At 57.2% G+C, this 57,143-nt stretch carries 55 protein-coding genes and 2 tRNA genes (2 of these 57 running past the window's edge); 24 read left to right on the plus strand and 33 right to left on the minus strand.

Annotated elements, in window-relative coordinates; genetic code table 11:
* Both fumC and DSM25558_RS01435 read left to right on the plus strand, forming a co-directional pair.
* A protein-coding gene (gene fumC, locus DSM25558_RS01430) for a class II fumarate hydratase (protein ID WP_077101470.1) crosses the window boundary here: on the plus strand, positions 1–527 show its final stretch. Its footprint begins 865 nt before the window's first position; only the last 527 of its 1,392 coding nucleotides appear in the window; the start codon falls outside the window, past its left edge; it ends in the stop codon at positions 525–527.
* A 313-nt stretch (positions 528–840) separates the two neighbouring features.
* A complete protein-coding gene (locus tag DSM25558_RS01435; RefSeq protein WP_077101061.1) occupies positions 841–1,905 on the plus strand; it encodes a GGDEF domain-containing protein in 1,065 nt (354 codons plus the stop codon).
* 25 nt (positions 1,906–1,930) lie between these two features.
* On the opposite strand, the gene DSM25558_RS01440 is transcribed toward DSM25558_RS01435, so the two are convergent.
* The 3 genes from DSM25558_RS01440 to DSM25558_RS01450 all read right to left on the minus strand — a co-directional run bounded on the left by DSM25558_RS01440 (position 1,931) and on the right by DSM25558_RS01450 (position 4,825).
* A complete protein-coding gene (locus DSM25558_RS01440) occupies positions 1,931–2,539 on the minus strand; it encodes a pyridoxamine 5'-phosphate oxidase family protein (protein ID WP_077101063.1) in 609 nt (202 codons plus the stop codon).
* A 62-nt stretch (positions 2,540–2,601) separates the two neighbouring features.
* On the minus strand, positions 2,602–4,419 hold the full coding sequence (locus DSM25558_RS01445) for a monovalent cation:proton antiporter-2 (CPA2) family protein (protein WP_077101065.1): 1,818 nt from the start codon (positions 4,417–4,419) through the stop codon (positions 2,602–2,604).
* 37 nt (positions 4,420–4,456) lie between these two features.
* On the minus strand, positions 4,457–4,825 hold the full coding sequence (locus DSM25558_RS01450) for a gamma-butyrobetaine hydroxylase family protein (RefSeq protein WP_077101073.1): 369 nt from the start codon (positions 4,823–4,825) through the stop codon (positions 4,457–4,459).
* A 119-nt stretch (positions 4,826–4,944) separates the two neighbouring features.
* Here DSM25558_RS01450 and moaA point away from each other — a divergent pair, with 119 nt between their 5' ends.
* The 5 genes from moaA to mobB all read left to right on the plus strand — a co-directional run bounded on the left by moaA (position 4,945) and on the right by mobB (position 9,397).
* Positions 4,945–5,994: a GTP 3',8-cyclase MoaA gene (gene moaA, locus DSM25558_RS01455; RefSeq protein ID WP_077101074.1), complete on the plus strand. Its 1,050-nt coding sequence runs from the start codon at positions 4,945–4,947 to the stop codon at positions 5,992–5,994.
* Positions 5,995–6,136: 142 nt separating this feature from the next.
* Complete coding sequence (locus DSM25558_RS01460; protein WP_077101472.1) at positions 6,137–7,039, plus strand: DMT family transporter; 903 nt, start codon at positions 6,137–6,139, stop codon at positions 7,037–7,039.
* Complete coding sequence (locus DSM25558_RS01465) at positions 7,036–8,256, plus strand: multidrug effflux MFS transporter (RefSeq protein ID WP_077101075.1); 1,221 nt, start codon at positions 7,036–7,038, stop codon at positions 8,254–8,256. The genes DSM25558_RS01460 and DSM25558_RS01465 overlap by 4 nt, the downstream gene beginning before the upstream one ends.
* The gene (gene mobA / locus DSM25558_RS01470; RefSeq protein WP_077101076.1) at positions 8,256–8,882 is read left to right on the plus strand and encodes a molybdenum cofactor guanylyltransferase MobA; all 627 of its coding nucleotides are present in this window, start codon (positions 8,256–8,258) and stop codon (positions 8,880–8,882) included. The genes DSM25558_RS01465 and mobA overlap by 1 nt, the downstream gene beginning before the upstream one ends.
* Entirely contained in the window at positions 8,879–9,397 is a 519-nt protein-coding gene (gene mobB / locus DSM25558_RS01475) for a molybdopterin-guanine dinucleotide biosynthesis protein B (RefSeq protein WP_077101077.1), read from the plus strand. The genes mobA and mobB overlap by 4 nt, the downstream gene beginning before the upstream one ends.
* Positions 9,398–9,447: 50 nt before the next feature.
* Here the strand turns inward: mobB and DSM25558_RS01480 are convergent, their stop codons facing one another.
* The 13 genes from DSM25558_RS01480 to DSM25558_RS01540 all read right to left on the minus strand — a co-directional run bounded on the left by DSM25558_RS01480 (position 9,448) and on the right by DSM25558_RS01540 (position 25,297).
* Entirely contained in the window at positions 9,448–11,001 is a 1,554-nt protein-coding gene (locus tag DSM25558_RS01480) for a peptidoglycan DD-metalloendopeptidase family protein (RefSeq protein WP_077101078.1), read from the minus strand.
* 342 nt (positions 11,002–11,343) lie between these two features.
* Positions 11,344–11,997: a protein-L-isoaspartate(D-aspartate) O-methyltransferase gene (locus tag DSM25558_RS01485; protein WP_077101080.1), complete on the minus strand. Its 654-nt coding sequence runs from the start codon at positions 11,995–11,997 to the stop codon at positions 11,344–11,346.
* Positions 11,994–12,770 (minus strand): 5'/3'-nucleotidase SurE, encoded by a 777-nt coding sequence (surE, locus tag DSM25558_RS01490; RefSeq protein ID WP_077101081.1) that lies wholly within the window; start codon positions 12,768–12,770, stop codon positions 11,994–11,996. The genes DSM25558_RS01485 and surE overlap by 4 nt, the downstream gene beginning before the upstream one ends.
* 167 nt (positions 12,771–12,937) lie before the next feature.
* On the minus strand, positions 12,938–14,221 hold the full coding sequence (gene serS / locus DSM25558_RS01495) for a serine--tRNA ligase (protein ID WP_077101083.1): 1,284 nt from the start codon (positions 14,219–14,221) through the stop codon (positions 12,938–12,940).
* A gap of 92 nt (positions 14,222–14,313) precedes the next feature.
* Complete coding sequence (gene tatC, locus DSM25558_RS01500; protein ID WP_077101085.1) at positions 14,314–15,126, minus strand: twin-arginine translocase subunit TatC; 813 nt, start codon at positions 15,124–15,126, stop codon at positions 14,314–14,316.
* Positions 15,123–15,920 (minus strand): Sec-independent protein translocase protein TatB, encoded by a 798-nt coding sequence (gene tatB, locus DSM25558_RS01505; RefSeq protein ID WP_077101086.1) that lies wholly within the window; start codon positions 15,918–15,920, stop codon positions 15,123–15,125. Before tatB ends, tatC begins: the two co-directional genes overlap by 4 nt.
* 58 nt (positions 15,921–15,978) lie before the next feature.
* On the minus strand, positions 15,979–16,212 hold the full coding sequence (locus tag DSM25558_RS01510) for a twin-arginine translocase TatA/TatE family subunit (protein ID WP_077101088.1): 234 nt from the start codon (positions 16,210–16,212) through the stop codon (positions 15,979–15,981).
* 158 nt (positions 16,213–16,370) lie between these two features.
* Positions 16,371–17,105 carry an SMC-Scp complex subunit ScpB gene (gene scpB, locus DSM25558_RS01515; protein WP_083716263.1) on the minus strand — a complete coding sequence of 245 codons (735 nt, stop codon included), beginning with the start codon at positions 17,103–17,105 and terminating at the stop codon, positions 16,371–16,373.
* A complete protein-coding gene (locus tag DSM25558_RS01520; protein ID WP_077101090.1) occupies positions 17,092–17,937 on the minus strand; it encodes a segregation and condensation protein A in 846 nt (281 codons plus the stop codon). Before DSM25558_RS01520 ends, scpB begins: the two co-directional genes overlap by 14 nt.
* Positions 17,938–17,987: 50 nt before the next feature.
* On the minus strand, positions 17,988–19,004 hold the full coding sequence (gene nagZ / locus DSM25558_RS01525) for a beta-N-acetylhexosaminidase (RefSeq protein ID WP_077101476.1): 1,017 nt from the start codon (positions 19,002–19,004) through the stop codon (positions 17,988–17,990).
* A gap of 258 nt (positions 19,005–19,262) precedes the next feature.
* The gene (locus DSM25558_RS01530; protein ID WP_077101092.1) at positions 19,263–22,181 is read right to left on the minus strand and encodes an SPOR domain-containing protein; all 2,919 of its coding nucleotides are present in this window, start codon (positions 22,179–22,181) and stop codon (positions 19,263–19,265) included.
* Between the two features lie 66 nt (positions 22,182–22,247).
* Entirely contained in the window at positions 22,248–24,005 is a 1,758-nt protein-coding gene (argS, locus tag DSM25558_RS01535; protein WP_077101478.1) for an arginine--tRNA ligase, read from the minus strand.
* A 74-nt stretch (positions 24,006–24,079) separates the two neighbouring features.
* Positions 24,080–25,297, minus strand: a complete 1,218-nt coding sequence (locus DSM25558_RS01540; protein WP_077101094.1) for a deoxyguanosinetriphosphate triphosphohydrolase — start codon at positions 25,295–25,297, stop codon at positions 24,080–24,082.
* Positions 25,298–25,474: 177 nt separating this feature from the next.
* Here DSM25558_RS01540 and erpA point away from each other — a divergent pair, with 177 nt between their 5' ends.
* Both erpA and xth read left to right on the plus strand, forming a co-directional pair.
* A complete protein-coding gene (gene erpA / locus DSM25558_RS01545) occupies positions 25,475–25,804 on the plus strand; it encodes an iron-sulfur cluster insertion protein ErpA (RefSeq protein ID WP_067643356.1) in 330 nt (109 codons plus the stop codon).
* Positions 25,805–25,899: 95 nt separating this feature from the next.
* Positions 25,900–26,697 (plus strand): exodeoxyribonuclease III, encoded by a 798-nt coding sequence (gene xth, locus DSM25558_RS01550; RefSeq protein WP_077101096.1) that lies wholly within the window; start codon positions 25,900–25,902, stop codon positions 26,695–26,697.
* 173 nt (positions 26,698–26,870) lie between these two features.
* Here xth and exoR read toward each other — a convergent pair whose 3' ends face one another.
* The 6 genes from exoR to DSM25558_RS01580 form a co-directional block, all read right to left on the minus strand.
* Positions 26,871–27,665 carry an exopolysaccharide production regulator ExoR gene (gene exoR, locus DSM25558_RS01555; RefSeq protein ID WP_077101098.1) on the minus strand — a complete coding sequence of 265 codons (795 nt, stop codon included), beginning with the start codon at positions 27,663–27,665 and terminating at the stop codon, positions 26,871–26,873.
* Entirely contained in the window at positions 27,659–27,958 is a 300-nt protein-coding gene (locus DSM25558_RS01560) for a hypothetical protein (protein WP_143239977.1), read from the minus strand. The genes exoR and DSM25558_RS01560 overlap by 7 nt, the downstream gene beginning before the upstream one ends.
* Before the next feature lie 227 nt (positions 27,959–28,185).
* Positions 28,186–29,448: an OmpP1/FadL family transporter gene (locus DSM25558_RS01565; protein ID WP_077101100.1), complete on the minus strand. Its 1,263-nt coding sequence runs from the start codon at positions 29,446–29,448 to the stop codon at positions 28,186–28,188.
* 439 nt (positions 29,449–29,887) lie between these two features.
* Positions 29,888–32,731 carry a valine--tRNA ligase gene (locus tag DSM25558_RS01570; protein WP_077101102.1) on the minus strand — a complete coding sequence of 948 codons (2,844 nt, stop codon included), beginning with the start codon at positions 32,729–32,731 and terminating at the stop codon, positions 29,888–29,890.
* Positions 32,732–32,883: 152 nt separating this feature from the next.
* Entirely contained in the window at positions 32,884–33,798 is a 915-nt protein-coding gene (locus DSM25558_RS01575; RefSeq protein ID WP_077101104.1) for a PopZ family protein, read from the minus strand.
* 214 nt (positions 33,799–34,012) lie between these two features.
* Positions 34,013–34,684: a protein-L-isoaspartate O-methyltransferase family protein gene (locus tag DSM25558_RS01580; RefSeq protein WP_077101106.1), complete on the minus strand. Its 672-nt coding sequence runs from the start codon at positions 34,682–34,684 to the stop codon at positions 34,013–34,015.
* 247 nt (positions 34,685–34,931) lie between these two features.
* On the opposite strand from DSM25558_RS01580, the gene DSM25558_RS01585 reads away from it, so the two are divergent.
* The 6 genes from DSM25558_RS01585 (at position 34,932) to DSM25558_RS01615 (ending at position 38,685) form a co-directional block, all read left to right on the plus strand.
* On the plus strand, positions 34,932–35,084 hold the full coding sequence (locus DSM25558_RS01585) for a DUF3309 family protein (RefSeq protein ID WP_077101108.1): 153 nt from the start codon (positions 34,932–34,934) through the stop codon (positions 35,082–35,084).
* A 143-nt stretch (positions 35,085–35,227) separates the two neighbouring features.
* Positions 35,228–35,301 (plus strand) — tRNA-Cys (locus DSM25558_RS01590).
* A gap of 178 nt (positions 35,302–35,479) precedes the next feature.
* On the plus strand, positions 35,480–35,767 hold the full coding sequence (locus tag DSM25558_RS01595) for a hypothetical protein (protein WP_077101109.1): 288 nt from the start codon (positions 35,480–35,482) through the stop codon (positions 35,765–35,767).
* Between the two features lie 73 nt (positions 35,768–35,840).
* Entirely contained in the window at positions 35,841–36,086 is a 246-nt protein-coding gene (locus tag DSM25558_RS01600; protein ID WP_077101111.1) for a DUF982 domain-containing protein, read from the plus strand.
* Between the two features lie 834 nt (positions 36,087–36,920).
* Positions 36,921–37,694 (plus strand): competence/damage-inducible protein A, encoded by a 774-nt coding sequence (locus DSM25558_RS01610; protein WP_077101114.1) that lies wholly within the window; start codon positions 36,921–36,923, stop codon positions 37,692–37,694.
* Positions 37,695–37,839: 145 nt separating this feature from the next.
* On the plus strand, positions 37,840–38,685 hold the full coding sequence (locus tag DSM25558_RS01615; protein WP_077101116.1) for a universal stress protein: 846 nt from the start codon (positions 37,840–37,842) through the stop codon (positions 38,683–38,685).
* A 202-nt stretch (positions 38,686–38,887) separates the two neighbouring features.
* On the opposite strand, the gene DSM25558_RS01620 is transcribed toward DSM25558_RS01615, so the two are convergent.
* The 4 genes from DSM25558_RS01620 to DSM25558_RS01635 all read right to left on the minus strand — a co-directional run bounded on the left by DSM25558_RS01620 (position 38,888) and on the right by DSM25558_RS01635 (position 43,153).
* Positions 38,888–39,661 carry an amino acid ABC transporter ATP-binding protein gene (locus DSM25558_RS01620; protein WP_077101118.1) on the minus strand — a complete coding sequence of 258 codons (774 nt, stop codon included), beginning with the start codon at positions 39,659–39,661 and terminating at the stop codon, positions 38,888–38,890.
* A 10-nt stretch (positions 39,662–39,671) separates the two neighbouring features.
* Positions 39,672–40,829 carry an amino acid ABC transporter permease gene (locus tag DSM25558_RS01625; RefSeq protein WP_077101129.1) on the minus strand — a complete coding sequence of 386 codons (1,158 nt, stop codon included), beginning with the start codon at positions 40,827–40,829 and terminating at the stop codon, positions 39,672–39,674.
* A 3-nt stretch (positions 40,830–40,832) separates the two neighbouring features.
* Positions 40,833–42,029: an amino acid ABC transporter permease gene (locus tag DSM25558_RS01630; protein ID WP_077101131.1), complete on the minus strand. Its 1,197-nt coding sequence runs from the start codon at positions 42,027–42,029 to the stop codon at positions 40,833–40,835.
* Positions 42,030–42,130: 101 nt separating this feature from the next.
* Positions 42,131–43,153 (minus strand): amino acid ABC transporter substrate-binding protein, encoded by a 1,023-nt coding sequence (locus DSM25558_RS01635; RefSeq protein ID WP_077101133.1) that lies wholly within the window; start codon positions 43,151–43,153, stop codon positions 42,131–42,133.
* A 444-nt stretch (positions 43,154–43,597) separates the two neighbouring features.
* Here DSM25558_RS01635 and DSM25558_RS01640 point away from each other — a divergent pair, with 444 nt between their 5' ends.
* On the plus strand, positions 43,598–44,788 hold the full coding sequence (locus tag DSM25558_RS01640; RefSeq protein WP_077101135.1) for a cystathionine beta-lyase: 1,191 nt from the start codon (positions 43,598–43,600) through the stop codon (positions 44,786–44,788).
* Positions 44,789–45,154: 366 nt separating this feature from the next.
* Here the strand turns inward: DSM25558_RS01640 and DSM25558_RS01645 are convergent, their stop codons facing one another.
* Both DSM25558_RS01645 and DSM25558_RS01650 read right to left on the minus strand, forming a co-directional pair.
* Positions 45,155–46,324 carry an FAD-dependent monooxygenase gene (locus DSM25558_RS01645; RefSeq protein ID WP_077101137.1) on the minus strand — a complete coding sequence of 390 codons (1,170 nt, stop codon included), beginning with the start codon at positions 46,322–46,324 and terminating at the stop codon, positions 45,155–45,157.
* Positions 46,325–46,349: 25 nt separating this feature from the next.
* Positions 46,350–46,595: a zinc-finger domain-containing protein gene (locus DSM25558_RS01650; RefSeq protein ID WP_067642630.1), complete on the minus strand. Its 246-nt coding sequence runs from the start codon at positions 46,593–46,595 to the stop codon at positions 46,350–46,352.
* Positions 46,596–46,747: 152 nt separating this feature from the next.
* On the opposite strand from DSM25558_RS01650, the gene DSM25558_RS01655 reads away from it, so the two are divergent.
* The 6 genes from DSM25558_RS01655 to DSM25558_RS01680 all read left to right on the plus strand — a co-directional run bounded on the left by DSM25558_RS01655 (position 46,748) and on the right by DSM25558_RS01680 (position 50,079).
* Complete coding sequence (locus DSM25558_RS01655; RefSeq protein WP_077101480.1) at positions 46,748–47,536, plus strand: alpha/beta fold hydrolase; 789 nt, start codon at positions 46,748–46,750, stop codon at positions 47,534–47,536.
* 134 nt (positions 47,537–47,670) lie between these two features.
* Positions 47,671–48,495 (plus strand): serine O-acetyltransferase, encoded by an 825-nt coding sequence (gene cysE / locus DSM25558_RS01660; RefSeq protein ID WP_077101139.1) that lies wholly within the window; start codon positions 47,671–47,673, stop codon positions 48,493–48,495.
* A gap of 118 nt (positions 48,496–48,613) precedes the next feature.
* Complete coding sequence (locus DSM25558_RS01665; RefSeq protein WP_077101140.1) at positions 48,614–48,817, plus strand: DUF3126 family protein; 204 nt, start codon at positions 48,614–48,616, stop codon at positions 48,815–48,817.
* An 18-nt stretch (positions 48,818–48,835) separates the two neighbouring features.
* Complete coding sequence (locus tag DSM25558_RS01670; RefSeq protein ID WP_143239978.1) at positions 48,836–49,126, plus strand: hypothetical protein; 291 nt, start codon at positions 48,836–48,838, stop codon at positions 49,124–49,126.
* Entirely contained in the window at positions 49,123–49,710 is a 588-nt protein-coding gene (locus tag DSM25558_RS01675) for an NUDIX hydrolase (RefSeq protein ID WP_077101144.1), read from the plus strand. Before DSM25558_RS01670 ends, DSM25558_RS01675 begins: the two co-directional genes overlap by 4 nt.
* Before the next feature lie 294 nt (positions 49,711–50,004).
* Positions 50,005–50,079 (plus strand) — tRNA-Glu (locus tag DSM25558_RS01680).
* Positions 50,080–50,168: 89 nt separating this feature from the next.
* Here DSM25558_RS01680 and recJ read toward each other — a convergent pair.
* A complete protein-coding gene (gene recJ / locus DSM25558_RS01685; protein WP_077101482.1) occupies positions 50,169–51,971 on the minus strand; it encodes a single-stranded-DNA-specific exonuclease RecJ in 1,803 nt (600 codons plus the stop codon).
* Positions 51,972–52,067: 96 nt separating this feature from the next.
* Entirely contained in the window at positions 52,068–52,268 is a 201-nt protein-coding gene (locus DSM25558_RS28085) for a hypothetical protein (protein ID WP_143239980.1), read from the minus strand.
* 788 nt (positions 52,269–53,056) lie between these two features.
* Between DSM25558_RS28085 and DSM25558_RS01695 the strand changes: the two genes are divergently transcribed.
* Positions 53,057–53,449: an endonuclease domain-containing protein gene (locus tag DSM25558_RS01695; protein ID WP_077101148.1), complete on the plus strand. Its 393-nt coding sequence runs from the start codon at positions 53,057–53,059 to the stop codon at positions 53,447–53,449.
* A gap of 80 nt (positions 53,450–53,529) precedes the next feature.
* Here the strand turns inward: DSM25558_RS01695 and gatA are convergent, their stop codons facing one another.
* The gene (gene gatA, locus DSM25558_RS01700) at positions 53,530–55,011 is read right to left on the minus strand and encodes an Asp-tRNA(Asn)/Glu-tRNA(Gln) amidotransferase subunit GatA (protein WP_077101150.1); all 1,482 of its coding nucleotides are present in this window, start codon (positions 55,009–55,011) and stop codon (positions 53,530–53,532) included.
* A gap of 76 nt (positions 55,012–55,087) precedes the next feature.
* Positions 55,088–55,375 (minus strand): Asp-tRNA(Asn)/Glu-tRNA(Gln) amidotransferase subunit GatC, encoded by a 288-nt coding sequence (gatC, locus tag DSM25558_RS01705; protein WP_077101152.1) that lies wholly within the window; start codon positions 55,373–55,375, stop codon positions 55,088–55,090.
* Positions 55,376–55,629: 254 nt separating this feature from the next.
* Here gatC and DSM25558_RS01710 point away from each other — a divergent pair, with 254 nt between their 5' ends.
* Positions 55,630–56,487, plus strand: coding sequence for a M48 family metallopeptidase (locus DSM25558_RS01710; protein ID WP_083716265.1), 858 nt, complete (start codon positions 55,630–55,632; stop codon positions 56,485–56,487).
* A 51-nt stretch (positions 56,488–56,538) separates the two neighbouring features.
* Here DSM25558_RS01710 and DSM25558_RS01715 read toward each other — a convergent pair whose 3' ends face one another.
* Positions 56,539–57,143 carry the 3' portion of a metal-dependent hydrolase gene (locus DSM25558_RS01715; RefSeq protein ID WP_077101154.1) on the minus strand. The gene runs 100 nt beyond the window's last position, so 605 of the gene's 705 nt are visible here — the last part of the coding sequence; its start codon lies beyond the right edge, outside the window; the stop codon is at positions 56,539–56,541.

Genomic DNA, 57,143 nt, shown 5'->3' on the forward strand with positions numbered 1-57,143 from the left:
TCAAGATCGCCAACGACATCCGTTTCCTCGGCTCCGGCCCACGCGCCGGCCTCGGTGAACTCGCTTTGCCAGAAAACGAACCCGGCTCATCCATCATGCCGGGCAAAGTCAATCCGACACAGTCGGAAGCCTTGACGCAGGTTTGCGCGCATATCTTCGGTAATCAGGCAGCAATCACCTTTGCGGGCTCGCAGGGCCACTTCGAACTCAACGTCTACAACCCGATGATGGCGTATAACTTCCTGCAATCCGTTCAGTTGCTGGGCGATGCCGCCGTGTCCTTTACCGACAATTGCGTGGTCGGTATCGAAGCCCGTGAAGACAACATCAAAAAGGGTGTCGAGAACTCGCTGATGTTGGTGACGGCGCTGAACAGCAAGCTCGGCTACGACGCCTGCGCAAAAATCGCCAAGACCGCTCACAAGAACGGCACGACACTTCGAGAAGAAGCCGTCGGCGGTGGATATCTATCCAACGAAGAATTCGACCAGTATGTTCGCCCCGAGAACATGATCGGGCCCAAGTAACGTCGAAATCTGGAAACGGCTCTTACCGGCCGTTTCCAACCATCTTAGAATACTGGGCGCGTTTAAAAATATTCAAGAATTTTACATAGCTATAAGAAATTACCTCTATAAATTTGCCCGTAAAATGGTATGGGAAATGGCCCCTTCTGCTTTAGGCGATTCTAATTATAAAAATAAGCGTCCGCGAATGGATTGAGGTATTTGATAATACGTCTTTCTCACAAACAATATTGATTTTCGTCACCCAAGCTTTCCAAGACGAATTCTGAAAGACGAGTGAGAAAGATACTAACTTACTTCCGGGAGTGACTTGATGAGTACGACATCAACGCCGAAGGCACCTGATATCGCAGCGCAGATTCTCTTTGCCATGCGTAATATGGGTGTCGTACCCATTCCAAGGAACTATAACCTCTTCTATGAGGCCTATATCGGATCAAACCCTGCTTTGACCCGAGACCTCGCTGCATTGGGCACACTTGCGACGCAGGAAGAACTGGACGAACTCGGCGCGCGTTATTTCGACCATACCCATAGTCAGCTGCTCGAATCTGCGCGCGAAAAACTTCATTCCGAACTGAATGCGCTTCTGGTGGTCTTGCAACATGAGCAGACATGCCTTGAGAACTACAATCGCATTCTGGATGAAACCCGGGCCGGTATCGCGGATAAAAATCAATCCAGCACACATCTTCTGCGCACTGCCATTTCCATGCTGGTGGATGCCACCGGCAATAAGATGACGGAAAATGAAACCACGTTCAAAAACGTGGATCGTCATGCCGCCGAAATGCAGCAGGTCCGCCTTGAGCTTGACGAATACAAGCGCATTGCCAACACGGATTCACTGACGAGGCTCTCCAATCGGCGGGCGTTCGATGACAAGCTGGCTTCGATGTACGACACCAGCATCGGCCTTCACCTGTCTGCGCTGGTGCTGCTGGATGTGGACAACTTCAAGCGCATCAACGATACATTCGGCCATCCGGTGGGCGACAAAATCCTGGCGAGCGTCGCCTCGATCATCAAAGCCAATGTCCGCAAGGATGGCTTTATCGCGAGAAGCGGTGGCGAGGAATTCGCGATCATCCTCGATGGCAACAATCAGGAAGAAATCCATGCGGTCTGCGAGCGTATCCGCACATCGCTGGAAAAGACGCCGTTCCGCAACTCCAAATCCGGTGTCGATTACGGGCAGGTAACAATCTCCATCGGTTACGCGCTCGCCTCGCAGGCGCAAAACCCTGGTGAGCTATATGCTCGCGCCGATACCGCCATGTATCACGCCAAGGAAACCGGCCGTAACCGCACCATTTTCTTCGAAGACGGCATGCAGAAGAATTATGCCAGCAAGAGTTGGCTTATCTACAAGCAGTGAGTCGAGCTCTCGGCTCTACCGCCGCTCACCACATGGTCTTGGCTGCCCGTTCCGGCCATTCCCGGTCATAGGTCTCCTTGTCGAAATCCGCCTTGGCCGCCTTCATCAGCGCACCTGGGGTCGGCAAGGATGCCGTGTCGACGAAGTTTTCGGGGTTCCAGAGTTCAGACCGGATCAACGCACGGGCGCACTGAAAATAGACCTCATCGATCGTGATGATGGTGACGGTGCGCGGGTGCTTTCCATCCATCTCGAAACTATCGAGCAGCGCAGGGTCGATGGACACGACGGCCTTTCCGTTGATCCGCATCGTTGTGGTAGAACCGGGAACGAGAAACATGAGGGCCACCCGTGGATCGCGCACGATGTTCAGCAGCGAGTCGATGCGGTTGTTGCCGCGCCAATCCGGCAGCAATACGGTCTTCTCATCCTCAACCCTGACAACTCCGCCTTTGTCACCACGCGGTGAGCAGTCCATACCTTCAGGGCCAACGGTCGCCAGCGCCACAAATGGCGATGCTTCGATCATCTGCCTGTATTCAGCCGTCAGCGCGGGCGTGACTTTGATGTGGGAAGGCTCAGCGATGGTGCCGTAAATCTTCTTCAGGTCTTCCACAGAGTGAATAATGGTCATGATGAACCCCTTCCTATGACCTTGCTTGAATAGAACTGTCACGACAATGATGTGACAGCGCGCTAGCTATCCTCTCGCGCCTCTTCCCGCGCTTCGCGTTCGGCACGCTCACGCGCCGTGCGCGCTGCGACGATATCGGCAGGTTGTGCATTGCCGCGAATGAGAGAGCGTCCGGCATACACGCCACCCACCACCTCAAGCGCAAAACGCTCCTTGTCGACATCACGGAATTCCTCGATCAGGCGCTCGGCCAGATCAGTCTCCTCACCGATCGCGGTCAGCACTTTTTCGCTGAAATTAAGCGCAGATTCGTAAGTCTCACGGATCTGATAATCCACGCCCGCCTTCAACAGATCGAGCGCATGGCCACGATCATAAGCCCGCGCCAGAACCGGCACCAACGGGAACTCGTGTTTTACGATCTCGGCAATGCGAATGGCCGCTTCCTTGTCGTCCACGCAGATCAGCACCGCACGCGCAGAACCCGCACCTGCCGCATGCAGAATTTCGGCACGGGAGCCATCACCGTAATAGACCTTGAAGCCGAAACCGGAGGCGTCGCGCACGAAGTCCGCATCCTTGTCGACCAGCGAAAGCGTGTAACCACGCGCCAGAAGCGGCTGGCTGACGATCTGGCCGAAGCGACCAAAGCCGATCATCAAAATGCTACCGTCGACATCTTCGGGCAGATCGAGATCACCGGTTTCGGGCGCTTTCTTCGGCATGATGCGATCATGGGCGATCACCATCAGCGGCGTCAGGATCATGGAAATAATGATGGTCGCCGTCAGCACGGCATTGGCTTCGGCATCAAGGATACCGGCGGCGACGGCTGCGGAATAGAGCACGAAGGCAAATTCACCGCCCTGCGCCATCAATACGGCCCGCTCGATGCTTTCGCGCTGGCAGGTGCCTACCACACGCGCCACGCCATAGATCAGCAGTGCCTTGATGAGCATGTAGGCAACGACGCTCATCAGCACGAGCTGCCAGTTGGCGGCAATCACCGTCAGGTCGATGGCCATGCCGACGCCTAAGAAGAACAGGCCAAGCAGAATGCCTCGGAAGGGTTCGATATCCGCTTCCAGCTGATGCCGGAAGGACGATTCGGACAGCAGAACACCAGCCAGAAAGGTGCCCATGGCCATGGAAAGTCCGCTGACCTGCATCAGCAGTGCCGATCCGAGAACAACCAGCAGAGCCGCAGCCGTCATGACTTCGCGCGCACCGGACGCGGCAAGCAGGCGGAAGAACGGATTGAGCAGATATCGGCCAGCAAGGATCAGTGCGACGATGGCGGCAAGCGCAATCCCAATGGAGGTGAACCGCTCTGTCAGTGTCACGGTTTCGCCACCCGCACCGAGAAACGTCACAAGCACCAGAAGCGGAACAATGGCCAGATCTTCGAACAGAAGGATTGCAATGATCCGCTGGCCCTTCAGCGTCGACATGCTGTTGCGCTCCTGCAGCATCTGCATGACGATGGCGGTGGATGTCAGCACGAAGCCGGTGCCCGCGACGAAAGACGGGATCAGCGAAAATCCGAGCGCAAGGCCGATCAGCGTCAACCCTGCCATGCAGGTCAGTACCTGCAGGGCACCGAGCCCAAAAATATCCTTGCGCATGGACCACAGCCGCGAAGGCTGCATTTCAAGGCCGATGATGAAGAGGAACATCACCACGCCGAGTTCGGCAATGTGGATGATGGCTTGCGGATCGGAGAATGCACCAAAACCGAAGGGGCCGATGACTAAGCCGGCGGCGAGATATCCCAGCACCGAGCCCAGCCCGATACGTTTGAAGATCGGGGCCGCGATGACGCCTGCCGCCAACAGGACGACAACTTGCGCCAGATCATTTGCATTTCCCTCGACCGCCAAGTGTCACCCCCGTAACGTCATGAAATATTGTCTTCTGCTACCGGATTTTACGGTCCCGGCTCAAGCCTTTTTCAGCCAGTTCCTGCTCATAGTCACGGAACAGAGTGTCACCCTTTTCCCCCAGCTCGAACAGATATCGCCATGTGAAAATTCCACTGTCGTGTCCATCATCGAAGGCGATGCGCACGGCGTAGTTTCCCGTCGCGACAACGGAGCGGATCGTGACGTCCCGTTTGCCCGGAACGGTTATCTTCTGGCCCGGCCCATGACCCTGAACCTCGGCGGAGGGAGACAGCACGCGCAACGTCTCCGCCGGTAGATCGAACGACTGCTCATTGTCGAAGGTGACGACAAGATGTTTGCGATCTTTGGAAACCCGCAATTCGGTCGGCCAGGGTTCATTCATCTCTTCATTTCCAAACCGTGATATATCCCGCACACTTACGACCTTGTCTGCACTGCGGCAAGGCATTACATGGTAAGATAAGACAGCAGACACAGCGCAGATTGATTGGAGATTTCAGGTTGAACAGCTTTCTCGGAGCGCTCCAGCCAGCGACATCCTTGAACGAAAGCACGAGCCCGATGGTTGATCCCTTCGGACGCGCCGTCACCTATCTGCGCGTTTCCGTCACAGACCGTTGCGATTTCCGCTGCACCTACTGCATGTCCGAGCACATGACATTCCTGCCTAAGAAAGACCTCCTGACGCTGGAAGAACTCAATCGGCTCTGTTCCGCCTTCATCGCAAAAGGCGTGCGCAAAATCCGACTGACGGGCGGTGAGCCGCTGGTGCGCAAGAACATCATGCATCTGGTGCGAGACCTGGGTCGCCATATCGATGCTGGCTCGCTGGACGAACTGACGTTGACCACCAACGGATCGCAGCTGGCGTCCTATGCGGCCGAGCTATATGATTGCGGCGTGCGCCGCATCAATGTGTCTCTCGATACGCTCGACCCGGATAAATTCAAGCAGATCACCCGCTGGGGCGATTTCTCCAAGGTCATGAACAGCATCGATGCAGCACTGGCCGCTGGTCTCAAGATCAAGCTGAATGCCGTGGCGCTCAAGGATTTCAACGAGCACGAAATCCCCCACCTCATGCGTTTCGCGCATGAACGCGGCATGGACCTCACCGTCATCGAAACCATGCCGATGGGCGAAATCGAGGAGGATCGCACGGATCGCTATCTGCCGCTTTCGCAGGTCCGCGCATCGCTGGAACAACAATTCACGCTAAGCGACATCGGCTACCAGACCGGCGGCCCTGCGCGTTATGTCTCGGTAAAGGAAACCGGCGGCAGGCTCGGTTTCATCACGCCGATGACCCATAATTTCTGCGAAAGCTGCAACCGTGTTCGCCTCACCTGCACAGGAACGCTCTACATGTGTCTGGGCCAGGATGACGCTGCGGATCTGCGCACGGCGCTGCGCGCATCCGACGACAATGCCCTGCTTTCGAAGGCCATAGATGACGCGATCCTGCGCAAACCCAAGGGCCACGACTTCATCATCGACCGCACCCACAAACGCCCCGCCGTCGCCCGCCACATGAGCGTTACCGGCGGCTGATGTTTCGCAGCGTGTGATGATCGAATAATTCGATTGAATTCAAATCCCCACCATGTCACCACCTTGTATTAGAGGAGTGGGCGGAGTCGTCATACGTGCATCGCACGGGTAGCGGCGTCGTTGAGGATCTGGGATTGGAATGATGGCATTGACGGACAATACACGCGGTGCGTTGCTTATGGCGCTCGCGATGGCCTCGTTTACGGTCAACGACGCCTTCACCAAATCCGTCACGCCCTACATCAACACCGGCCAGATCTTGTTCGTACGCGGCCTCATGACCTGTGCTCTGGTCTATGTCATCGCTCGCCATATGGGCGCGCTCAGACCCATCAAGACATTGCTGCGGCCCATCATCGTGCTGCGCTGCCTTTGCGAAGTCACGGCGTCCATTCTCTACCTCAACGCACTGGCACTGATGGGCTTTGCCAATGTCTCGGCAATCATGCAGTCTTTGCCACTGGCGGTCACACTGGGCGCTGCGCTGTTCCTCAACGAGAAAGTCGGTTGGCGGCGGTGGACGGCTATCCTAGTGGGTTTCCTGGGTGTTTTGATCATTATCCGGCCCGGTCCTGATGGGTTCACCACCGCAGCGCTTCTGGTTGTCGGTTCCGTATTCGTCACCGCCGGGCGTGATCTGCTGACACGGCGCATGTACACGGATATCCCGTCGCTGACGGTGACCATGACCACCTCCTTCGTCAACACTCTGATTGGCGCGGCACTCATCATACCGTTCGGCGGCTGGAAACCGATGGATGGCTACGTCTGGTCACACCTGTTCGCAGCGGCCGTTCTGGTCGTCATCGGTTATCAGGCCGTGATCCTCTCCATGCGCAGCGGCGATATCGCCTTCGTCGCACCTTTCCGCTACACCAGCATGATCTGGGCATTTTCCATCGGCTATTTCGTGTTCGGCGAGAGCCTGAATTCATGGATACTGCTCGGTACGGCGATTATCATCGCGTCCGGCCTCTACACATTCTACCGTGAGAGCAGACGTCACCAGCCGCCGATTGCAAAGACCTCGACGAGAATACAATGAGCGCCGCCCTTTTCCTGAACAGATCGACGCCACCGCATGTCGCCACCCTCGTTCTTGTCGCGGGTGTCGCAGCACTGTGCATGAACATTTTCCTGCCGTCGCTTGCCGCCATGGCGGTGTATTTCGAGACGGATTACGCGGTCATGCAGTTTGCGGTGTCCGGCTATCTGGCAACGACCGCGCTGTTGCAGCTCGTCATCGGCCCGCTTTCCGATCTTTTCGGTCGTCGGCCGGTATTGCTGGCTGGCTTTGCCTTGATGGTCGTCGCAACCCTGATCTGCGCATTGGCGCCCAACATAACCGTCTTCATGTTCGGGCGAATGTTGCAGGCGGTCGTCGCATCCGGTTTCGTGCTGGCACGCGCCATCGTCAGGGATATGGTTCCTGCAAACCAGGCCGCATCGATGATCGGTTACGTCACCATGGGCATGTCCGTTGTTCCCATGGTCGGCCCCACGATCGGTGGCTTTCTCAATGATTTCGCCGGCTGGCAGGCCAGCTTTGTACTCGTGGCCTTTTGCGGCGCTGCCATGCTGATCCTCATCTTCTTCGATCTCGGGGAAACCAACCGCCAGAAATCCGCAAGTTTTTCGGCCCAGTTCCAAGCATGGCCGCAATTGCTGAGATCGACACGCTTCTGGGGCTACGCGCTGACCTCTACATTCTCATCCGGCCTTTTCTTCTCCTTTCTGGGCGGCGCTCCCTTTGTGGGAAGCGTGCTCTACGGACTGACACCGGCAACGCTCGGCATGCAATTTTTCTTCATGGCCAGCGGCTATATGTTCGGCAATTTCCTGTCGGGTCGTTACGCGCAACGCGTCGGCATTTCCAGAATGATGCTGGCCGGTAACGGCATTGCGGCACTGGGCATCATCGGTGCCATCGCCCTGCCCTATCTCGGACTGAGCAGCCATTACGAATTCTTCCTACCACTGGCGCTCATCGGCATTGGAAACGGCGTGACATTGCCCAGCGCCAATGCGGGTATGGTCAACGTCCAGCCTCATCTGGCCGGTTCGGCATCCGGCCTCGGCGGTGCGCTGACGATTGGCGGCGGGGCCGGTCTGGCGGTGCTTGCCTCCTCGCTCCTGTCGAAGGAAGCGGGTACAACGCCGCTGCTGCTGGTCATGTTGCTGAACGCAATCCTCGCGCTTGCCGCAAGCATGTATACCGGCAGGCAGGAACGTCGCCATAACCAACAGCAAAGCGGGACGTGATGACGGTGTCTGACATTCCCGGCCTTATCCTCGCCGGTGGCCTTTCCCGACGTATGGGAACGAACAAGGCGCTGAGCCCACTCGGTGGCAAACCGCTGATGTCTCACGTCATAGACCGTGTTACGCCGCAGGTGACGACGCTGGCCTTGAACGCCTCCGAGAGCTGGGCGGACACCTTTGGCCTGCCGCTCGTGCCTGACACCAAGGCTGGTCATGCCGGTCCGCTTGCGGGCATTCTCGCTGGCATGCGCCACTTCGAACGCCATGCGCCGCAAGCGACACATTTTCTGACGGTCCCGGCAGACAGCCCCTTCTTCCCTGCCGATCTGGCAGCGCGCTTCATCGACCATATCACCGGCGAAAACGGCATCGTCATCGCCGCATCGACTGGCCAGGTGCATCCCGTCTTCGGGCTATGGCCGATTGCAATTGCAGATGACCTGGAGGCCTGGCTTGGCGATGACCGAAACCGCCGTATCCGCAGCTTTCTGGCGCGTCACCCGACGATCGGCGTTTCGTTTCCGCCCATCGAAAGCCTGACGACCTCTATCGATCCCTTCTTCAACATCAATACGCCGGACGAGCTTGCGACCGCGGAAACATTCTTCAAGAGCATGAGTGCATGACCCAGAAAGTATTCGGTATTTCCGGCTGGAAAAACTCCGGCAAGACAGGGCTTGCCGTTCGCATCGTCACGGAGCTGACGGCGCGCGGCTACCGCGTCTCGACCATCAAACACGCGCACCACGATTTCGATATCGACAAGGTGGGTGCCGATAGCTGGCGTCACAGAAACGCAGGCGCGCACGAAGTCACCATCGTGTCAGGCACACGCTTCGCCATCATGCACGAGCTGCGCGGCGCCCCTGAACCTTCGTTCGAAGATATCCTCGCCCGCATTGCACCTTGCGATCTGGTGTTGATCGAGGGCTACAAATACGAGCCCGTACCCAAGATCGAAGCGCGCAGGCTGGATGCGGCAAAGACCGAACCGCTTGCACCCAGCGATCCGCATATCATCGCCATCGCCGCTGATCATGCCGTTACCGGCACCACGCTGCCGGTGTTCGATCTGGACGATACGACCAGTATCGCCGATTTCATCGAAAAGACCGTGGGCCTGGTGAGACCTGCACAATAAAAAAGCCGGGCGTTAACCCGGCTTTTTCTTACCCCTTGAAACGCACTACCCTATTCAAGGAAAGAGGATGGGTTCACCGGTGTCGCGTCCTTGCGGACTTCGAAGTGAACCTGTGGACGCTTGGCGCTGCCCGTCATGCCTGACGTGGCAACCGTCTGGCCGCGCTGAACCTTCTGGCCACGCTGAACATCGAGGCTTGCGGCGTTGCCGTAAACCGTGACCCGGCCGTCATCGTGACGGATGAGGACGGTGTTGCCGAGCTGCTTCAGACCGTTGCCGGAGTAGATGACCACGCCGTTTTCAGCAGCCTTGATAGGTGTTCCCTCTGGCACGGAGATGTTGATGCCGTCATTGCGGCTGCCATCGACGTTCTCACCGAAACCGGAGATCACAGCACCGCGAACAGGCCAGCGATATTTGCCGATGCCCGTGGATTCTGGTGCGATGGAAGCCATATCCGACTTCTTCTCGACGTCGCTGACGCTTGCTTCGGCAGCCGGTGCCTTTGGCACTTCAGCCTTGGCAACGACTGGCGTCTCAACAGGCTTGGATGCAGCCGGTGCCTGATGCTGAACGGAGGCCGTCTTGATACCGTCGGTACCAGCACCTGGAATTTTCAACGTCTGGCCAATGCGCACGCTTCCGTCGGTAATGCCGTTAGCGGACTTCAGGTCAGCAACGGAAACGCCGTTTGCACGGGCAATCTTCGCAAGGCTGTCGCCAGCCTGAACCTTGTAGCCACCCGTTGGCGGAAGCGGCTTGCCACCGGGAGGTGTCAGCTTGCCGGCCTCTGCCGAAGCCTTGTCACGGGCAGCGTTCTGCGATGGCAGAACGGCAACGTTGTTTTCCTGACCGCGTGTCGGTGTCGGGCCGTTGTTGTTCTTGCTCAGGTCGATATTGTCGGATGCAGCGCGGGCGGCGTTGCGGGACTGACCGAACTTCGGAATGACGATCGAACGGCCGGGTGCTGCAGCTGAGGCGCTGGAAAGGCCATTGGCCTCAAGCAGAGCCTTCTCGGGAACGCCGTAACGCTTGGACAGCGTTGCAATCGTCTCGCCGGACTTCAGCGTGACCGACGACGCACCATCGGTGTGCCAGCCGGCAGCAGGCTGCTTGATGGAGCCGGTCGAAAGTGTATCGGCGCGGTTTGGGTTGGCCGGACGGGCAGAAGCCATAGACGGCGCAGAATTGCCTGTCGCGGATGGGAATGGCTGCTGCATCGCTTCACGGCGTGTTGCAGGTTCGCGGTTCGACGATGGCGACGGAGCAGAAAGTTCTGCACGCTGCACCGGTGCCGAAGACGACGCTGCACGGGCCGAAGAAGGCTGCACGGAACCGTAACCGCCGCCGTTATTTTGCGGGTAAGGCTGGTTCATCGCGGAGTTCTGGTTCGCATAGCCACCCTGCGGCGCCGCGTTACCATAACCACCACTGCTCACATCACCTTGCGGGACAGGAGACTGCCCGTAAGCGCCGCCTGCATTGCGTGCTGGAATGGATGCCGTTGTCATTTGGTCAGGCCCACTGGAAAAGAGCCCGCCAAATCGCGTCGCGTCGGAGCTACACCCCGTTGCGACGCTTGCCAGCAATGCCGCTGCGAACATCTTTGCGATTGATTTTCCGATTTTAGGCGAATTACTCATACGCATGACTCGATCTACACTGACGCCAACCACCGCATCGGGATCGATCCGGCTGAAACTACACTCTGCAAGGCCCCTCTCCCGTGACGGGAAAACCGTGCGTTGATGCAGATGATTAAAGCGCGTTAGTGTTACCACGCCGTTAAAACGTTAAGGCGTTCGCGTCTTTTTTGACACTTCGATAACCATGACAAGGGCGAAAAAGCCCGCATTTCCGCGCATTTTTGCGGAAAAATCTTTTTCATTCAATATGTTGATAAAAATCAGAATTCGTTTCGCTAAACCGAACGAAATGTCATTTTGCTACAAATAGCGGGCAATGTGGGTTTCGATGGGCAGGTAGGGCGTTTCGAAAAGCTCTTCCTGCTCAAACCGGCTGCCGGTCTTGGAAAACCGTGTCATCACGCAACGCCCGTCTTCCATCATGATTGGGGCAATCATCATTCCGCCGGATACGATCTGCTCGGTAAAAAAGCGGGGCATGGCCGTAAATGCGGCCGTGGAAACGATTCGGTCAAAGGTACCCTCGCCCACCAAACCGTTGGAGCCATCAGCCTGCCGGATCACCACATTGCGGATGCCCAGATCGTCCATCCGGTTTTGCGCCAGCTCCACCAGCGTCTTATAACGGTCGATAGAGACGACCCGCTCACAGCGGCGGCCCAGGATGGCCGTCATGAAACCACTGCCGGTGCCGATTTCCAGAATGCGCTGGCCGGGCTTGACCTGAAGCCGGGCGACCGTCTTGACCACCATATCGGCGCTTTCCATAAAAGCACCGCAGTCAATCGGAATGGTGCGGCTGGAATAGGCTTCCGCGGCAAATTGCGCTGGCACGAATTGCGAGCGTGGGCACTGCTCCACCGCCGTCAGAAGGTCGATGTCGGAGATGCCTTCGGCTCTCAACCGCAGGACCAAGGCTGCGAACCCTTCTTTCTCCACCATCGCGGATTTCACTCGCCCGCTCCCAGTCCAAGCGCTTTCTCGACGCGAGCCTTGGCCGTATAGTCGGTCAGATCAAGCTTCAGCGGCGTCACCGAGATACGGCCATCCTTGACGGCGTGGATATCGGTCCCCTCAAGGAAGTCGCCCAGTCGCTCGCCAAAGCGCAGCCAGTAGTAAGGCAGACCGCGACCGTCCTGCCGCTGCTCGACATTCATGCCGAAATCAAGCTTGCCCTGGCCCGTGACGCTCACACCCTTCACATCGGCAGGCGCACAGTTGGGGAAGTTCAGATTGAGGAATGTTTCCTTCGGCAGATCGACATCGATCAGTTTGCGAATGAGATCTGGCGCATAGGTTTCGGCCACTTCCCACGGCACCACGCGTTCCGCATGGCCGGTATGGACATAGGCCTGGCTGAGCGCAAACGAGCGGACACCCTGCAACGTGCCTTCGATGGCACCGGCAATCGTGCCGGAATAGGTCACGTCATCGGCCATGTTGGCACCGGAGTTGACGCCTGACAGCACGAGGTCCGGCTTACCCGGCAGCACTTCACGAACGCCCATGATGACGCAATCGGTCGGCGTGCCGCGCAACGCGAAATGCTTGTCGGAAATCTTGCGCAGGCGAAGCGGCTCGGACAACGTCAGCGAATGCGCAAGACCGCTCTGGTCCGTTTCCGGTGCCACGATCCAGACATCGTCGGAGATCGTGCGGGCAATACGCTCCAGCACCGCCAGCCCCTCAGCGTGAATACCATCGTCGTTGGTCAGCAATATCCGCATGGTGCTCTCCCGCTTTAGTTCTTTAGATAACATCTCCCACTTCCGTCACCCCGGACTTGATCCGGGGTCCAGCCGTCGCGCGTCTGCGCGGCGAGAAGAGTCTTTTGCCTTGCAGACGCAAGGCACTGGATCCCGCATCAAGTGCCGGATGACGGAACGTTAATTGTTCAAGCCGCCTTCTCAATACGCGTCAGCCCACCCATGTAAGGCAGCAGCACATCCGGAATCGTCACCGAACCGTCTTCGTTCAGGTAATTCTCAAGAACCGCGATCAGGCAGCGACCGACAGCCGTGCCGGAACCATTGAGCGTGTGCACGAACTTCGTGGCCTTCTCGCCCTTAGCCCGATAGCGCGCGTCCATTCGTCGTCCCTGGAAATCGCCACAGACGGAGCAGGACGAGATTTCGCGGTAGGTATTCTGACCCGGAAGCCACACTTCCAAATCGTAGGTCTTGCGTGCGCCAAAGCCCATATCGCCGGTGCACAGCGTCATGGTGCGGAAATGCAAGCCGAGACGCTTCAGCACTTCCTCGGCGCAAGCCGTCATGCGCTCATGCTCTTCGACAGCGCTTTCCGCATCCGTGATCGACACAAGCTCGCATTTCCAGAACTGATGCTGGCGCAACATGCCGCGTGTATCACGACCGGCCGAACCGGCCTCCGAGCGGAAGGATGGCGTCAGCGCGGTGAAGCGCAGCGGCAGCTTTTCCTGCTCCAGAATTTCACCGGAAACGAGATTGGTCAGCGTGACCTCGGCGGTCGGGATAAGCCAGTAGCCGTCAGTCGTCCTGAACAGGTCTTCGGCGAACTTCGGCAGTTGGCCCGTGCCATACATCGCCTCATCGCGCACCATCAGCGGCGAAGACACTTCGGTATAACCATGTTCCGAGGTGTGCAGGTCGATCATGAACTGACCGAGCGCACGCTCCAGCCTGGCTATCTGGCTCGTCAGCACCGTAAAGCGCGAACCGGAGAGCTTGGCCGCACGGTCGAAATCCATGTAGCCCAGCGCTTCACCGATTTCGTAATGTTCCTTGGCAGCATGGTTCCAGCCTGGCTTTTGACCGACCACACGCGCGACGATGTTGTCGTGCTCGTCCTTGCCGACAGGCACGTCATCGAATGGTATGTTGGGAATGCGCGACAGGGCATCCGTCAGTTCAGCCGAAACCTGACGATCCTCTTCCTCGAGGCGCGGCATGCTGTCCTTGATGTCGGCGACTTCGGCCTTCAGCTTTTCGGCAAGCTCGGTGTTCTTCTGCGCCATAGCAGCACCGATTTCCTTGGAGGCCGCGTTACGGCGCGATTGCATCTCCTGCAATGTCTGGATAACGGAGCGGCGTTTCTCATCCAGCGCAATCAGCGTGGCGGACTGTGGCTCGGCATTACGCCGTGCAAGGCCAGCATCGAAGGCTTCGGGGTTTTCGCGTATCCATTTAATGTCGTGCATCGTGGTTCCAGACCGTAATTTGCATCATGTTTTGAAAAACAAAACGCCGGGACAGAGAGCCCGGCGTCTGAAGAATATCCTGACGGAAACCGTCAGTCGTCACTGGAATTTCCAAGCTCACGGCCTGCATTTTCCTCAGCGCGCTTCTTCTCCACGAGTCGAGCCAAATGTATGGAAATCTCGTAGAGAAGGATTGCGGGCAACGCAAGACCGATCTGGGACATCGGGTCCGGCGGCGTCAGCACAGCGGCGACGATAAAAGCAGCGACGATGGCGAATTTGCGCTTTTCCTTCAGCCATTGGCTCGTCAACAAGCCCACACGCGCCAGAAGCGTGGTGACCACGGGCAACTGAAACACCAAGCCGAAGGACAACACCAGCGTCATGATGAGGCTGAGATATTCCGACACCTTCGGCATCAGCGAAATCGCCACCTCGCCGTCTTCAGGCAATTGCTGCATGGCAAGGAAGAACCACATGACCATGGGCGTAAAGAAGAAGTAGACCAGCGCACCGCCCAGAAGAAACAGAAGCGGCGAAGCAATCAGAAACGGTAGGAAAGCAGCACGTTCATTCTTGTAAAGTCCCGGTGCCACGAACTTGTAGAGCTGCGAGGCGATGACGGGAAACGAGATCACCAAGGCACCGAACATGGCGACCTTGATCTGCGTGAAGAAGAATTCCTGCGGCGCGGTATAGATCAGCGACGACTTCGCAACATCCAGACCGGCCCAGATCACCGCCCATTTGTAGGGAATGACCAGCAGGTTGAAGAGATGCTTGGCCACGGCAAAGCAGCCCAGAAAAGCCACGAAGAACGCGCCGATCGACCAGATCAGGCGGGTGCGCAACTCCATGAGGTGTACGATAAGCGGCTGCGGCTTATCATCGGAATCGGCGCTCATGCTTCACCCTTTTTGGCCTTGGCCAATTTTGTTGTCTTGGCAGGCGCTGCTGTCACCGTCTTTTCCGTGGTGGTCTTGCTCACCATAGCTTTGGCCTTTTCAACCACCGGCTTGCCAGCCGCGACCGTAGCCTTCGCAGCCTTGACCGTTGCCGACTTCGCAGCAACCTCGGTCAGGACGGACGGCTCGCTGGAAGGCGGTGCTGCCGGTTTGGCGCTGGCAGACGCAGTTTCCTTGGCGGAAACCGTTTTCGGTGCGCGCTTCGGCTTTGCCGCAACTGTCTCAGCCTCGATTTCCTGAACGGATTTTGCTGCCGCCGGTTTGCGAGTTCGCTTTGGCTTTTCCACCGCCGCCGTAGCAACGGTCGAGGACGCAGCGGCAACGACAGGCGCATCTGCCACGATGGGTGGCCCGTCCGGCAGCTTCATCTCGGGCTCGCTCAAACTGACCGCCGGAGCACCCACGGGCGCGCTGGTGGCGGGTGAGCTTGTCGACGTCGCGCCTTGAAGATCGGAGCGTATTTCATTGCCCAGCTCCCGCAGAGGGTTCATCGCATTGCGCAAGGAATTCGTCGGGTTGAGATTGCGAACGTCGGAGATCGTCTGGCGCACATCGTCCATGTCAGCCTCTTTCAAGGCCTCATCGAACTGCGAACGAAAATCACCCGCCATCTTGCGCAGACCGGCCATTGTCTTGCCGAAAGCGCGGATCATAGGCGGCAAGTCCTTGGGACCGACGACCACGATCAGCACGATCGCAATCACCAGCAACTCGCTCCAGCCGATATCAAACATAACAATGCTCCTGACACGCGCGATAGTGCGGCCCGCTTAGGCCGCGCTGCAAGATCAATTACTTGATCTCGTCAGCCTTGTGGTCGACCGTCTTGGAATGCACGGTAGTGGGCTCTGGCGCGGTATCGTGATCTGCCGGGCGCGGCGTGCCGTCTTCGTCAGCCATGCCTTTTTTGAAGCTCTTGATGCCCTTTGCAACATCGCCCATCAGTTCCGGAATCTTGCCGCGACCGAAAAGGACCAGCACGATGACCAGAACGATCAGCCAATGCCACACACTAAAAGAACCCATAACGCAAACTCCCTGAATTTTGCTTTGAACCGATGTAAGACGTTTGTTCAGCTTTTTCAAACACCAAAATGGCTATTCAACAAACGAAGAGAACTATAAATCCACCAGAGTGCAGAATGCTGGCAACTCTTCGTGATCGTCTTGGCAAGGAAGTGCAATCACCGTTCGGGCTCGTCTCCACTTGGAGCCAGCAGCCCGAGTTCTTCCAGATCGAGTTGCGTGATCGGATCTTCGTCTTCAGTCAGATCGTCGCTCATCAACGGAATAGGAATACCGAAATTGGACGGGATGCGGCCAGACAGCAGACCTGCCCCCTTCAACTCGTCCAGCCCCGGCAGATCGCGCAGTTCCTCCAGCCCGAAATGGTCGAGAAAATCGACGGTCGTTCCCATCGTTACCGGTCGACCCGGTGTGCGACGGCGCCCGCGAAACCGCACCCAACCGGCCTCCATCAGCACATCCAGCGTCCCGCGCGATGTCTGTACGCCGCGGATTTCCTCGATTTCCGCCCTAGTTACCGGCTGGTGATAAGCGATGATGGCTAGAACCTCCAGCGCCGCGCGCGATAGCTTCTTGGGCTCTTTCTCATCGGTGCGAATAACGAAGGAAAGATCGCCTGCGGTTCTGAACGCCCAGTTTCCGCCAACCTGTATGAGATTGACGCCACGATCATCGTAGGACGTTTTGAGGTTTGCCATCAGCGCCGGCACGTCGATACCCTTGGGCAGACGCTCGGCCAAAAAGGCTTCAGAGACTGGCTGTGCGGAAGCAAAGACGAGTGCCTCGGCAATCCGCTGCGCCTCTTTCATCTGCCGCTGGGTCACCTCGGCTTCGAAACCTACCCCATCTGCCACAACTGTATCGTCATCCGCTTCGGGTTCACTCGACATCATTAGTCCTTTCAGCGGAATGGAAATCCCGACCCAAGCCCTTGCGCATGAAAAGCGGTTGGAACGCGCCATCCTGACGGATTTCCAGCGATCCCTCACGCACCAGCTCCAGCGAGGCGGCAAAGGCACTGGCCATCGCGGTGGCACGCATGGCGGGGTCTGCCACATATTGCAGGAGATAGCGATCCAGCGCCGTCCACTCGCCGATCTCGCCCAGCATCGACGTCAGCAACTCACGCGCATCCACGAGCGACCAGACCTGACGCTTCTCGATGGTCACCTGCGTAATCGCCTGCCTTTGGCGAAGCGAGGCATAGGCGCTGAGCAGGTCGTAAAGGCTTGCCTCGAACGACGAGCGGCTTTTGTGCGGAATATGCTCCGGCGCGCCGCGTGCGAAGATATCGCGGCCCAGATGATGCCGGTTCACCAGCCGTTCGGCGGCATCGCGCATGGCCTCGAGCCGCTTCAGCCGGAAGGCCAGCGTCGCCGCCATTTCCTCGCCGCTTGGGCCGTCATCCTTGCTCTGCTGCGGAATGAGCAGCTTGGATTTCAAAAACGCCAGCCATGCCGCCATAACGAGATAATCGGCCGCCAGCTCGATGCGCACCCGTCGCGCCTGATCCACGAAAACAAGATACTGCTCGGCCAAAGCCAGCACGGAAATGCGCGAGAGATCGACCTTTTGGGTGCGGGCAAGATGCAAAAGAAGATCGAGCGGGCCTTCAAAGCCCGCCACGTCGATCATCAATGCCGCTTCGCCAGTGGCGCGTTCTGGTTTGATGTCTTCCCAGAGCTTTTCCATCGGCGCGCTGCCGCGCGATTTGTCTGCCGCCATTATTCGTCCACCGGGCAACCCATCATCAGGACGCCCGGCCCGGACGCCTATCAGGCAACCGTCAGCATGGCGTTGAACTCGTCTCTCAGCGCCGTTTCATCACCATCATCAGCCACCGGAAAACCGGCTTCGACAGCAACAGCACGTTCAAGAGCGCGACCGGAAAGAACGGGAACCTCTTTCACGACCTGTAGCATTTCACTCATCACACCATTGCAATGCAAGACTATATCGCAGCCACCCGCAACAATATTGGCCGCACGCTCCCCAAGCGTCCCCTTCAGCGCATTCATGGAGCTATCATCGGAGATCAACAGACCGTCGAACCCGATCACGCCACGGATGATCTCATCGATGACCTTGGGCGACGTCGTGGCCGGGCATTCTGCATCGATGGCGGTAAACACCAGATGCGCGCTCATCGCCATCAGTTCCTTGTTGAGTGCGCGGAATGGCACGAAGTCATGCGCCTCCAGCTCAGCCAGCGGCACATCCACGACCGGCAACTCATGGTGCGAATCGACAAGGCCGCGCCCGTGGCCTGGAATGTGCTTCATCACAGGCAACATGCCACCCGCCTTCAACCCGTCCGCCGCCGCCTGCCCCATGGCGGAGACAAGTGCCGGATCAAACCCGTAAGCCCTGTTGCCAATGACGTTGCTGGCACCTTCCACCGGCACATCCAGCACCGGCAGGCAGTCCACATTGATGCCCAGCTTCATCAGGTCGAACGCATGCAGGCGCGACATCAGCCACGCCGCCCGCAGGCCTTGCGCCTTGTCACGCAGATAAATTTCACCCAGCGCCTGCGCATTCGGGTAGGATTGCAACAATGGCGGACGAATGCGCTGAACACGCCCACCTTCCTGATCGATCAGCACCGGCGCGTCCGGCCTGCCGACGGAATCACGCATCGAAGCGACAAGGTCCGTGATCTGCTCTGCGTCACCGATGTTGCGCCCGAACAGAATGAAACCCCATGGACGCTCTGCCTTGTATAGGGCAATTTCATCGTCCGTCAGGGTAAGGCCGCTGCAGCCAAGAATCATAGCTTTGGATTCAGTCATGGAATTGTCCTGCATGGGATGTGGTTGGGGCAAAGAAGAAACGGGGAGCATCCTTAACCTCCGTCATCCCGGACTTGATCCGGGATCCAGTTCGATCAAGTCCTTGATCGAAGAAGACTCTCTAGCACCGCAGACGCGGTGCTGCTGGATTCCGGCTCAAGGCCGGAATGACGGAAAACTTGGCTCTGTGGTGAGGTTTTAAAAATCAAGGCCGGAACGGTAGAACCGCTCCGGCCTTGATATCTTCTTTATCTCAAATCAACGGGCAACCAGGCAGCTACCACCGGCAGAGCGGAAGCGCTCGCAGAGTGCTGCGGCTTCGTTCTTGTCGCCTGCTGGAATGCGGACGCGGTAGAACGTACCCTTGCCTGCGATTTCAGCGGCCTTGATGTCCACGCCACGACCACCGATGACGGAGCCGAACTTGGCCGACAGGTTCTGGTAAGACTTCTGCGCCTCGGCCTGGCTTGGCAATGATGCGACCTGCACATAGTAGCCGCCAGTAGAAGAGGCGTTCGTAGACGCAGTCGGAGCAGCAGCAGTTTCCTGCGCAGGCTGCGAAGCCGGAGCCGGGCGAACATTGCCCTGGTTGGTGACAGTCGCAACGACATTCGCTGGCTGTGCGACCGGGCGAGATGCCGGCATCGGTGCCGCCGTCTGTGCGGGTCTTGCTGCTGTCGCGGCCGGTGCCGGCGTCTGGGCAGCCTGCTCAGGAGCAACAGGCACACGCGAAGCCGCGATAACGGCAGGCGCACCTTCCGTGCGGCCAGCGGCCTGTGGTGCGGCAAGCTCATCGACCTTATCGGCCTGCGGTGCAGATGCGGCAGGGGCAGGAACCTCCTGCGCCACCAGCGTACCATCCGGCTTGACGATCATGGTGCGCACCTTGCGGGGCGACACATTGACCGGCGATCCAGCCTGGTTTTCCGCAGACTGCGCTTTCTCCTGCGCCGACAATAGACGTGGGTCTTCCGTTTCACCAACCGGTGTGGAAGCCATGGCGTCAATCTCGTCGTTTTCGCCTTCCAGCGGCAACTGCTCGGGGATCAATGTGCGCTGAACGACATCGACAGGCTGCTCACTGCTGGAAATCAGCGAAGGCTGCTTGGGATCGGCAGGTGCACCGCCGGCAACGCGGTCATAGACGGCCTTGTCCTGGTTGGGCACAACGCGACCACCCGGATTATCAGGCACGACCTTCGTCGGTTCGCTATCTGCGGCAATGATAACAGGTGCGCCGTTCGAGCCCTGGCTGGAAGAGCCTCCGAACATCAGCGCGTAGGTGCCACCACCCACAAGCACGACGCCGAGAACGGCAGCCATGGGAACGAGCCAGCGGCGCGCGCCACCCCGGTCTTCGTCGCTGTAACGCACAGCTTGCGAAATATCGGTTGGCGCAGCTCTGTCGCCCGATGGCCGTGTCTCGGCAGCTTCCTGCATGCTGCGGCGGAAATCCTGCTCGAGCGCACGCTCGAACTCATCGACCTCTTCCTGCGAAGGCTGAGGCTGACGTGCGGCGGCAGCATTTTTGTTGCGATCAAGTCCACCCGTCATGGCAGGCGCAAACAGCGATGCCAGTTCGGTGTCGAGATCGAGATCTTCTTCCTGACGGCGCGGCGCTGGCTTCGGCTCGAACACGCCGACCGGCAGTTCCGGCACTTCCATCTCAGTGATGGTTTCCGGCTGATCTTCCGTCTCACCAATCTGCGATGGATCGAATGGCAGGCTCTCCAGCGTGGCTGGCGGCGCAACAACCGCCGGTGCCACAGGGCGCGGTGCTTCCTGACGAACGACCGGAGGCGCGACGACCGGCTGAGGGCGCGGGACGACAGCGGCTATGGGGGCGATCGTCGGTGTGACCACAGGCTTTGGCTGCACGGGTGCCTGAGCAACCGGGGCCACTTGCGCAACGGGAGCGACCGGCACATCGATATTGGCGATTTCAGACAAATCGAGATCGAAATCGATATCATCTAGAGCAAGTTCGAAATCGTCGTCCTTGAACGTATCAAAGTCGCCAAAATCAGGTTCGGCCTTGGCAACGGGCTGCTGAAACGCTGGTTCTACGCGGGCAGCAACAGGCGGTACAATCGCCGCAACGGTGACGGCAGGTGCCGCAGAAACCACGGGCTCCATCCGCGCCACCGGTGTGGCAGCGCTGACGTCCCTGTTGCTGATTTCATATTTCGCAACGTCGTAAATCAACTCATCCATCGCGGACATCTTCTGTCCGACTGGAAGCGCTGGCTCGACATGGTTTGCCGGTGCCACCAACGGCTGCGTGAACGAAGCGGCAACAGGCGCTTGAGCGACAACGGGCTCCACCGGCTGCGGCACAACTGGGGTCGCACGAGGCGCACCGAAATTGGCGAGCGGCAAACGCAGGCTGGAGTAATCCAGAGAAGAGCGGCGCGCGATGGGCGGCGATGATGGTACCGGCGGGGCAACCTCTTCCGCCACTGACATTTCCAGCTCGCTGGCAAGATCGATCGCCTCGCCAGATGTCTCTGCCATAAGCTCCCAATTCGGCTCGTGCGCCGACTGTGGCGCAGCATAGTGCTGCGCAGGCTCTTCGCTCACGGGCTGGTATGCAACAGGCTCGGATGCGGGCTCTTCGTATTGCTCGACATATTGTTCAACGGCAGCGTGGCTGATGGGCTCGACATAAGCCGGAGCCTGATCGACGACCGGCTCCTGATGCGACTGACGATGTGCCACGTCGAAAAGAGCAGCAACCGAATCCGGGTCATCCCTGAAATCATCGCGCAAGTTCGACATTGCAGCAATATCCGACGCGTGTTCGGCAACCAGATACTCTTCCGTCTCAGCGGGGGCATATTGCTCCACCGGCGCAAGTTCAGGCTCCTTGCGGGCAAAAACCGATTCGACGCGCTGCATGAATTCGTTAGCCGGAACGGGAGAGCGAACATCGTTCGCCGCATCCAGCGCTACCGGCTCGTAACGGGGGGCGTCGTAGATCGCGAATTCGCGAAGCAATTCATCTTCGAGATTGAATTCAGGCTCCCTGCGCTCCGCCGGATGCTGCGCAGCCGGGGACGCGACATGGGAAGGACGATCCTCTTGGCCAACCAGCCGTGCCAATTGTGCCAAAGGATCGTTGTCAGCGAATTCTTCTGTCCGGTTGTCCCGGTTATACGCGACATTTTTTTCGACCATTACGTGTTCCACCATCTACGCATCACAGCACTTGCCAGCGTATTGTGAGCAAATAATGGTGAGATGTTATCGCATTTCGTCAGGTGCGTCCGCTCCTAAAAGCGTCAATCCAGACTTGAGTACGTTTGCGACAGCATTCACCAGCCCTAACCTGGCAACGCTTAATTCTCGGTTTTTATCGTTAACAAAACGTAATTCTGGCTGATCTTTACCTTTATTCCAATGTCCATGGAAGGAACTGGCCAGATCATACAGGTAAAATGCAAGCCGATGAGGCTCATGGTTGAGTGCGGTTGATTCGATCAGACGCGGGTACTCAGCCAGTTTAGCAATCAGCTGCAACTCATTGACATCATTTATCAAAGACGCGCCGGATACCAGCTCTTCCTTTGACACATTCAGGTCAGAAAACGCCTCGTTTGCCTGCCGGAAAACCGATTTGCAACGAGCATGCGCATATTGCACATAAAATACCGGATTGTCTTTCGATTGCTCCGTTACTTTGGCAAAATCGAAGTCCAGCGGCTCGGAATTCTTCCGATAGAGCATCATGAATCGCACCGGGTCGCGCCCGACTTCATCCACAACGTCCCGCAATGTGACGAAATCGCCGGAGCGTTTCGACATTTTGACCGGCTCGCCATCACGGAAAAGTTTGACGAGCTGGCACAGCAGAACCGTCAGTTTGGACTTTCCTTCGGAAACAGCCCGCGCAACCGCCTCGAGACGTTTGACGTAACCGCCGTGGTCGGCACCCAGAACATAGATCATTTCGCCGAAGCCGCGATCATACTTGTCCTTGAAGTAGGCAACATCGGCAGCGAAGTAAGTGTAGGAGCCGTCGGACTTGATCAACGCCCGGTCCATGTCGTCACCGACTTCGGTGGAGCGGAACAGAGTCTGTTCGCGATCTTCCCAATCATCAGGCAGTTCGCCCTTCGGCGGCGGCAGGGTACCCTTGTAGACGTGGCCCTTGAAGGTCAGGTCGTTGATGGCAGACTGGATCGGCCCGCCATTGCCCGCATGCAGCGTGCGCTCTGAATAGAACACATCATGCTTGACGTTCAGCGCCGCCAGATCTTCGCGGATCATCACCATCATCGCGTCGATGGCCTTGTCCTTGACGATAGGCAGCCACTGCTCTTCCGGCATCGCCCGCAGCTTTTCGCCGAATTCATCGGCCAGCGTCTGGCCAAGCGGCACCAGATAGTCACCCGGGTACAGACCCGGTGGAATAGCGCCGACGTCTTCGCCCAGCGCTTCGCGGTACCGCAGGAACACGGACCGCGCCAGTACATCGATCTGCGAACCCGCATCGTTGATGTAATATTCCTTGGTCACGCCGTAGCCGGCAAAAGCCAGCACGTTCGCCAGCGTATCGCCCACCACAGCACCCCGGCAATGGCCTACATGCATCGGCCCGGTCGGGTTTGCGGAGACATATTCAACGTTGATCTTCTTGCCTGTGCCCACGGTCGAACGGCCATAATCCGCCCCCTGGGCGATCATATTGGCCAGCAGACGCTGCCAGTAAGCGACGGAAACGCGGATGTTGATGAAGCCAGGGCCCGCGACGTTGACGCTGTCCACGTCCTCGTCCTGCTCCAACGCTGGAACGATGAGTTCCGCCAAGGCGCGCGGATTGGTGCCCAGCGGCTTCGCCAGCACCATGGCCGCATTGGTCGCGACATCTCCGTGGCTCGGGTCGCGCGGCGATTCCACGGTGATGCGGCCGAAATCGACAGTATCGCGATGGGCTTTGACGAGATCGATCGTCTCAAGCGCGTTTTTGATTCTGGTGTCGAAATCGGCAAAAAGGTTCATCATTAATATACCTGCGCGAAAGGCTGTCATTTTGGTCCCGGCAATCCGGAAATCGGGTTCGCGGTTGCCGCTGCCTACCGTAAATCGGGTGTGTGGTCAAACAGCCGCTGGTGGGCTTTCAGTGCATAACTGTCCGTCATACCGGCTAGATAATCCCCGACATGCCGGGCTTTTGCTGCCACGCTCATGCCCGGAATGCTATCCACCCAGTAGTGACTTTGCATTTCGGCGGGCGTTTCCATGTAGCGGTGGAAAAGATCCGTGACGATCTGTGTCGCCCCTGCCCTGATGCGCATGATATCGGCGTGGCGATAGATGTGGGCAAACAGCAGTTTCTTGATCTGCTTGTCCGTTTCCGCCATGTCGGGCGAGAACGTCGCAACCGTATAGTCGGCGGCGCGTATGTCGGCGGCACATGTCGGCTTCAGCTTGGCCAGATTGTGCTGCGCAACGCCGATGACATCCTCCACCATGCGGGTGATCTGACGGCGCATAATCTCATGCGCGAAGCGATCACTGTCGAGATTGGAATATTTCGCCCTCACCTCGGCCATCAGACTGCTCAGAAACGGCACCTCCTCCAGCATGTCGAAGGTCAGATATCCGGCGCGCAGACCGTCATCGATATCGTGGGTGTTGTAAGCGATATCATCGGCAATCGCCGCCACCTGCGCTTCGAGGCTCGCAAATGTGCCAATCTCTAGGTCCTGCAACTCGCAATATTCGAGGATCGGCAGCGCAACGGGACCATGACCGCCTTTGGCGTTTTCGCCGATCAGCGGGCCATTGTGCTTGACCAACCCCTCCAGCGTTTCCCATGTCAGGTTGATGCCGTCATATTCTGCGTAGCGACGCTCCAGCTTGGTCACGATCCGCAAGGACTGGGCGTTGTGGTCGAAGCCGCCATAGGGCTTCAACATCGCGTCCAGCGCATCCTCGCCGGTATGGCCAAAGGGCGTGTGGCCGAAATCGTGAACCAGCGCCACGCCTTCTGCCAGATCCTCGTCCAGCTTCAACGCCCGCGCCAAGGCCCGGGCGATCTGTGCGACCTCCACCGTGTGTGTCAGCCGTGTGCGATAATGGTCACCGTCAGGGCTGATGAACACCTGCGTCTTGTGCTTCAGGCGGCGAAATGCGGTGGTGTGGACGATGCGGTCACGGTCGCGCTGAAAATCGGAACGGGTGAGGCTGGAAGCTTCTGGAAACAATCGGCCACGCGTCGTCCAGGGATCGGTGGCATAGATCGCCCTCTCTCCGCTTCCGAAACCCAGTGCACGTTGATCGATTATCATGACTTATCCTGCTGTGCGGCCATTGACCTTTTCATCTACCCTTCATACCTATCCTGAAGGTTGCCGCAAAGCGTCATCGCGACACGACAACGCTATAGACCGTTAATTTGACTGGTTTATAATGGACTTCACACAAAACTTTGCTCTCCGGTTCTTGAACCCGGCAGGAGAAAACAAATGACCACCGACATCACGCTTTCCGAATCCGCCGCAAAACGAATCGCCCAGATCGTCGCCGCCGAAGATGGCAAACAGGCGCTGCGCGTGTCCGTAGAGGGCGGCGGCTGCTCCGGCTTTTCCTACAAATTCGATCTCGACAGCGACGCGACCGCCGACGATATCGTCATTTCCCGCGACAACGCCAAAGTGCTGATAGACAGCATGTCCGTCGTCTATATGGAAGGTTCGGAAATCGACTTCGTCGATAACCTGCTCGGCCAGTCGTTCCAGATCAAGAACCCCAACGCCGTCGCAAGCTGCGGCTGCGGCACCAGTTTCTCGATCTGATCCCAGCCCTTATTACGCCTGTTGAAACAATGAAAACGGGTGGCATTCGCCCGCACTTGGTTTAAAACGGACTCCATCAAACAATGGAATGTCCGATGAAGATTGCCACCTGGAACATCAACGGCGTCAAGGCGCGCATCGAAAACCTCTGCCAGTGGCTGAAGGATTCGAACCCTGATATCGCTTGCCTTCAGGAAATCAAATCCGTGGATGAAAACTTTCCCCGTCAGGAGATCGAGGCGCTCGGCTACAATGTCGAAACCCACGGTCAAAAAGGCTTCAACGGCGTCGCACTTTTGTCCAAGATCAGACCAGACGAAGTCAATCGCGGCCTGCCGGGAGACGACGCTGACGAACAAGCGCGTTTCATCGAAGGCGTGTTCTCCGTCTCTGGCGGCGTCATCCGCGTCTGCTCGCTCTACCTGCCAAACGGTAACCCACCGGATGACCCGGTCAAATATCCCTACAAGCTGGCATGGATGGAGCGCCTGCACCGCTTTGCGCAGGACCGCCTTCTTCTCGAAGAGCCCCTCATCCTGGCGGGCGATTACAACGTTATTCCCGAACCCTTCGATTGCTATGACCCGAGAGCCTGGGAAGGCGACGCCCTGTTTCTGCCCAAGACACGCGCAGCCTTCCGCAGGCTTGAAAACCTCGGCCTGACCGACGCAAGCCGCGCGACGACGGATGAGGCAGGTCTCTACACGTTCTGGGATTATCAGGCCGGTGCCTGGCCGAAAAACAACGGCATCCGCATCGATCACCTGATGCTATCATCGGAAGCCTCAGACAGGCTGCAATCGGTCTCCATCGAAAAGCACGTCCGCGCCTGGGAAAAGCCGTCCGACCACGTTCCGGTTTGCGGATATTTCGATTTTCAGCAAGCGTCTTGAAGATCAGAGAATAGAAGCGGCAATACATCTATTTCCGTCATACCGGACTTGACCCGGTATCCAGCAGCCACGCGTCTGCGTGGCAGAGAGTCTTACGCGATCAGGGACTTGATCGCACTGGATCCCGCATCAAGTGCGGGATGACGGTGAGACCGGGGCACCTCACAGGACGCCTAGTCCGCGTCACCCGCAGATATATTCTGCGCCAGCGATATCGCAACACGTCTGTCGTCCTCAGCGGCCACCGAGAAGGCCTGCTCCTGCATGTTCTGAATCCACTTGCAGTTGACGGCAGAACACTTGTCCAGCGCAGCCGTCATGAAAGCGAGGCCGCGTACGGTCTGGCCCTCCTGAAACAGGAGATTGCCGAAAATGGACATGGCACCGGCATGGCCGTGCTTGCGGGCTTGGTTCAGCCATTTCTTGGCCTGCTGCGCATCGGAACGACCGCCCTCGCCTGCCAAAATCATCTGGGCAAGTTCAAACTGTGCCTCGGCAACACCGAAGGTGGAGGCAACCTGAAAGTAGAGCTGGCGGGCCTGGGAAAGATCGGTCTTGACCGGGCTGCCGGGAATTCCATGGCGGTAATAATCTGCCAGAGACAGCAGGGCATTGACAAAAAAGCCCGTGTCTTCCGAGCCCGGCTCAACGCCCTGGCTGGCAATTTCGCTGTAGATCTTGAACGCTTCGAAATCGTTCTTCGCAACACCGTCGCCATAGGCGTACATGTTGGCGAGCGCCCAGCGTGAGCCGGTGTGACCCTTTTCGGCAGCATAACGATACGCTTCGACCGCGTCGTCCTTCTTGCCGCTCTTGTAGGATTTGAAGCCGAATTTGAAGAGGTCGAATGGACCGGATTCCTTGGTGACGCCAGAATTGATATCGAAAGCTGCAGCAGGCATTGCCAGCGCTGCAAGCAATAGTCCGGCCCACAGTGGCCTCAAAACATTGGTGTCACATTTCAGCATTTAAACCGACTTCTCTCACTCTTCCCGGCGTATAGCGAATACTCACGCAATACTGCAAAGCCAATCAAACCCGGCTGCGATTTTAAACCACACTGCGTCTTTCCAGCCGCACTTTTGACTGTGCTGCCAGCGATCGTCTGCGGCGTTGAATCAGTCTCTGCATGAAAACAGATATAAGCGCCGTTTCCGGCAACATAACGGCGTTTCAAGGCCGTCAGTATGGCATCCAACAAGACAGGAACATCTATTCCCGATTTTACTTGCTTAGACACTGAATCCACATCCGTTTTCACGTTAACCACTTCCGCAAAACCACTTTAGACGCCAGTATATTCTTCCACGCCCCGCGTTCTTGAAGACAGACAAGCAACTTGTTTGTGGCGGGAAATGGACAAATAAGCCCGCATTCTTACGCTACGTGAAGGTTGCAGAAATTTGTTGCCAAATCGTCACATTTTTTTAGGCAGACAACAAAAAACCCGGCCTTGTGGGGCCGGGTTAGATTTGGAGTGAATGAGGGTTAAAACTTTACTTTAACCGAGGTGGAGACAGCCGCGACGAGGTCGTTGCCGAAGCTGTACGAGGCGTCGTTGCCATAGTTCTGTCCATTGATCACCACAGCGCCTGAGCTACCGCTTGTCAGCACACCGATGGCTCCAGCGAGACGAAGTTCTACATTTTCTGTCGGTGAGTAGGATACGCCTGTGCCAAGTGTCCACGTGTCTGTCTGTGTGCCAAAGCCCTGCGACGTGCCGCGGTCCCAAGTAACGGTAACCGCACCGCTCCACTGATCGTTGAATTTATGGCCCACGCCTCCCGAGATGGTCCAGCCATCGCGGTAGCCAAGATCAAGAGTTGTTCCTTGACCACCAGCAGCACAGACGTTCGCAATCGCATTGCTGCAGAAGAACGGCACCTTAGAGAACTGGCTCCAATCCGTCCATTTTACGGATCCGAGAGCCAACCAGCCAGGAGCGATCCCGGTCTGAAATTTGAACTCAAGTGAATCCGGCATATTTTGAGAGCCGTAGACGGATGTTACTCCGTTGCCAGCCAATGCCACCTGAGACAGGTTCAAAGTACCGGTAATATCGTCCAGTTTCACTTCACTGTTATAAACCAAGCTCGCGCGAAGCGCATACTCTGGAATTTCGTATGCAACGCCGGTGCGCCATCCCCAACCATCGCCTTTGAGATCGAGCCGACCAACACCAGTTCCGCCCGTTCCCAGAAGGTTGGCAGGCGTGACTTGACGTTCTTTAAATCCGGAAAGTTCCTGATAGAATCCACCACCGATGAAACGCAACTGCCCTTGCCCAACATCAAATTTGTAGGAACACGTTAAAGCGTAATTGTCGCTTTTAACCTTCGTTTCAATATTTTCGTTAGCACCAGCCCAGTTTGCACCAGGCTTGGTATGCGCTCCCCATGGCTGAGAGTAATCGACTAAACAGTCTACAGCATCTCCAAAGCCCGCCTTCAATCCGACTCGTGGAACCCAATAGTTTTCGCTATCACTGGCAGAGGAAGACAGATTGTTGTTGTTGCCGTTGCCGCCGGTGCCGAGTAGAGGCGACGCTGTGTTTGTATCAACAGCATTCTTCAACTTACGCTGAGGCGCAACAAACGTCGCCGTCGATTCAGCCGCAAATCGTGAACTGTCAAAAAGCAGGTCAATATTGTATCCGCCGCGCTCAAGACCACCCGCAAAGGCAGGCGTGATCGACGTGATACCGATAGCAAGGCCCAAGGCGCCGCTTATAAAATGATTTTGTGTTGCCATCTCTCTCCCCAATCAAGGCAATATCGTGTGCCGAAGGTGCAGTGCTTTGAAAAAAAAGACAATCTGCCGCACGGGGATCGATCCTTTTTGCAGTGCAAAAATAACTTACGTAAAATGCTGATCAACCCTGCCCCACGGGGACATGTTGGGTCATTATTCTAATGAATTGTGATTAATACCCTTAAAGAGGGAATGATATGCCAGCAAGCGGGCAAAGTGTGGCCTCAGCACCACATCCACAATTTTCACATGGAAATGCCACGATCTCGCCGCCTTGGGAGCAGTTAGGGCAAACACGGACAAATAGCGCGACAAATGTGCGAGCCCCGAATCTTCGGCACCAGAATACCCGGGTCTCTCGTTGACACGTTCAACGTGAAAAGGGCGCTCTTCGGTAGGAAAAGCGCCCTTTGTCAATCTCTGTATTGCCGTCTTTTAATCAGCCAGCTTCGTTGACACGCTGAAGTGCCGTCCGCAGACTCTTGATTTCCACTTCCAGCTCGGCTTTGCGCTCACGGTCGGCAGCGACGACGGCGGGATCGGCATTGGCTACGAACTTTTCGTTCGACAGCTTCTTGTCGATGCGCTCCATTTCGGCATCCGCCTTGCCGATGGCCTTGTCGAGACGCGCCCTCTCGGCCCCGACATCGATCAGGTTGCCCAGCGGCACGCACACCGTCGCCTCGCCCAGCACGACCTGCGCAGAGCCCTTCGGAGCGACATCGGCGGCGAGAATCTCATCTGCCCGCGCCAGACGGCGGATTGCCGCAGAGTGACGATCAAGCCGCGATTCCGTCGTTGGGTTCGCACCAACGATCACCAGCGGTGCCGTCGCGCCCGGCGGAACGTTCATTTCCGCCCGGGTCGAGCGAATGCCGGACACCAGATCGACCAGCCAGTTGATTTCAGCCGCCGCCGCATCGTCGCGGAACGTTGGAACAGGCCAATCCGTGTGGCACAAAAGGCCCTGACGTGCTTCGCCCTCGCCCGCCGTATGCTCCCACAGCTCTTCGGTCATGAACGGCATGAACGGGTGCAGCAGCTTGTAGATTTCTTCCAGAACGAAGGCAGCGCAAGCCTGCGCTTCGGTCTTGGCAACCTCGTCATCGCCGCTGAAAACAGGCTTCAGCAGCTCCAGATACCAGTCGCAGAACTGATTCCAGACGAAGCGGTACAGCGCACTCGCCGCATCATTGAAACGATAGTTCTCGATTGCTGTCGTGACCTCTTTTGCAGCATCGGCAAGTTCGGTCAAAATCCAGCGGTTGATGGTCTGCGTCGTCGCTTCCGGCAGGAAGTGCGGATCACGCTTCACACCGTTCATTTCGGCAAAGCGCGTCGCATTCCACAGCTTGGTGCCGAAATTGCGATAACCGGCAATGCGAGCCGGATCGAGCTTTACGTCACGCCCCTGCGCCGCCATGATGGCCAGCGTAAAGCGCAGCGCATCCGCACCATATTCGTCGATCAGGTCGAGCGGATCGATGACGTTGCCCTTGGACTTCGACATCTTCTGGCCGTTCTTGTCGCGAACCAGCGCATGGATATAGATCGTGTGGAATGGCTCGACAGGATTGCCGGCATCGTCCTTCATGAAATGCAGACCCATCTGCATCATACGCACGACCCAGAACGGAATGATGTCGAAACCCGTCACCAGAACATTGGTCGGATAATAACGCGCCAGTTCCGGCGTCTTTTCCGGCCAGCCCAGCGTGGAGAACGGCCACAGCGCAGACGAGAACCACGTGTCGAGAACGTCTTCGTCACGCGTTAGAATCTCACCCGGCTTGAAGTTCTCAAGCTTCTCCTCGACCCAGGCCTTCCACGGACCTTCATGGGCGATGTAGTGCTGAATAGCGGCCTGAAGCGCTTCTTCCTCGGTCTTCTCAACGAAGACCTGTCCATCCGGTCCGTACCATGCCGGGATCTGGTGACCCCACCACAGCTGACGCGAAATGCACCAGGGCTGGATGTTTTCCATCCACTGGAAGTAAGTGTTTTCCCAATTCTTCGGAACGAAGTTGGTGCGGCCTTCGCGCACAGATTCGATGGCGGGCTTGGCCAGCGTCTTGTTGTCCACCCACCATTGCTCGGTCATGCGCGGCTCGATCGGCACGCCGCCACGGTCGCCATGCGGCACCATGTGCTTGTGCGGCTCGATCTTGTCGAGAAGTCCAGCCTCTTCGAAAATCTCCACGATGATCTTGCGCGCCGTGAAACGGTCCTGACCTTCGAGGCGATCCCATGCACCGTGCAATGCAGCTGGGTGATCGAGACCCTCAAGGAAGTCCTCGTTTTCCTTGATGGTAATGGTTGCATCGATATTGAGAATATTGATGGCGCGCAGCCCCGCACGCTTGCCGACTTCGAAGTCGTTGAAGTCATGCGCAGGCGTGATCTTGACGGCACCTGTTCCGGCAGTCGGATCAGCATACTCATCGGCAACGATCGGGATTTTGCGGCCGACGATGGGCAGAATGACATGCTTGCCGATCAGCGCCTTATAACGCCCATCGTCCGGGTTCACGGCAATGCCCGTGTCACCCAGCATGGTTTCCGGACGGGTCGTGGCAACGACGATATAATCGCGCGTCTCGTATTCAAGTGGTTGCCCGCGGTCATCCCACTCGCATGGATATTGATAGGTCACGCCCTTTTCGAGCGGATAGCGGAAGTGCCAGAGATTGCCCTTCACTTCCAACTGTTCGACTTCCATATCGGAAATCGCGGTCAGCAGCTTGGGGTCCCAGTTCACAAGGCGCATGTCCTTGTAGATCAGGCCTTCCTTGTAGAGCGAGACGAAGACTTCCAGAACGGCCTCGGACAAGCCCTCGTCCATGGTGAATCGTTCACGCGACCAGTCGCAGGATGCGCCCAGACGCTTCAGCTGGTTGAAGATCAACCCGCCGGACTCTTCCTTCCACTGCCAGACCTTCTCGATAAATGCCTCACGGCCCATCTCGCGGCGGCCTGGAAGCTGATTTTCCATCAGCTTGCGCTCGACCACCATCTGCGTGGCGATGCCCGCATGGTCCATGCCCGGCTGCCACAACACGTCCTTGCCGCGCATGCGCTCAAAACGGACCATGACGTCCTGAAGCGTGTTGTTCAGCGCATGTCCCATGTGCAGAGAGCCGGTGACGTTCGGCGGCGGGATGACGATTGTGAACGTTTCCGCGCCCGGCTTTGCGTTCGCACCGGCGCGAAACGCGTTGGCCTCATCCCAGGCCTTGGCAATTTTGGGTTCTACGGATGCGGAATCGTAGGTCTTTTCGAGCATTTACTGGCCTGAATTCTAGAGTTCTGTGTAGATTTTTAATAAGGATGGGTGGTCGAGAGTCAACAGCTTCAGGATATTTCACCAGCCAAGCTTAGCAAACAAAAAAGCCGCCCCTGCTATAGAGGCGGCTAATATTCCAATATCTCGACTTTTTAACGACGCGGACCGCGTGCAACGCGTTCGATCTCTTCCCGCACCAATCGCTCGACCAGCGTTGGCAGGTTGTCTTCCAGCCAGTCCTGCAACATCGGCCGCAACATATCCTGCGCCATCTGCTCGACTGTCGGACGCTCGACGCCATCGAACATTTCGGCCAGTTCACCGAAAGACTGGGCAATCTGCGCACCGGCGGCGGCGGAAATCAGGTTCAGCGAAAGGCTGCTGTCCTGCTGAGCAGGAGCTTCCTGCGTTGGCAATGCTGGCTGTTCCGCCAAGATTTCCGGCTGAACTTCAACAGGTGCAGGCGCGGGTGCGGACTGTTCCGGCTCCACAGCACCACGAAGCTCAAGGCCCTCCCAGCCAGGCAATGGGCGTGTTTGCAGCTCCGCGACAGGTTGCACGGGTGCTGGTGCCTGTTGTGGCTGGCGAACGGGTGCTGGCGGCGCAACGTTCAACAGCGGGCGCAAATCGTTTGGCCGCTGTGGGCGTTCCTGCTGAAACGTTGGCTGCGGCGCGGACGGCGTCTCCACCAGTCGCTGAGCTGCCAAGCCTTGCGGGCCAAGCGCTGCATTGCGATCTGCGGCGGCGCGCACACGTGCGGCAACATCGGCCAGAGACATCGTCTTTTCCGCTGCATCTGCACCGGCCATGTCACCACGCGGTGCTGCCTGCGGCTCATATTGCTGGCGCGCGCCGTAAGCCTGGTTTGCGGCGGGTGGCACATGGGCTGGCGGGCTGGCGAGCTCAGCCGCGAAAGACGACGTGGCTTCTTCCTCTTCGTCATAGACCGGAGGCAATGGTGCCGAAAACGCGTCCCCGGAAGCAGGTTCGTTGCTTTCGATAATTCGGCGAATGGACGCCAGAATTTCTTCCATGGATGGTTCGCGCGCGACGTTGGGCTGAGCCATTTTTATCCCCGATTTCCACTTTCAAGACGGAACGGAGCAAGTCCCGCACTCCGAATCACCCTCACTGTAGGGCACCGGGGCTCAGAAATGAATCCTCGCAGGCTCAGTAAGCTGCTTGTTACACAGCTTTATTTCGCGTTTCCCAGGCAGAAAATAAAAATGCCGGACCTCGAAAGGTCCGGCATCTGGTCGTTCTATCAACGGCTTGCGACGATCAGAAAACGAATTCGCGAGCCTTTCCAAAGCCCGGAACCGGCTTGACCGAGGCATTGAAGAACGAGGTGGACGACGTGCCTTTGCCATCGCGACGATAAACCGTCGCCTTGGCAGAGTTGCCGTAACCGACAACGGCAATAAGACGTCCGCCATCATGCAGTTGATCCAGCAGCGCAGACGTCACTTCCTCGACCGAACCATTGATGAAGATGACATCGTAAGGCGCTTCCGCCGCGTGGCCCTTCGCAAGCTCACCGTTAACGGTGGCAACATTGTCGTAGCCGAGCGATGACAGCGTCGTCGTGGCGCTGGCGCTCAGCTCTTCATCGGACTCGAGCGAAACAACGGAGCCAGCCAGCTGCGAAAGAAGCGCGGAGACGTAGCCTCTGCCGCCGCCGATTTCCAGCACGACGTCATCCTTGGTGATGGCGGCCAGTTGCAGCAATTTCGCCAGCGGCGAAGCCTTCATGATGTAACGGGGAGCCAGTCCGTCCTTGGCCGGACAGATCTGCAAATCCTCGTCCGCATAGGCAATCTGCTTTACGCCAGCAGGAACGAACTCCTCGCGCGGCACTGCCAGAAACGCCTTCAATACAGAATGCGAGGTCACATCGGTCGTGCGCAACTGGCTGTCGACCATCTTGCCGCGTGCGGTTTCGAAATCCATCATGTCGTTTTCGCCTCAAATACAAGCTCGACGCGGCCTGAAACGCAGACCGCTGTGGGATACCGTCTTAATTGCCTGCGCCGCCGCTTTCAAGCACAAGCGCACGCACGGAACGCGAAAAAGGCAAGTTGTGGCTTTCACCGCCAAATTCACCACCCAGCCGCACGAAAACTCCCCTCAAGCGGGAACTTTTTATCCGCCTAATCATTGATAACGGACTGGAAACGCTCAACAACATCTGGAGGCCAGCATGCTCGGCACAATTCTCGTCATCCTGCTCATTCTGTTCCTGATCGGCGCTCTGCCAAACTGGGGCTACCATAATTACGGGTATGGTCTTTCGGGCGGCCTTGGCCTCGTTCTTGTTATCGTGCTGGTTTTGGTCCTTCTCGGCCGCATCTGATACGATTTGAAAAGCCGCATCGCCGTCAAAAAGAGCATGCGGCTTTTCCACGAAACTTCTTCGGGTTTTTCAAACCTACCCTATTGCGCGGAAAATGGATTCGTTCTAAATCCCCGCCATAGCTTGAGCGATCAGGCTCGTGAGGCCTCGTGGCGGAGTGGTGACGCAGAGGACTGCAAATCCTTGCACCCCGGTTCAATTCCGGGCGAGGCCTCCAAAACAACTCACCAAGATATCAAAGATTTGCAGCAGTTTCTTAAAGTGGATCATTACCTCTACTTCAAACTCGCTTTGCGCTGTCGCATCCATTGCGGAACATCGTTCCTCCCCAGCAGTTTACCGGTCCAACGGACTTTGCATAATGACATGCAACAAGCGACATTTGGGAGAGCGCCATGAAATTGACCACCGCCATAGTCAGCGCAGGACTGGCACTTGGTCTTGCCGGATGCACGACGACGATTTCACCGTCGAGCTACGAGCCCATCCCCGGCAGCATTACCTATAACGGGCAGCCGCGTACCAAGCTGACCAAATCGCCCATCGGCAGCACGTTTACGCATAACTTCCGCCGCTTCGATGACCGGGTTATAGAGACCTATCAGATTCAACCCGATCGCTCTTTGAAGATCATCGATCGCCGGATCGTGCGCGACTGGTCGTTCCTGGGTCGTGACGACTGATAAATTGCCGATTGAATAGCACCCGATAAGCTTCTAAACGCTGTTTTCAGTATTGAAACTTGCGGGAAACATAATGCAGACGCTTTGGACAAAACCGGTTCTCGTCGCGTTGGAAGAGCCAGGCGTCTATGTGACCATAGATTCGACCCAGGCCGCCTCTTGGGCACTGATCGAGGACTGGCCGGAAGAAGACGGCGAGATGTTGGATCGCGCCCTTCTCGTATTCGCCGCAGTCGATGCCGGTAAAAAGAAGCCGGAAGATGCGCGAAAAGCCTTTATCGACGCCGCCATTGAGGCCGGGCTCGACATCAAGTCATAATGACGCAGATGCGTTTTTTCTTTTAAAATACGAACCTCGTGCCGTTAGAGCGTTTCCTTGCTAAATGGAAAAGGTTCTGCCGGAGCAGGTTTGTGGCAGGGCAAAGGCGATTGGCGAAGAGCATACCCAAAGGTACGGTCGAGCCGATCGCCTTTGTCCTGACGCAAAGATGCCCGGCCCTTCGGGTTGGTTGAAACGGGCCCCCTGCTTGCCCGGACGGCTTGGCCGTATGCTAGGGCTACGACACGCGCCATCCGGACAAGCAGGCGATCCCGTTTGAACCAACAGAACCGTTTCCATTTAGCAAGGAAGCGCTCTAAGATGCGATGATCAAATAAGCCGAGGCATACACTTAATGAAGAAGTTCGTTTTCATCCTTATTCTGGCCTGCCTCGTCCTGAGTATCGTCGGGCACTGGATTTTTGCACTCGTGGTCATGTAAGCAGAGTTGCCAGGTGAGAAACGCTTGGCAAATCTTTACAATTCATGCGCCTGTCACGGAACTTCGTTAAGTTTTGCACGTTCTTCTTCCACGAACGATGGAGGGTAAAGCGATGCGCGACGGTCTCAACAGTGTGCTTGAAGTCTCAATGCTTGGTTTTGTGATTGTTACTTGCCTGATGATGATCAATCCCATCATCTGACATCCGATATATTTCAGTTTTAAAAGACGTTACCTTAAAAGTGACGAGACAAAAATGCGGCCTGTGTGCCGCATTTTGTTTGTCGATTTGCCGACACGACATGAACGCAGAAACACGTTTTCATTCGCCGCCTTATTGAATTCGTCGCTCAGAGCGCTAACGTTATGGAATATCCATGTGAGTGACCCGAATGCCTGAATCCTCCCGCGCCTCCACCATTGTTTCCGCTGCAATGCTCGCCATTGGCGACGAGCTTTTGTCAGGGCGTACCAAGGATAAGAACATCGGCCACCTCGCGGATGTGCTGACGATGTCGGGGATCGATCTCAAGGAAGTCAGAATCGTCGCGGATGAGGAAGCGGCAATCGTCGAAGCGCTGAATGCCTTGCGCAGGCGCTACGACTACGTCTTCACATCGGGCGGAATCGGTCCCACGCATGACGATATCACTGCCGACGCCGTCTCAGCCGCCTTTGGCGTGCCGTGCGAGCATGATGCCGAGGCCATGCGCCTGCTGGGCGATATGTACCGCGCTCGAGAGATGGAATTCACCGACGCGCGCAAGCGCATGGCGCGCATGCCGCGTGGCGCAAAGCACATTGTTAACCCGGTTTCGGTCGCGCCCGGTTTCATCGTGGAGAACGTCTACGTCATGGCGGGCGTGCCGCAGGTGTTCCAGGCCATGCTGGACAACGTGATTCCATCCCTACGCACCGGCTCCAAAATCCTGTCGCAGGCGGTGAGTTCGCCATTTGGCGAGGGTGACATCGGTACGCCGTTGACCAAAGTTCAAAAAGCTCATCCAGAAACCAGCATCGGCTCCTATCCCAAATATGATGGCCAGCGTTTCTCGACCGAGATCGTCGTCCGCGCCCGCGATGCTGGCGCACTCAGTGCCGCTGCTCAAGACGTGGCCGCCATGATAGAAACGATCACGCTTGAGAAAGCAGCTCGTTCGGCTTGAACGCTTCAAGGCCCCAGTCGTTTAACCAGACGCACTTGATCGCAATCAAAGTTTCGAGGTCCAGAAGGCGTCATCTGCAAACTTAAAGAGAAGCACTGCTCTCTGATCCCACCGGGCAGTGCTCACCACGATGAGGAGTCTGATCATGGGTTACAAGACCATACTGGCAGTCATGGACACTGCCGAAAATGCGCGCAAGCTGGGAGATTTTACAGCCTCATTGGCCAGTACGTTTTCGTCCCATGTCATCGGCCTGCACATGGAATCCTTCGCGACCGTGCCTCTTGTCGCGCCAATGGAGATGCCCGATCCCGCAACCGTCCAGGCGGTGCAGGAAGTCGCCCATCAGGAAACGACCGATGTCGGCCTGATCTTCAACGCGAAAATGGCTGCCGAAAGCATCTCCAATGAATGGCGCAGCTTCGTATCGTCGGTCGGATATTCTTCCAACACCGCCATTCAAAGCGCCCGCAGCGCCGATATCGTCATTGCCCGCCAGACCACATCCTCGGCGCTGTCGGATAGCAGCGCCGATATCGACAATTTCCTCTACGAAAGCGGCCGGCCCGTTCTTCTCGTGCCGTATGTGTTGGACCAGCCAAAGCCGATCAAGCGGGTGCTTGTGGCATGGAACGGTTCACGCGAAGCCACCCGCGCCACATTCGATGCGCTACCTTTCCTGATCGCCGCAGAAAGCGTGGAGATATTCTCCGTTGGCGCTGCCGATGATGAAACCCAATCCGGCGCCCTGGCAGGCTCGGAAATTGCGTCCACCCTCGCCCGGCACGGCATCAACGTCACCGTGACATCACAGGAAAAGGGCCACGGGGTGTCCGCCGAAAAAGCAATCGAGAAGCGCCTCTCCGACAACAGCATCGACCTGCTCGTCATGGGTGCCTATGGCCACTCCCGTTGGTGGGAAATGCTGTTTGGTGGCGTGACTCGCACCCTGTTGGATAAGATGACCGCACTGACATTGCTGTCGCGATAGGCACGATTTTCAAAGGTCCGGATAAAGAAAACCCGCCGAGTAATCGGCGGGTATTGTGTTGCTACGAGCATCTTTACTTTGTGCCGTCATCCTCGGGCTTGACCCGAGGATCCAATCACGTCGATCAAGATGAGAGGGCAGCAGATCCTCGGGACGAGCCCGAGGATGACGTGTGAACGCGGGCGCTGCCCCAACACATCCATCAATGCAAAATCTGGCTCAGGAACAGCTTCGTACGTTCATGCTGCGGGTTGTCGAAGAATTCGGCTGGCGAGTTCTGTTCGACGATCTGGCCCTGGTCCATGAAGATGACGCGGTTGGCGACCTGGCGCGCAAAGCCCATTTCGTGGGTTACGCAGATCATGGTCATGCCGTCTTCGGCCAGGCCCACCATCGTATCCAGAACTTCCTTGACCATTTCAGGGTCGAGCGCCGAAGTCGGCTCATCGAACAGCATGATCTTCGGCTTCATGCACAGCGAACGGGCAATCGCCACACGCTGCTGCTGACCACCGGAAAGCTGGCCCGGATATTTGTGAGCCTGCTCGGGAATCTTGACGCGCTTCAGATAGTGCATCGCGATCTCTTCAGCTTCCTTCTTGGGTGTCTTGCGAACCCAGATCGGTGCCAGCGTGCAGTTTTCCAGAATGGTCAGATGCGGGAAGAGGTTGAAGTGCTGAAACACCATGCCGACTTCGCGACGCACTTCATCGATCTTCTTCAGGTCGTTGGTCAGTTCGATACCGTCAACCTGAATGCTGCCCGACTGGTGTTCTTCCAGACGGTTGATGCAGCGGATCATTGTCGACTTGCCCGATCCCGAAGGACCGGCGACGACGATGCGCTCGCCCTTCATGACCTTGAGGTTGATGTCACGCAGAACGTGAAAATCACCATACCACTTGTTCATGCCGGTGATTTCAATCGCAACGTCAGTTGCGGAGACGGCCAGTTTTTGTGCTTGGGTTTCTGCCATGATTTTCCCCTTATTTCTTATGTCCGGTGTCGAGATGCCGTTCCATGAACAGCGAATAACGCGACATGCCGAAGCAGAATATCCAGAATATGAAGCCGGCGAAGATATAGCCGGTCATAGGTGTGACGGGTGTCGACCAGTTCGCATCCGACTGGTTGAGATTGACGATACCGAGGAGATCGAACATCCCGATGATGTAGACCAGCGAGGTATCCTTGAACAAGCCGATGAAAGTGTTGACGATACCCGGAATGACGAGCTTCAGGGCCTGCGGCAGAACGATCAGACGTGTCTTCTGCCAATAATTGAGACCAAGCGAATCTGCGCCCTCATATTGTCCCTTCGGAATGGCCTGCAATCCGCCGCGAATGACTTCCGCCATATAGGCCGAGGCAAACAGGGCGACGCCGACGAGCGCGCGCAGGAACTTGTCGAAGGTCCAGCCATCAGGCAGGAACAACGGCAACATGATGCTGGCGAAGAACAGGATGGTGATCAGAGGAATGCCGCGGATGACCTCGATGAAGGTCGTGCACAGCATCTTGATGACGGGCATGTTCGAGCGACGTCCCAGTGCCAGCAGAATGCCGAACGGCAAGGAGACGACGATCCCGCAAAACGAAAGGATCAGCGTCACCATCAATCCGCCCCACAGTGGCGTTTCGACATATGACAGACCGAAATGGCCGCCAAGCAGCAGGAAGAATGCCACCAAAGGCAGGACGATGAACAGAAGAAGCGCGTTCAGGCCCTTGAACGGTGCCTTTGGAATGAGCATCGGGATCAGCAGCGCGGTAAAGGCTGCCAGTACGAGAAGCGGACGCCAGTATTCGGATGATGGATAGCGGCCGAACATGAATTGCGCGAACTTCGCATTGACGAAAGCCCAGCATGCGCCGGACTGTCCGTCCGGCAATGCGCCGCCCTGTGCCACGGTCAGGCATGCCGTGCGATCCGTGCCCGTCCATGTCGCATGGATGAACAACCACTGCACAAGCGGCGGGATGATGTAGACCAGGAACGCGATGGCCAGCACGGTTAAGACGATGTCTTTCGGCGTGGCGAACAGCTTGGTGCGCAGCCAGTGGGTGATGCCCACCTGGCTGGAAGGAGCAGGCTCCGGTTGGACCATATTGGCGCGAACATAGGAGATTTGATTGGTTGTCATTGTTTATCTCTCCACCAGCGCCATTTTCGCGTTGAACCAGTTCATGACCAGCGCGGTTGTCAGCGACAATGAAAGGTAGACCACGAGCCAGATGGCCACGACCTCGACGGCCTGCCCTGTCTGGTTGAGGATGGTACCACCAACCGCCACAAGATCCGAGAAGCCGACGGCAACCGCCAGCGAGGAGTTCTTTGTCAGGTTGAGATACTGGCTCGTCAGCGGTGGGATGATGATGCGCATGGCCTGTGGCACGACGATGAGACGCGTGATGTTGTTGCCACGCATACCGAGTGCGCTTGCAGCTTCCGTCTGCCCCTTTGCAACGGCCTTGATACCGCCACGAACGATTTCGGCGATGAAGGACGCGGTATAAAAGGACAGCGACAGATAGAGCGACAGAAATTCGGGCGCAATGACCGATCCGCCGCTGAGGTTGAAGCGTCCGGCAACTGGATAATCGAAAGTCAGCGGTGCGCCCATCGCCAGAAACGCCAGAACCGGCAGGCCAATGATGATGGCGGTGCCGACGATGCCGGTGCGGAAGGGTTGACCCGTCTTCATCTGGCGGGCCTTGGCCCAGCGGTAGACGAAGTAGGTGATGACGATTCCGACGAGGAACGCCACGGGAATGAGCCAGGAGCCCTCACCCCAGACCTGCTTCGGATAGAAGAAGCCACGATTGTTGAGAACGGTGCCGAGAGGCAGCTGAAGCGAGTCACGCGCCTGCGGCAGAATGGTGATAACGCCCTTGTACCAGAAGAAAATAACCAGCAGCGGCGGGATATTGCGGAAGATTTCGACATAGGCCTGAGCCAGCTTGGAAACAAGCCAGTTGTTGGACAGTCGCGCGATACCGACGATGAAACCGACGATGGACGCCGTGATGATGCCGAGAAACGCCACCTGAAGCGTGTTCAGGATACCGACGACCAATGCCCGACCGAAGGTGCTGTCATTGCTGTAGGCGATCAGCGACTGGCCGATATCGAAGCCAGCTCTGCCATTCAGAAAGCCGAAACCGGACGAAATATTCGAACGCTGAAGATTATGAACTGTGTTGGATGCGATCATCCAGACAAACAGCACCAAAAGAAGGACTGTAACGACTTGATAAAAAATCGACCGCGCTTTCGGGTCGTAAATAATGGACGTCGCGCTTTTTGCGCTCGACGGTTGCGATTGGAGCGCGTTGCCTGCCATCGGCACCCTTTCCCTCTATATGCTCTTTGCGAGCTTATTCTATAATTCCGGGAGGCAGAGCTTTGGCCCTGCCTCCCGCAAAAGCTGTCTTTTAACGGCTATTAGCGAACTGGAGGAGCGTACTGAAGGCCGCCCTTGTTCCACAATGCGTTCAGGCCGCGCTCGATCTTGAGCGGCGAACCAGCACCAACGTTACGATCGAAGACTTCGCCGTAGTTACCGACGTTCTTGATGATGTTGTAAGCCCATTCATTGGTCAGACCGAGGTCTGTGCCGATCTTCGTGCCTTCTTCTGTGCCGAGAAGACGCTTGATGTCAGGGTTTGCAGCAGACTTCTGCTCATCAACGTTCTTGGAGGTAATACCGAGTTCTTCAGCGTTGATCATGACGTAGTGAGCCCAGCTTACAACGTCGAACCACTGGTCGTCGCCCTGGCGAACGGCAGGTCCAAGCGGCTCCTTGGAGATGATTTCAGGCAGAACGATATTTTCGTCTGGTGTCTTCATCTTCAAGCGGATGGCATAAAGGCCGGACTGGTCGGTGGTGTAAACGTCGCAACGGCCGCTGTCGTAAGCGGAAGTCGCGTCGGATTCCTTTTCGAACACAACAGGGTTGTACTGAAGGTTGTTGGTCTTGAAGTAGTCGGCGAGGTTGAGCTCGGTGGTCGTGCCCTGCTGAACGCAGACAGCAGCGCCCGAAAGCTCCAGAGCCGACTTGACGTTGAGCGCCTTCTTCACGACGAAGCCCTGGCCGTCATAGTAGTTGACGGTGCGGAAGTTGAAGCCGAGCGACGAGTCGCGGCTGACTGTCCATGTGGTGTTACGTGTGAGGACGTCGACTTCGCCAGACTGAAGCGCAGGGAAACGGTCCTTGGATGTGAGAGGGACGAACTTTGCCTTCGTTGCATCACCGAAAACGGCAGACGCGATAGCGCGGCAATAGTCAACGTCGATGCCCGACCATTCACCCTTGTCGTCCGGGTTCGAGAAGCCTGGAATACCAGAGCTTACACCGCAGGTTACAAAACCCTTGGACTTCACGTCAGCGAGCGTGGCGGCAGATGCAGCCGATGCAGCTCCGAGAATTGCTGCGCCAATGGCGGCCGACAGAATTGCCTTTTTCATTTTTTCCCAACCTTTGTTTCTTATTCGTCATCAGAAGAAAGCCGTATATCTTGTCGTATACGAGCAGCTCCCCGCCTCACCTCCCGGTGCGCTCATCTATCACAATCGCAATTGCCGTCACGGTCAAGTCTTGCCCTCAAGAATTGTGTCCAAAAAACGGAATTTTTCAAAAAACGTCCTTTTTATGGGCAATTGTCTAATAAATACGCTAAAAGAGATTAAAAACTGCTCAGGCTGTCAGGCAGATAGACTGAATTTGCGCGTATGGGTAACCCATTCGGGTATCAAAACACCGCACGCGTTGTCATTCGCAGGCGTCGGTGCGACATCCTCGCAAAATCCAAGGCGATTCACCGGCGCAACACGTTGCGGATAACGAAGTCTTGACCGCAGCAGGCATTCAGGACCATTTTCCATTCATCGATCAGTGAGAGACATTTCAGCATGACATCCAAAGACGGGTTCCTCAACGCCGCCGGTGACAACACACGCCTCGCCCATCTCGGCAATGACCCGACCGCCTATCACGGCTTCGTCAATCCACCCATCGCGCGTGGATCGACCGTCCTTTTCCCGGACGCGAAGACGCTTGTTTCAGAAGACCAGAAGTACACCTACGGAACACACGGCACGCCCACGACCGATGCGTTGTGCGACATGATCAATGCCTTGGAGGGTTCGGCAGGCACCATCCTTCTGCCGTCAGGGCTTGCCGCTGTGACCGTGCCGTTTCTTGCTTACCTGTCGGCGGGCGATCACGCGCTGATCGTTGATTCGGTATATTTCCCGACCCGCCGCTTCTGCAACAGAATGCTGAAACAATACGGCATCGAGGTGGAGTATTACGACCCGGCCATCGGCGCTGGCATCGAAGCCCTCATTCGCCCCAACACCCGTCTGCTGCATCTGGAAGCCCCCGGTTCCAACACCTTCGAGATGCAGGATGTGGCGCTGATGTCCTCCATCGCCCACAAATATGACTGCGTCGTCACCATGGACAACACATGGTCCACGCCGCTCTACTTCAAGCCGCTGGATCACGGCGTCGATGTCTCCATTCACGCAGCGACGAAGTACCCGGCAGGCCATTCCGATATTTTGATGGGCTTCGTTTCCGCCAATGAAAAGCACTGGAAGAAGCTTGATAACGCCAATCGCGATATCGGGCTGTGCGTCACCTCCGATGATGCCTATCAGGTGCTGCGCGGCATGCGCACCATGGGTGTGCGGCTGGAACATCACCGCAAGAGCGCGCTCGAAATCGCACAATGGCTGGAAAGCAGGGATGATGTTTTGCAGGTCCTGCACCCTGCCCTTCCAAGCTTCCCGAGCCACGATCTGTGGAAGCGAGATTTCAAGGGCTCAACCGGCGTCTTTTCCTTCGTGCTGAAGTCAGACGCAGACCGCTTCACGGAAACATCGCACGCCTTCCTCGACGCGCTGTCGATCTTCGGTCTCGGTTTTTCCTGGGGCGGCTACGAATCGCTGGCCGTTCTCGTGTCGCTACGAGATCGCACCATCGCCAAAGGCCCGACCGAAGGCCCGCTCATTCGCCTGCAAATCGGCCTCGAAGACGTCGCTGATATCAAACGCGATCTGGAGGCTGGGTTCAAGGCAGCGGCGGCGGCAGCGTAAAGCCGAACAAAACATACTCCGTCATCCTCGGGCTTGACCCAATGGTGTCCGGTTTAAGTTGGTGAGTTGTTTCATTTTCATTGCTTTACTGAAGGACGGATGATCCCGATCTGAGCCGATCGAGCGTTCATCCCCCCTGATTCGTTTCGAAGGTCTGGGACACATCCTCCTTCCGTCATCCCGCACTTGTGTGGACGAAATGTGGTTTACTTATTGCATTGACCGGGATGCGCATCCCGGTCAATGCAGGCAGGAGGCCGTATTTCGTCCACACAAGTGCGGGGTGACGGAGGTAAGGGCCGACGTCAAACGCGGGTAGAGCCCGAGGATGACGTGGAGGGGAGGCCTCCTCTCCGCCGACAAGCATCAAAGCCCCTCGGCCCGATACCCATACAACCAGTCGAAATCTGCCAGAAACGCCTCTGGCGGCCTCATGCCAAGAACCAGATCACGTCCCAGCCGCAATGGTCCCCGGGCGTGATAGGCAAACTTGTTCAAGGCGGCGCGTTTGCGAGCGGCTTCGATGCGCGGCACGCGGTGGCCTTCAAACGACGACAGTGCTTTGGCCAAGGGTTTATCGACACTAACAAACGCCGCAAGCTCGAACGCATCCTCGATTGCCATCGCCGCTCCTTGCGCCGCAAACGGCATCATCGCATGCGCGGCATCACCAATCAGAACCGTATCGCGGCCATTGTGCCACCTGCCCTGCCCAGCCTGAAACAGCGGCCAGAATGTCGGCTTGGAGGCGTGTTGCAGCATGTCCGCAAAGGCAGGGTTCCAATGGCCGAACTGGCTCATCAGCAACGCATGTTGCTCGCCCTGCGCCTGCGCCTTCCATGTGTCGCCGGGGTTCGCACCCGTCGCAATCGCCACGATATTGAAGCCGCCCGTCTCTGCCAGCGGATAGGCCACCAGATGCGCGGATGGCCCCAGAAATGCCGTCACGGACTGACTTTTCAGAAAATCCGGAATATCGCCCCGCGGAATAGTAAAACGCCACGCGATATTGCTGGAAAATGTCGCAGTCGGGCTTCCCGGAACCGCATGACGGGCGCTCGACCAGACGCCATCCGCCCCGACGATCAGGTCATGCTCCTGAAAGGTGATACCGGTGATAGTGGCATGGTCGATGACGTCCATCCGCTTACCGAGATGCAGATGGCACAGCGGATTTTGCTTCACCGCCGCAAGAAGCGCGCCTTGAAGCGTTGCCCGGTGCAGCGCACCGTAAGGTGCACCCCAGCGCTGTCGCGCCACCGCCCGCATGGGCAAGGAAACAAGCCGCTTGAGCGATTTTCCAGAGGCAAGGTCAACCGTCTCCGGTTCCAGCCACTGCGCTTCGATCTGCGGCAGCACATTCAACGCATCAAGGATACGCGCGGCATTGGGCGATATCTGCAGGCCTGCGCCGACTTCTTCCAACTGTTCCGCCTGCTCGATGATATCGCTGCGGATACCATATCTGGCAAAAGACAAAGCGGCGGTGAGACCGGCAATGCCGGCACCGATGACAGCTACGGATTTTACGGGCATGGAGCGCCCCAGTCTGAAAGAGAGATCAGGCGGCTTTCACGTGGAAAACGCAGCCGGGAGGGTTGGTTTGCGTGGCCTTGATCGACGGATTGTAGCGATACAGCGTCGAACAGTAGGAGCAGACCTTCTCGTTGTCGTCACCCATATCGATGAAGATATGCGGGTGGTCGAACGGCACGGAGGCACCTGTGCACATGAATTCCTTGACGCCGATTTCGATCACGGCGTGTCCGCCATCGTTCTGGAAGTGGGGAATGGTATGCCCGGCCATAATCGTCTCCAAATGCAACTTCGTGGGTGAGCTCGCGCTCAGCTTTTGCGGATATGTAACCTCAAATGCTTTTCACCTCCACAGAAATCATCGCGCAATATGTTCAACGCTGCGATTTCCTGACATATGGTGCGCAAAAAAGGATGTCCTTGATGAATCTCAATGTCCCGCAGTTTTTGTCCTACTCCCGCGATAGTCTGCAACTGGCCTATTTCGATGAGGGTGACCCGTCTGGCTTTCCGGTTCTTCTGATCCACGGCTTCGCCTCCAGCGCCTCGGTGAACTGGGTTAATCCCGGCTGGGTAAAGACGCTGGGCGATGCGGGATATCGCGTTATCGCGCTGGACAATCGCGGCCACGGTGCAAGTGACAAGCCGCACGATGCGGACGCCTATTACCCCGCAACCATGGCCGCGGATGCCATCGGCCTGCTGGACCATCTCGGAATATCCGAAGCGCATGTCATGGGGTACTCCATGGGCGCGCGTGTGTCCGCCTTCGTCGGCATGGCCCACCCGGAGCGGGTCCGCTCGCTGGTGTTCGGTGGCCTTGGCATTGGCATGGTGGATGGCGTGGGCGACTGGGACCCGATCGCGGACGCCCTTCGCGCGCCGTCTCTGGATGTCGTCACCCATGAGCGCGGCCGCATGTTCCGCGCCTTCGCCGACCAGACCAAAAGCGACCGCATCGCTCTTGCCGCCTGTATCGAAACATCCCGCGTTCTCGTGACCCGGCAAGAAGCGGCAAAGATCGATATCCCGACACTGATCGCCGTTGGCACCAAGGATGACATAGCCGGTTCCGGCGAAGAACTGGCGCAGCTCATGCCGCATGCCAAAGCCATCGACATTCCAGGCCGTGACCACATGCTCGCCGTCGGCGACCGTGTCTTCAAAGCTGCGGTTTTGGAATTCTACCGAGATCTCGACGCGCAAAGCTGACCAGAGAACCGTTTTCCAAAAAGCCTTCAGAAAAACTGATGCTTTCGCGTCTTTAACCGCGTTGGTAAATCACCATTTCTAGGCGACACTTTTTTCTGTATAAATGAATGACACCAATCCAAGGGAGACCAGTCATGGTCGCACGCATAGAGGCACGTCAGCAGGATCAGCTATCCGTTGTCGATCCCATATGGGGCAGCCTGCTGAACGAGGCAGGCACTGCGGCAGCGCAAGATCCGCTGCTATCGGCCTTCTTCTATTCCACGATTTTGAACCATCATTCGCTGGAAGCCTGCGTCGCCTACCGCATCTGCGAGCTGCTCGACCACCCGGATATGCAGGCCGTTCTGCTGCGCCAGACCTTTGAAGAAATGCTCAATGACTGGCCGGAATGGGGCTCCATTCTGCGCGTCGATATTCAGGCCGTTTACGACCGCGACCCGGCCTGCACGCGTTTCATGGAGCCTGTGCTGTATTTCAAAGGCTTCCAGGCCATCCAGACCCACCGTCTCGCCCACTGGCTGTGGCATAAGGGACGTCGCGATTTCGCGCTTTATCTGCAAAGCCGCGCATCGAGCGTGTTCCAGACCGATATCAACCCCGCAGCGCGCCTCGGCAAGGGTCTGTTCCTCGATCACGCGACTGGTCTCGTCGTTGGTGAAACCGCCGTTGTCGGTGACAATGTCTCCATTCTGCATGGCGTCACCCTCGGCGGCACCGGCAAGGAAGGCGCTGACCGCCACCCCAAGATCCGCAGCGGCGTGCTTATCGGTGCGGGCGCAAAAATTCTCGGCAATATCGAGATTGGCAGCTGCTCCCGCATTGCCGCAGGTTCCGTCGTTCTGAAGCCTGTACCGCCTAACGCGACCGTCGCCGGTGTGCCAGCGCGCGTGGTGGGAGATGGCGGCTGCAACGAGCCTTCGCGCATCATGGATCAGATCATCGGTGCCGATATCTGAGGCACCGAATTGGCAAGGCGTCCACCAGGATCATGCGGACGATTTGCCTCTTTGACTTTACTTTCGCCTTTAAGCCATGCCAAAAGCGGCGCAACGTGAACCGCACAGGAGAAGACTGGTGAAAGCCGACGAAATCAAAAAGCTCGACGCCTATTTCAAGCGCACCTTCAACGAAACGCTGGCCGTCAAAGCCCGCCCCCGCAAGGATGATTCGGCAGAAGTCTATGCTGGCGAAGAATTTCTTGGTGTCGTCTACATCGATGACGAAGACGGCGACCGCTCCTACAATTTCTCCATGGCGATCCTCGACGTCGACCTATAATCACCAGCCGGTGACACCATGATTTCGAAACCGCCCGCGACGAATGTCTGCGGGCGGTTTTGTTTTATGCCAGCCAATAAAGGTTGTAAGACCGAAATTTATATGTATCGTTCCGCGCATCGCTCTATCAATTTTGCGGATACTATTTTGAAAACCGTTCATTTTCATTTCAGTCAAACTGAAACATCCTTCAGCACGCCAGCCCCTCCGCTCCTTCTGCCTGATGACGAGCGCGGCATGATTGAGGAACACTGGCAAACCATGAATGCAGATGGGCGCTTTTCAACGGCACGGTTCTCGCTGGGATGAAAATCAAGTTAGAAAACGCGCCGAGCATCCAAATCAGCACCAGCGACTACGCCCATTATCTCTATTCAAACACGACCCCCGCCGCGACGCCGTGCCGTATCGTCTATTGCGCCGCCGTCATCGTCACCAGCGACAATCATGTGCTGGTGGGCGAAATGGCGTCATCCACGTCTGCCCCCGGGCGGCTTCAGTTTGTAGGTGGAAACATAGAGCTCGCGCCCGATGGCACCGTCAGCGGTGAGGCGTGCTGCAAGCGTGAAATCACCGAGGAAGTGGGGTTCATTTTCCTGAACAAGGCACAGGAATTCCGACCACTATGTATCAAGATCGGCGGCAAAGCTGACCATATCGGCATCTACTATCTTCTGCGCCTCACGATTACAGCAGATGCAGCCAAAGCAGCTTTCAAAGATCATCTGGCAGCGCTGGCTACTCGCGAGGAAATGCCGGAGTTGGTCAAAATACACCTCATCGAGCTTACAGATGTCTCGATAAAACGATTTTGTGCTGCCCATAAAGAACAACTCGTCGACTACCTTTCGCCTCTGCTGACAAGCCATTTAGATGAGCTACGCCAACCCTGACACAGCCGATTCTTTTTAGAATCAATCATCGGAACCAATTCTTTGCTGCTCCGTTATTTCCACGTCCCCCGATGAAGCGTGGGGTTAGACATAAACGGGACGCCCCCTGATCCCCGGTTTAATCTCACGCTTCCCCCTCTCCCAAGATGCTTTGAACAGAACCGCCAGGTTGGCGCAGTTTTCCACAGCGCGCTCCATGCCGCCTGAATAAAAATGTCATGGAAATGCAAAAAAGTGGAAATAGGTGCTTGCGGAGAATCCGGTGCCTGACTATAAGGGCGCCACACACGGTATGCGCCCTTCGTCTATCGGTTAGGACGACAGATTTTCATTCTGTAAAGAGGGGTTCGACTCCCCTAGGGCGTACCACTCTCCCAAATATATCATGGCGATACGAGCGTTGGTTAAACCAGCGTGTAAGCACGTCTAAACGCAACTTTTGTGATTGGGCGAATGCGCTACGGCGCTATGGCAGCGTCCAGAACGCGAAGCTGAACTCTTTTTTGACCTTGCCACTGATCTGCCCCCAGCGTGCCTGCAACATGGATCTGGCGACCCCGCGCATTCATCAGCATCTGGCCCAGAGGCGCATCCGCCGCTCGAAACGCGATGCCATCCAGCCGTGAACCATCCAGTGCTTCCAGTGTGATCTTGACATGCGAGGTGCCGACCACACGAACGTCGCGCAGGCGGTGAGCGGGCACGGCGAAGATGGGTTGCGAATGGCCGGAACCATATGGCCCTGCCTGCTCCATTTGTTCGACAAGCGAAAGCGTCGCTCCCGAAGCGCCGATCGCGCCGTCGATTTTCAGCACGCTGTTTTCGACCAGCTGAAAAACCGTCTTCTGCGCCGCCTCTTCAAAGAAGGTCCGCAGGCGGCCGAGATTGGCGCGCTCCACCGTCAGGCCAGCGGCCATGGCGTGTCCGCCACCCTTGACCAACAGACCGGCATCCACGGCACTGCGCACCATGCGACCCATATCGAAACCGTTGATCGAGCGGCCGGAGCCGGAACCCTTGCCTTGCGAGTCGAACGCAATGGCGAAGGCCGGACGACGGAAGCGGTCCTTCAGGCGCGATGCGAGAAGTCCGACGATGCCGGGGTGCCAGTTTTCCCGCGCCGTGACGATGACGCCCGCACCCGTGCCGTCACCATATTCATACAGAGCCTCGGCCTCGGCTTCCGCCAGCATGACAGCTTCCATGGCCTGGCGCTCTCGGTTCAGATCATCCAGTCTTTCCGCGATGACCTCGGCCTGAGAAGCATCATCCAGCGTCAGCAGGCGACTGCCGAGGGCCGCATCGCCGATGCGCCCGCCGGCATTGATGCGCGGGCCGACCAGAAATCCGAAATGGTAAGGCGTCACAGGCCCGCCGAGACCGGCCTTCTTGAACAGCGCGGCGAGCCCGACATTGTTCATATGGCGTGCGGCAATCAGACCCTTCACCACATAGGCGCGGTTCAGCCCTTTCAGCGGCACGACATCGCAAACTGTCGCCAGTGCGACGATATCGAGCAGGGACAAAAGGTCCAGCGTGTAGGCCCGGCTGTCGCGCCGGTCCTTCAGCACCCGCAGCGTGGCGACCAGCACGAGAAACACGACGCCTGCTGCGCAGAGATGCCCCTGCCCCGAAAGATCGTCCTCCCGGTTAGGATTGACCAGCGCCACCGCTGGCGGAAGTTCCGTACCAACCTGGTGATGGTCGATGACGACGACATCGGTTTTGGCATCTCGCGCAGCGCCAAGCGATTCGTGACTGGTGGAGCCGCAATCGACGGTGATGATGAGCGTCGCGCCATTGGCGGCCAGTTGCTGCATGGCAGCCGGGTTGGGGCCGTAGCCTTCGAAAATACGGTCAGGAATATAGATTTCGGGATCCAGCCCGAAATGATGCAGGAAACGATACATCAGCGCCGAAGATGATGCGCCATCCACATCATAGTCGCCGAAGATCGCGACCTTCTCATTACGCTTGATGGCGTCGGCAATGCGCTCCGCTGCCTTCTCGCAATCGGTCAGCGTCAACGGGTCTGGCATGAGCGAGCGGATCGTGGGGTCGAGAAAAGCGAGGGCATCATCGACACCGACGCCTCGGCCTGCAAGCACGCGGGCGACCAGTTCGGGGATGCCGTGAACCTGCGACATGGCCAGAGCGCGGTTCTGCCCGGCCTGATCCAGCCGCGACATCCACTTCTGCTCCGTTGCCGACCGATCGACACCGAGAAAAGCTCTCGGCACAGTATCGACCGCTTCAATCATCGCCATGCGTCAGCTTACCCATCCAGCCGGTTGTTTCGTAACGGGCTAAAGGCCGAGCCCGGCTTTTTCAAGGTAAATTATGCACGGATGCCTAGCTTACCACAGCGGCATGAAGATGAAGACGGCAAAACCACAGAAAGCGGCGGCGAAGAGACAAGGCACCAGCCAGTCGCGCTCCTGATCCTGCATCTCGAATTCAAGGCTACGGAGATTATCGTTTGCACCCGACCGGCGCGGCTTTCGAGTGGTCTCTGGCCGGACGAAATGGTCGTCTTTGAACAGTATGGTCGCTTTCACGTCTGCGCCTCCCTTCGCTTGGTGAATTTACATTATGATATCATCACATTCCCGGCTTTTGCAAAGCTTTCGATTGTCAAATAGCCCGGCGACACGATGGATAAGCTTCGCCGTTCACGCGGCGCGCTCACGCCCGTGCTATGGTCACTCGGTCCGGAGAGCACACGCAAATGCGGTGATGTCTCTGGTATGGTTCGTTTTGGCTCCGCATTTGCGTGGCCTCTGGCATTTCCGTTCAGTCGTCGTCTCTCCACCGGCAGGCAGGCGTACCTGCCGGTGGAAAGTGATGTTCAGCCGAGCCTTGAACGGTCGCGGCTGAACCTCGCATGTTTCTTCTCCAGGCCCTGTTGCTGTGCCGAACCTTGCAGGGAATCGGAGAGCAACATTTGGGCCTGCCGTCTTGGCAGCCTTGGCCGCCACCCGCACGTTCCGGATGGATACCAACGCTTCCTGCGCCTTGCGCGCACTGTCTCGCGATACAGTGCGGTTGGGACGCGGGTGAATTGTAGGCGTGGGTTTTGGAGCGTGGAGAAAAAAGTTTTTGGTTTTTTGGATTTTGTTTCTAGTGAAGTGAAGGTCTGCGGGTGGCGCTCACCCCCCTCTGTCCTGCCGGACATCTCCCCCTCAGGTGGGGAGATCGGCTAGGGGGAGATCGAGGGCGATGCCGTTGCGGGTTACCTCTCCCCTTGTGGGAGAGGAAGAAAAATCATGATCTTAGCAAAGCTAAGTCATAGATTTTTCAGGTGAGGGGTTGCATCTTGCGCCGAGAGCAACTTGAGACGCAGCCTATGGCACACCACCATCAACCGCCTTCGGTTAACCGAAACCGAGCGAGAACTATGCGGAAAGACGCCACGTTGGCAGAAAATATGTTGTGGCAAGCTATTCGTGGCAGCAAGCTGGAAGGCTTCAAGTTTCGCCGCCAAGTTCCGCTCTACAACTTCATCCTCGACTTCGTATGCTTCCAGGCGAAACTGATTATCGAGGTGGACGGATCACAGCACGCCGAAAATGAATTAGACGAAAGGCGGGATGCATTTTTGCGGAAGAATGGTTTTCAAATCCTGCGTTTCTGGAACGACGAAATCGAAAGAAGTCTCGACTTCGTTTGTCTTTCCATTTTGGCGCAATTGCAACGCGGAGAGGCCGCAGACCCCTCACCTGAAAAATCTATGACTTAGCTTTCAGCTAAGACCATGATTTTTCTTCCTCTCCCACAAGGGGAGAGGTAAAACGCCTCACCGCCGCAGCTGACTATAGCTTACCACCACTTCGCAGGCGTAAACTTGCCCGCTGCCTGTTCAATCGCATAGGCCGTCTTGAACAGCGTCTCTTCCTCGAACGGCTTGCCGATGAGCTGGAGGCCGAGGGGCAGGCCCTTGCCGTCGAGACCGGCGGGAACGGACATGGCTGGGAGACCGGCCATGTTGACGGTGATGGTGAAAACGTCCTGAAGGTACATTTTGACTGGATCGGCCGCCAGCTCCTTGTCGCCGATTTCAAACGCCGACGATGGGGTGATGGGGGCGAGAACGGCATCGACGCCGTCGTGGAAGACGGTCTCAAAATCGCGCTTGATGAGCGTGCGGACCTTCTGGGCCTTCAGGTAATAGGCATCGTAGTAACCGGCAGACAGCACATAGGTGCCGACCATGATGCGGCGTTTGACTTCCGAGCCGAAACCGGCAGCACGGGACTTCTCGTACATGTCGGCAATGTCCTTGCCGTCAACGCGCAAGCCGTAGCGAACGCCATCGTAACGGGCAAGGTTGGACGAGGCTTCGGCTGGAGCGACGATGTAATAGGCTGGAAGCGCGTACTTGGTATGCGGCAGCGAGATATCGACGATCTCGGCACCGGCATCCTTCAGCCATGCAATACCCTGCGCCCAGAGCTTTTCGATCTCTTCCGGCATGCCTTCGACGCGGTATTCCTTGGGAATACCGATCTTGAGACCCTTCAGCGACTGGCCGATGGCCTTTTCATAATCCGGCACGGGCAAGTCGACAGAGGTAGTGTCCTTGGCATCCACGCTGGCCATGGATTTCAGAAGAATGGCGGCATCGCGCACGTCGCGGGCAATCGGTCCGGCCTGATCGAGCGAGGAGGCATAAGCAGCGATACCCCAGCGCGAGACGCGGCCATAGGTTGGCTTGATGCCGACGGTGCCGGTGAAGGCCGCGGGTTGACGGATGGAGCCGCCGGTATCGGTGGCCGTGGCACCGGCGCACAGATGCGCGGCAACGGCGGCAGCCGAACCACCGGAGGAGCCGCCGGGCACGAGCTTCTTGTCAGAACCATTGGCGCGCCACGGGTTGACGACCGGGCCGTAATAGGAGCTTTCGTTGGACGAGCCCATGGCGAACTCATCCATGTTGAGTTTGCCGAGCATGACGGCACCGGCATCCCACAGGTTCTGGGTGACGGTGGATTCGTATTTCGGCTTGAAGCCATCCAGCACGTGGCTGCAGGCCTGGGTATGGACATCACGAACCGCAAAGAGATCCTTGACGCCAAGTGGAATGCCTTCCAGCGCACCGGCATTGCCAGCGGCCAGCTTTTCGTCGGAAGCCTTAGCCATGTCGCGCGCCTTTTCCGGCGTAACAGCGACATAGGTGTTCAGCGCTTCGTTGGCGGCGTCGACAGCGAAAAGATAGGCATCCGTCAGTTCAACGGCGGTGAAGTCCTTGGTCTTCAGCTTATCGCGGGCTTCGGCAATGGTCAGGCTTGTCAGGTCGGTCATATCGGCAACGGCTTTCAAAACTTTTAGATCGGGCAAAAACTTTTAGATCGAGCAAGTGGAAACGGGCTGACGCAGCCTATTCGACCACCTTCGGAACGAGGAAGAAATTGCGGTCTGTATTTGGCGCATTGGCCACGATATCCTCGGCCTTGCTGCCATCGCTGACGACGTCGGTGCGCTTCTTCATCGCAACCGGGGTCACTGACGTCATCGGCTCGACGCCATCGACATTCACTTCCGAAAGCTGCTCCACGAAACCAAGAATGCCATTCAACTCGCCCAGCATCTTCTCGGCTTCGTTTTCGCTGACGGCAATACGGGCTAGGCGCGCGACGCGCTTCACGGTGGCAAGATCGACGGACATGGTTCTACTCCAGTCAAGAATTTTCCTATTCGCTATAATGACCGCGCCCGCAGTTCGCAACCTTCATCGGGCAACGAAACAATGCACGAAATAATATTCGCTTTATGCGGGAACTTATAATCTTGACGCGAGTTTCCGCGCGGGGCGTCGCGCCTCATTGTATATAGACAAGTCATTTGCAGCAGGAAGCGGGTGGGGCCTCTTCTTTTCAAGCCTTAACGCTTCTCGATCATGCTGTTTAACGGGGGTTAAATATGAATTTCGACATATCGAAAGTGCGTCATTCGAAAGAAAAGACGTACGGTTTTCTCACGCTGCTCATCGGCACGCTGGTGTGGTTGGGGCTTGCGGCTGGCATACTCTACATTGCGACAACGGAGAGCGTCGGAATCCTCTTTGTTTTCCTGTTCTACATTCTCATCATCTGGTTTTTCTCATATGTCGCGAGATCATTGGTCCGCGCCTATATGATGGGCCACTACGTGCTGGTCAGCGAACAACAGTTTCCTCACCTTCACAAGATGGTGGCTGAGGGAGCGCAGAAGCTGGGTCTGAAAGAAGCACCGCGGGCGTTCGTCTACAATTCCAGCGGCGTAATCAATGCCATGGCGCTGACGCTGGTTGGTCGCACACGCTACATCTGGCTGACATCTGCACTGATCGATGCCGACGATGAAGAGCAGGTGAGATTCGTGATCGGCCATGAACTGGGCCACCACGTTGCGGGCCATCTGGACGAGCCTTGGAGCTTCCTGCGCCTGCCCGGCCTGATCATTCCGTTTCTGGGCCAGGCCTATTCCCGCGCACGCGAACTGACCTGCGACCGGGTTGGCCTCGTCGTTTCCGGCAACCTGAAATCCTCCCGCACCGCCCTTCAGATGCTGGCCTGCGGCAGCGCCAAGCTGAACGCACAGATGAACCCGAATGCTTTTGAAGAGCAGGACAAGATGGTGCCGTCCATTGCCGGCTTCTTCCTCAACATCTTCTCGCTCTACCCGCGCCACACACGGCGTGTGGCAGCGTTGAGCGAGTGGAAGAATGCGCTGAGCAGCATTCCTTCCGCGCCTTCCCGGACCGTGCAGACGGGACGTGTCGAACCTCAGATCGCTTGAGGACATGACAACTGAAAAAGCCCGACAGGTTATGCCTGTCGGGCTTTTTCGTTAAAACGTCAGGGTCTGGCCAACGCCCGGCACATCGACGCGGCTCTGAGAGCCGTCCATACCGGTCTGGAATTTTTCCGGTGTCTGATCGATGATGCCGAAGGTGCCGTAGTGGCAGGGTATGACGTTGCGGAACTTGAAGAAGCGCTGACAGGCAAGAGCCGCCACCGCGCCGCCCATGGTGAAGCGATCGCCAATCGGAACAAGTCCGATATCGGGTTCGTGCAATTCGTTGATCAGGGCCATATCCGAGAAGATATCGGTATCACCCATGTGATAGACGGTTGGGCCGTCTTCGAAATGCAGCATCAGGCCGTTGGCACTGCCGAGGGAATGGGACACACCGTCCTCGGTGATTTGCGCGGATGAGTGCAACGCGTTGGTCAAGGTGGCGGAGAAGCCATCGAAGGTCACCGTGCCGCCAGTGCCCGCCATCTCGATTTTCTGGACACCCCGGAAGCTCAACCATGCGGCAAGGTCGGCGTTGGCGAGCACGGTCGCGCCGGTGTCTTTCGCCAGTTGAATGGCATCGCCAACGTGGTCGCCGTGGCCGTGGGTCAGCAGAATATGCGTGATACCGTTTGCGGCATCCTTGCCATTCTGGT

Source organism: Agrobacterium sp. DSM 25558, from assembly GCF_900100825.1.
In the GTDB taxonomy this organism is placed as follows: Bacteria; Pseudomonadota; Alphaproteobacteria; order Rhizobiales; family Rhizobiaceae; genus Agrobacterium.

Bases quoted from the DNA above. Each gene is read 5' to 3' on its own strand.
- DSM25558_RS01675 (WP_077101144.1), top strand. From the start codon at position 49,123: ATGAAAATCAAGTTAGAAAACGCGCCGAGCATCCAAATCAGCACCAGC.
- tatB (WP_077101086.1), bottom strand. From the start codon at position 15,920: ATGTTTGATATCGGCTGGAGCGAGTTGCTGGTGATTGCGATCGTGCTG.
- nagZ (WP_077101476.1), bottom strand. From the start codon at position 19,004: ATGACTGAATCCAAAGCTATGATTCTTGGCTGCAGCGGCCTTACCCTG.
- DSM25558_RS01520 (WP_077101090.1), bottom strand. From the start codon at position 17,937: ATGGCGGCAGACAAATCGCGCGGCAGCGCGCCGATGGAAAAGCTCTGG.
- exoR (WP_077101098.1), bottom strand. From the start codon at position 27,665: ATGCTGAAATGTGACACCAATGTTTTGAGGCCACTGTGGGCCGGACTA.
- DSM25558_RS01460 (WP_077101472.1), top strand. From the start codon at position 6,137: ATGGCATTGACGGACAATACACGCGGTGCGTTGCTTATGGCGCTCGCG.
- DSM25558_RS01465 (WP_077101075.1), top strand. From the start codon at position 7,036: ATGAGCGCCGCCCTTTTCCTGAACAGATCGACGCCACCGCATGTCGCC.
- argS (WP_077101478.1), bottom strand. From the start codon at position 24,005: ATGAACCTTTTTGCCGATTTCGACACCAGAATCAAAAACGCGCTTGAG.
- DSM25558_RS01480 (WP_077101078.1), bottom strand. From the start codon at position 11,001: ATGTTCGCAGCGGCATTGCTGGCAAGCGTCGCAACGGGGTGTAGCTCC.
- DSM25558_RS01450 (WP_077101073.1), bottom strand. From the start codon at position 4,825: ATGAATGAACCCTGGCCGACCGAATTGCGGGTTTCCAAAGATCGCAAA.
- DSM25558_RS01630 (WP_077101131.1), bottom strand. From the start codon at position 42,029: ATGGCAGGCAACGCGCTCCAATCGCAACCGTCGAGCGCAAAAAGCGCG.
- DSM25558_RS01510 (WP_077101088.1), bottom strand. From the start codon at position 16,212: ATGGGTTCTTTTAGTGTGTGGCATTGGCTGATCGTTCTGGTCATCGTG.
- DSM25558_RS01640 (WP_077101135.1), top strand. From the start codon at position 43,598: ATGACATCCAAAGACGGGTTCCTCAACGCCGCCGGTGACAACACACGC.
- DSM25558_RS01655 (WP_077101480.1), top strand. From the start codon at position 46,748: ATGAATCTCAATGTCCCGCAGTTTTTGTCCTACTCCCGCGATAGTCTG.
- gatA (WP_077101150.1), bottom strand. From the start codon at position 55,011: ATGACCGACCTGACAAGCCTGACCATTGCCGAAGCCCGCGATAAGCTG.
- cysE (WP_077101139.1), top strand. From the start codon at position 47,671: ATGGTCGCACGCATAGAGGCACGTCAGCAGGATCAGCTATCCGTTGTC.
- DSM25558_RS01575 (WP_077101104.1), bottom strand. From the start codon at position 33,798: ATGGCTCAGCCCAACGTCGCGCGCGAACCATCCATGGAAGAAATTCTG.
- DSM25558_RS01600 (WP_077101111.1), top strand. From the start codon at position 35,841: ATGCAGACGCTTTGGACAAAACCGGTTCTCGTCGCGTTGGAAGAGCCA.
- DSM25558_RS01585 (WP_077101108.1), top strand. From the start codon at position 34,932: ATGCTCGGCACAATTCTCGTCATCCTGCTCATTCTGTTCCTGATCGGC.
- DSM25558_RS01610 (WP_077101114.1), top strand. From the start codon at position 36,921: ATGCCTGAATCCTCCCGCGCCTCCACCATTGTTTCCGCTGCAATGCTC.
- DSM25558_RS01440 (WP_077101063.1), bottom strand. From the start codon at position 2,539: ATGACCATTATTCACTCTGTGGAAGACCTGAAGAAGATTTACGGCACC.
- gatC (WP_077101152.1), bottom strand. From the start codon at position 55,375: ATGTCCGTCGATCTTGCCACCGTGAAGCGCGTCGCGCGCCTAGCCCGT.
- DSM25558_RS01615 (WP_077101116.1), top strand. From the start codon at position 37,840: ATGGGTTACAAGACCATACTGGCAGTCATGGACACTGCCGAAAATGCG.
- surE (WP_077101081.1), bottom strand. From the start codon at position 12,770: ATGCGGATATTGCTGACCAACGACGATGGTATTCACGCTGAGGGGCTG.
- DSM25558_RS01670 (WP_143239978.1), top strand. From the start codon at position 48,836: ATGATTTCGAAACCGCCCGCGACGAATGTCTGCGGGCGGTTTTGTTTT.
- DSM25558_RS01540 (WP_077101094.1), bottom strand. From the start codon at position 25,297: ATGATAATCGATCAACGTGCACTGGGTTTCGGAAGCGGAGAGAGGGCG.
- mobA (WP_077101076.1), top strand. From the start codon at position 8,256: ATGACGGTGTCTGACATTCCCGGCCTTATCCTCGCCGGTGGCCTTTCC.
- scpB (WP_083716263.1), bottom strand. From the start codon at position 17,105: ATGATGTCGAGTGAACCCGAAGCGGATGACGATACAGTTGTGGCAGAT.
- erpA (WP_067643356.1), top strand. From the start codon at position 25,475: ATGACCACCGACATCACGCTTTCCGAATCCGCCGCAAAACGAATCGCC.
- DSM25558_RS01635 (WP_077101133.1), bottom strand. From the start codon at position 43,153: ATGAAAAAGGCAATTCTGTCGGCCGCCATTGGCGCAGCAATTCTCGGA.
- DSM25558_RS01695 (WP_077101148.1), top strand. From the start codon at position 53,057: ATGGCACACCACCATCAACCGCCTTCGGTTAACCGAAACCGAGCGAGA.
- tatC (WP_077101085.1), bottom strand. From the start codon at position 15,126: ATGAGCGCCGATTCCGATGATAAGCCGCAGCCGCTTATCGTACACCTC.
- xth (WP_077101096.1), top strand. From the start codon at position 25,900: ATGAAGATTGCCACCTGGAACATCAACGGCGTCAAGGCGCGCATCGAA.
- serS (WP_077101083.1), bottom strand. From the start codon at position 14,221: ATGCACGACATTAAATGGATACGCGAAAACCCCGAAGCCTTCGATGCT.
- DSM25558_RS01710 (WP_083716265.1), top strand. From the start codon at position 55,630: ATGAATTTCGACATATCGAAAGTGCGTCATTCGAAAGAAAAGACGTAC.
- DSM25558_RS01570 (WP_077101102.1), bottom strand. From the start codon at position 32,731: ATGCTCGAAAAGACCTACGATTCCGCATCCGTAGAACCCAAAATTGCC.
- recJ (WP_077101482.1), bottom strand. From the start codon at position 51,971: ATGATTGAAGCGGTCGATACTGTGCCGAGAGCTTTTCTCGGTGTCGAT.
- mobB (WP_077101077.1), top strand. From the start codon at position 8,879: ATGACCCAGAAAGTATTCGGTATTTCCGGCTGGAAAAACTCCGGCAAG.
- DSM25558_RS01580 (WP_077101106.1), bottom strand. From the start codon at position 34,684: ATGATGGATTTCGAAACCGCACGCGGCAAGATGGTCGACAGCCAGTTG.
- DSM25558_RS01645 (WP_077101137.1), bottom strand. From the start codon at position 46,324: ATGCCCGTAAAATCCGTAGCTGTCATCGGTGCCGGCATTGCCGGTCTC.
- DSM25558_RS01565 (WP_077101100.1), bottom strand. From the start codon at position 29,448: ATGGCAACACAAAATCATTTTATAAGCGGCGCCTTGGGCCTTGCTATC.
- DSM25558_RS01595 (WP_077101109.1), top strand. From the start codon at position 35,480: ATGAAATTGACCACCGCCATAGTCAGCGCAGGACTGGCACTTGGTCTT.
- DSM25558_RS01530 (WP_077101092.1), bottom strand. From the start codon at position 22,181: ATGGTCGAAAAAAATGTCGCGTATAACCGGGACAACCGGACAGAAGAA.
- DSM25558_RS01435 (WP_077101061.1), top strand. From the start codon at position 841: ATGAGTACGACATCAACGCCGAAGGCACCTGATATCGCAGCGCAGATT.
- DSM25558_RS01620 (WP_077101118.1), bottom strand. From the start codon at position 39,661: ATGGCAGAAACCCAAGCACAAAAACTGGCCGTCTCCGCAACTGACGTT.
- DSM25558_RS01625 (WP_077101129.1), bottom strand. From the start codon at position 40,829: ATGACAACCAATCAAATCTCCTATGTTCGCGCCAATATGGTCCAACCG.
- DSM25558_RS01650 (WP_067642630.1), bottom strand. From the start codon at position 46,595: ATGGCCGGGCATACCATTCCCCACTTCCAGAACGATGGCGGACACGCC.